The organism is Shewanella sp. SNU WT4 (genome assembly GCF_006494715.1).
Lineage (GTDB): Bacteria > Pseudomonadota > Gammaproteobacteria > Enterobacterales > Shewanellaceae > Shewanella.
In genome coordinates, this window is the sequence record NZ_CP041151.1 from 2,018,503 (window position 1) to 2,076,173 (window position 57,671).

The following is a 57,671-nucleotide window of genomic DNA, read 5'->3' on the forward strand; positions in this document are numbered from 1 at the left end:
TTAAAATCGGCCTTAAGGAATGGGGCGAGTAGATTTGGTTGATTAAAAGTGGGGGGTTGAGACTAGATAAAAATACATTCCCAAGCGAGTAAACCTAACCCTCTTGAGTACTCAGTGGCAGTGGCTAGCTAGTTAAGTGAGACTGATTGCGGCTTAGTGACTCAAGGTGATAAAAATAAAAAAGCCATGCAATGCATTAATGCCGATCGTTTTAAGTAGTTGAACGATCTTTCAAGGGCTTCATAATCAGCCGCAACCTAAGTTGCAGCTGATTTTTTTATGTCTGAATTTTCTAAAGAGCTACTCGTTACCGCTGAATTTTTCCAAGCGCAAGATATTGATGTATTCGCCAAACATGTTCCCATGGATTGGGTGGCTGAGGCTGTGCAACAAACTGGCAGGGCCTCGCTTCGAACCCGCCGTTTCCCTGCAGAGCAAGCTGTTTGGTTGGTTCTAGGCATTGGTTTGATGCGTAACCGCTCGATTCAGCAAGTCTGTGATACGCTCTCACTGGCATTTCCCGACTCCAAGGGGGAGCTCCCGCCACTGGCGACCAGTAGTATCATCAAAGCCAAAGAAAAGTTGGGTTCAGAGCCCATGCGTTATCTGTTCAAAACAACCGCTGCACAGTGGGAAACACAGTGCGAATTTGATGAGATAGCGGGATTGAAATTGCTCAGTGTTGATGGGACGTATTTTAAGACGCATAACACTGAAGAAAACCATCACTTTGGCTTTGCACAAAGCACGGCTTCTTTTCCCTCTGTGCTGGCGGTCACCTTAATGTCTACTCGTAGCCACTTACTTTCTGATGCGGCTTTCGGGCCTGTTACCCACAGTGAAATTCACTATGCACAGCAATTGGTTGGCTCAGCTCCCGAGAATTCGCTCACGTTGTTTGACCGTGGGTTTATGTCTGCCGAATTGCTCATCAGCTGGCAAGAAAGCGGTGCAAACACCCATTGGTTAACCCCGATAAAGTCTAAGACCCGCTATCAAATTATCGAGTCATTCTCAGAGTATGACCATCTGGTTGAGATGCCGGTATCACCCCAAGCTAAACAGCAAGCGCCTTATCTGGGGGAGAGCTGGCAAGCCCGCCTTATTCTTATTCCGTCACCCAAAGGTGATATCAAAGGGTTTATCACGTCCTGCCTATGCCCCAACAGCTATCCAGTGAACGATTTACTCAAGGTGTATTGGCAGCGATGGGAGATAGAGAGGGGTTATAGTGAGCTAAAGCAATATCAACTGGAAAATAAACCAGTCCTGCGCAGTAAGAAGAAGGATGGGGTGTATCAAGAATTATGGGGGATCTTAACGACCTACAATATTGTTCGGCTAGAGATGGCCGCAATGGCAGTGCAGCATAAAGTTGAGCCACAGAGGATAAGTTTCATTAATGCCCTGTTTTTAATACAGGATGAGTTTGGTTGGAGTGACAGAGGGAGTCCGGGAGCGATTCCACAGCACTTAAAACGACTGAGGGAAAATGGCAAAAGGTTGATTTTACCCCCAAAGAGGAAGCGGCCCAGCTACCCGCGTGTGGTGCTAAAGAAAACAGTGAAATATCCAAGTAAAAATGCCACTCGCTCTTAAGCGAGTGGCATTATGCAATGCATGGCTTTTTTTATGCGTTATCAGACGTTAATTATGGGCGAGCCATTTCTGATGTTGCGCTATTGGCTTGACGAGGAGACTTAGCCTCGTCTTCAACTTGATGGCTTGGATACTCACGGCCTTTTGGGGCGTCAACTTGTGCTCGTACTTCAACCTGTGGTTTAGTCGTGGTCGACATTACCATAGTACCAAAGCGACTTGCAGCCTTAGGTTTATGAGTCGCTGCCACTGGCGCGCTTACCACTACTTCTGGCGTAGAGTCTACAATCGCTTTATCCAGTTTAGTTGGCGTAATTGCCGCAGGTTTTGCCATTGGCGCTTCTGCAATAACTTTAGATGTTACTGTAGCCTGAGTTTTCACTGGTTGTGTTTGAGTAGGAGCACTCGCTTCAACGGCAACAGCTGCTGCAGTCTTAGCTACTACTGGCTCAACCGCGTTAACTTCAGCAACGACTGGTTCAACAACAGTCTCAATTGCTTTTTCAACAGTTTCAACCACAGTTGGCGTAGCCGCTTCAGCAACCGCTTTGGCTGGTGAGGTCGCTTGTGCTTGGCTGCTTGATGATGACACTCTTGAGCTAGTAGCTACTGGCGCAGACTTAACAACGGCTAGTTCAGTGACTTCAACGGCTGTTTGAGTAGCAACAACTTCAGTAATAACGTTTACCACAGTCTCTACTGCAGGCGCTGTTACTGGTGCAACTTCAATCACTTCAGCAACCAATTCAACAACCACTGGCTGTGGCGCTGGCGTTTCTGCTTTAGCCGCAATTGCTTGTTGAGCATTGGCAGCTGCTTGGTTTTGCTCTTCAACTTGGTTTTGCTCTTCAACTGTTAAGAACACGGCTTTTTCGTGAGTGTCATCAAAACCAGCATCTTGCTCATCACGGCGACGGCGTTGACCAGCGGCGCGCAGATGACGTGGGCTACGACGATTACGACGTTGGCCTTCTTTTGCTTTGTCATCAGTCACATCAGTAACATTGTCACTATCAGCAGCAGTGTCAACTACAATGGCTTCATGACTATCAGAAACCAGGGTAGCGGTATTGACGTTAGCGATAACATCGTCAGCCACAGGAATGGTTTCAGCAGCGTTTACTGGAGCTAACTGTTCAGTCGCTTCATTTTGCTTAGGTTCTTGCTTGTCTTCAGCCGCTACTTTTTCCAATGGCTTTTGACGGCGAGGCTTAGCTGGCTTGGTCGCCTTAGGCGCTTCAACTTCGGTCGCCAGAGTTTGCACTTCAACCGCATCTTGGACTTCATCACCAACACGCACTTTGCGGCGCATATTGCGACGTTGACGACGTTCACGCGCAGCTTCTTGCTTTGGTGCTTCAACGACAGTCACTGGCTCTTTTGCTTTAACTTCGATTTTAGCTTCAGTGGTTTTGGCCACTTCAGGCTTAACACGCTTGTTATCACGGTTACGCGTTGGCGCATCAGTGGTTGTAGCAGTATCAGTGCGTTTGTTGCGACGGTTGTCTTTAGCATCTGCGGCTGCTGTGTCGCTGCTACCCGCTGCATTATTACGGCGAGTGTCATTACGACGACGGCGATTATCACGATTTTGCGGACGTGCATCGGTTTTAGCGACAGGTTCTGCAGCTGGCGCGGCATCACTGCTAAATAGTGAGCCTAAGGCTTTTAACAGTCTTGATATTAACCCAGGCTGTTCTACTTTTTTAGCTTCAACTGCAACCACTTTATCTTTTACAGGCGCGATAGGCTGAGTCGGTGCCGAGAAACCTTTTAATGCCGGCTGAGATGCTGCGGCACGCTCAAGTTTTCTTGGCTCATATAAGACAGACTCTGGCTTTTCGGTGCGCTTGTAGCTCACTTCTTGGCTTTCATCATCTTGACGGTGACGAACAACGCGATAGTCAGGTGTGGTCATATGTGCATCTGGGATGACATACACTTCAACGCCATGACGCTCTTCAGTGATCCGAATCGCTTTGCGCTTTTCATTTAATAAGAAAGCTGCCACTTCAACAGGAACAATGGCTTCGATTTGCGAAGTGTTATCCTTGATAGCTTCTTCTTCCATTAAACGTAAAATAGATAACGCTAATGATTCAGTGCCGCGAATAGTGCCTTGACCATGACAGCGAGGGCATAGATGCGCCGCTGATTCTTCAAGTGATGGACGTAAGCGTTGACGGCTCATTTCCATTAAACCAAAGCGAGAAATACGACCTAATTGCACGCGAGCACGGTCATGAGCTACGGCGTCGCGCAGGCGATTTTCAACATCACGTTGATGGCGAACTGGAGTCATATCAATAAAGTCGATAACAACCAACCCACCTAAATCGCGTAAACGTAATTGACGAGCAATTTCGTCAGCCGCTTCAAGGTTGGTATTCAGAGCCGTTTCTTCAATATCACCGCCTTTAGTTGAACGGGCAGAGTTGATATCGATAGACGTTAATGCTTCAGTCGGGTCAATAACGATAGAGCCGCCAGATGGCAGACGTACTTCGCGTTGGAACGCTGACTCGATTTGTGATTCGATTTGATAATGGGTAAATAGTGGCACTTCAGACTTGTAAAGTTTCACTTTTTCAACAAAATCTGGACGCACTAAACCAATGTGCATCTTAGCATCTTCAAATACCGCAGGATGATCGATGAGGATTTCACCGACATCGCGACGTAAATAGTCACGTATAGCACGGACTATGACGTTACTTTCTTGATGAATTAAGAATGGGGCAGGGCGGCTCAGAGCTGCTTCACTAATGGCTGCCCAGTGGTGTTGCAGTACATTAAGATCCCACTTTAATTCAGCAGCATCTTTACCAACACCAGCGGTACGCACGATTAATCCCATGCCGTTTGGCACGTCTAAATCAGCAATCGCGGCTTTAAGTTCAGTACGCTCATCACCTTCAATCCGACGTGAAATACCACCGGCGCGAGGGTTGTTAGGCATAAGTACTAAATAAGAACCGGCTAGACTGATGAAAGTCGTTAACGCAGCACCTTTGTTACCACGTTCTTCTTTATCAATTTGAACGATAACTTCTTGACCTTCCTGAACAACTTCACGAATGTTCGGACGACCTTGGAAAGTGTAACCTTTAGGAAAGTATTCTCTGCCAATTTCTTTTAACGGCAGGAAACCATGGCGTTCTGCTCCGTAATCTACGAAGGCAGCTTCCAGTGAGGGTTCTACGCGGGTAATTTTACCCTTATAGATGTTGGATTTTTTTTGTTCATGGCCTGGGCTTTCAATATCCAGATCATACAGTTGTTGCCCATCTACTAGGGCTACGCGCAACTCCTCTGATTGAGTTGCATTGATTAACATACGTTTCATGATGACGTGATTCTTCTTGTTTCGCGTCACCAAACAGCGCGTTCGGTGCATTACGGGCCTATTACTCTGGCTCAGCCTCACGGCTTGCTAATTGGCGTTGGGGTGTGCATCACTGTTCGACGCATCGCTGCGTGTCACACCTATTTATGGCTTATTTTTTAGTAATTCAAAAACAAGGAACCGGTATACACCAACTCCATAAATGTTTGTTTCATCCGTTAATGCCGAGTTCGAGAGCGTGGTCTGATGACTGGTTATCGTATAGTCGAATTCGGTTGCAGCAAGCGCTAATTGGCATCAATGATGTCATTGAACTCTTAACTTGTTTAGCCGTAAAAAGCGTATTATCGAATTTCTACTCAAACTACGGCTTGCAAATCATTCATTTGCGACTAAGTAAAGTGCCATTTTAGCTTGCTTATCTGCCCTGATATTGGTGATTTGACGTGTAAAAAATGCCACGAAAGCCAATAACTGTAAGAATATAGCAACAATCAAAAAAATCAGCAACGAAAAGCCGCAATATCTTACGGCTTGTTGTACAATGCGGGTCGTTTTGATTAAGTGACAAGATATGACGAATAGTACAGTACAGCACCAGGTTGAGCTGGTTGACATTAATGAAGATAACCTTGACCAAAGAATTGATAACTTTTTGGTGACCCGTTTAAAAGGCGTGCCTAAAAGCATGATTTATCGGATCATCCGTAAAGGTGAGGTCAGGGTTAATAAAAAGCGTATTAAGCCCGAATACAAGCTGCAGATTGGGGATTGCGTGCGCATTCCACCTGTGCGGGTTTCTGAATCTAGCACATTAAATGCACCCTCGCCAAAACTGACGCGCGTGGCTCAACTGGCAGAACGTATTCTATTTGAAGATTCTCATATCTTAGTGCTTAATAAGCCTGCAGGTATTGCTGTTCATGGTGGCAGTGGCGTTGATTATGGTGTGATTGAAGCATTGCGCGCCTTATACCCAGAACAAAAGTTTTTAGAACTCGTTCACCGTCTTGATAAAGACACATCAGGCGTACTCTTGGTGGCTAAAAAACGCAGTGCGCTTAAGCATATGCATGATCAACTACGCACTAAGAAAATGCAAAAAGATTACTTGGCACTAGTGCGCGGTGATTGGCAAGCTACTGATAAAGCGGTGAAAGCGCCGTTACTCAAGCTGACCTTAAAATCAGGAGAGCGCATTGTTCGAGTGAATCCTGAAGGTAAAGTATCAGAAACTCGCTTCAAAATTATGCAGCGTTATGATGGTGCGACCTTAGTGCAAGCCAGCCCTATTACTGGCCGAACACATCAAATTCGTGTCCATTGCCAGTTTACTGGGCACCCGATTGCTTGTGATGATAAATACAGTGAGCAAAAGTTTGATGATTCTATGCGTGTGCATGGCCTGAATCGCTTATTCTTGCATGCCGCACAATTACAATTTATTCATCCAGCTACTGAAGAAATTCAAGTAGTGAAAGCGCCGCTTGATCCCTTACTCGAAACTGTGTTGTCTAAGCTTAAAAGGAAGTAGGCAGTCTATGCGTCAGCAATTTGATCTTATCGTGTTCGATTGGGATGGCACTCTGATGGACTCAATCGGTAAGATCATTGCTTGCGTAGATAAACTTGCTTGCCACCTGCAATTACCTGCGCCATCAGAAGCTCAAACCCGCGCGATCATTGGCTTGTCGTTAGCTGAAGCTTTAGCCACTTTATTTCCGCAAGTGCCGTTATCATCGCAATTGTTAATCGATATTTTTAGGCAGCAGTTCATTGAAGTCGATGCTGTGCCGACGCCTTTATTTGTTGGGGTGGAATCGCTGTTGCAGCAATTAACCGAGCAAGGTTTTACCTTGGCGGTAGCAACGGGGAAATCTAAAGTTGGACTTGATACGGCATTGCAACAAACTGGACTCGGTCATTATTTTAAGGCGAGTCGCACCAGTGATGAATGCAGTAGTAAGCCACACCCGCAAATGCTGCATGAGATAATGCAGCAATTAAACATAGATGCCGCAAGAACTATCATGATTGGCGATTCACGGCTAGATATGCAAATGGGGAAAAGTGCTGAGGTTGCGACCATAGGTGTGAGTTATGGCGCGCAAGATAAATGCTTGTTAGCCCTTGAGCAGCCTATGGCTATTGTCGATAGTATAGAGGCCCTCGCCGCACACTTTCGTCAGTAAGCATTCTTTCTAGCTATCAAAAAAGTCAGTCGCCAACAAGGTTTATTGCTAACTAAAGTATCCTAGCTTGGAAGTGGCACTGTTAGTTTGATGGTAACCGCAGCAGCCATGCTGCGGCATTGAATTATCCAAGTTATAGCATCATCATAGACAGGATCTTAAGAGTTAACGCTTTTATTTAGATAGAAAAATGGCCTTATTTGTGATCTGATAATTGTCGCCAAACAAACCATCAAGCACAAAAAGGCCAGTGATGATTATCTCTCTTAAAAAGCAGTTTATGCAATTCTTTAGCGCTCACTTTCTTCAAAAAACGGCAAAAAATATTGGCCTCATGAAACGATGTCGAGCGATTTTGCCCGAACAACTTGTACTCAGTCTGATTTCGGCGCTCAGTAAGGGGAATTGTACTTCAATTGCCGATCTGCTCAGGCAGTTCAACGGGATGTGTCTGACCGAAATGGATAATGTGGCTTACAAACCTTTTCACAATCAGCTCAGAAAAGAAGCTTTTCCTCTATTCATGCGTCAGTTAGTACAGTTTGCTATCGCACAATTTGCCCGGCAGCAATGTGCTCAATTACCCGATAAGATGTCTTGTTTTAATGATGTGTTGCTCCAAGATGGTAGTTCTTTTCACGTTCATAGGCAGTTGGCATCTGTTTATCCAAGCCGCTTTAAGCGTAACCCTGCAGCGATAGAGTGCCATATGACCATGTCTCTCAAAACCTTTAGTCCTACTGCAATGACGATTAGTGCCGACACGGCTTCGGAGAGAGATTATCTTCCTAAACCAGCAACGATGGACAACAAATTGCTGCTAGCAGATGCAGGTTACCCAGACTTTGATTACTTTGCCGAGCTTGAGCGGCATGGAGGGTTCTACATTTTTCGGGGAGCCAAATCCCTCAACCCGACGGTCATCGAAGCGAGGAACTGTAAAGGTCGAACACTGACTAAGTTGGCAGGCAAAAAACTCAAAGAGATTACGCGCCGCACCAATCGGACAGAGGTGCTTGATTTGGCGGTTTGTAGAGGCAATCAGACATTTCGGGTAATAAGACGCTGGTTTGCCGAAGAACAACGATTTTGCATTTGGCTTACTAATCTGCCACGAGAAACCTACTCTGCAGATGATATTATGGCAATTTATCGCTGTCGCTGGCAGATAGAGCTGATGTTTAAAGAGTTGAAATCTCATACTAACTGGCAGCGATTTGCTACAGCACAAAAAGCCATCGTTGATGGCTTAGTCTGGGCCAGTTTATTGGCATTGTGCATTAGACGCAGTACGGCACTGCAGATAATGCCTTCAGTTTCGTTATTCAAGGCTGCAAAGAATGTTGATGTGTGGCTGCTGCCCATATTTGAGTGCATTAGCCACAAATCATGGTCAGAAATAATAGATAAGATTGATTGGGCGATCCGTTATATAACGAAGAACGCCCCAAAAGCACAACAGAGAAAATCTAAGAAAGACATAACGTTAGATGGAATTTATGAACAGCTTAATGCTTAAGGTTCAGTCTATGATAGCATCATAACGTTATAACCTATTCAACGTTCTGGTACGAGGCGGTTAGAAACTGTCGGCTATGACTAATTACTTTGGTTAGCAATCATTCTCTACATCTGTTACTTCAATAGATGATCACCTAATATATCTATGCCAACATTGGCAAGCATCTCACATAAGGCAATTAGCGGTAATCCAATCAAGCTATTCGGATCTCGGCCCGTCATAGATTCAAACAAGCTAATACCTAAGCCTTCACACTTAAAACTGCCAGCACAATATAAAGGCTGCTCTTTGTGGATGTAATTAGCAATTTGCATCGGCGTTAAGTGGCGAAATTTAACGGTAAAAGGTTCACAAATCACTTGATAAGAATTATTAGCGCTATCGAGCAAAGCTAAGCCGGTATAAAAAGTGATCGCTTGGCCGCTGGCTAAGGCTAATTGGGCTTTGGCATTTTCGACTGTCATAGGTTTACCTATGATGGTGCCATTGATCACTGCAACCTGATCTGAGCCTATGATAAATTCTGCCTTATCTACATTAATGCAGGTCTTGGCTTTTTCGATGGCTAAGCGTTGCACTAATTGCTGTGCCGACTCATCCGCATTTGGTGTTTCATCGGTACTAGGCGCGCGACAATCAAAGTCGATGGCGAGTTTTTCGAGGCATTGGCGTCGATATGTTGAAGTGGATGCCAAAATTAAAGGTTGGGTCATACAAGAAGTCAGTGACTGATAAAGTGACAACATTGTCCATTTAAGGTGTTGACAGTGCAATAGCTGATATACTTTTGAGCATAGAGTGTAACCATTACGATATTCATGGGCTTTTTATGAGTTCAGTGCTTGTGCCAAGCCCAACCCTTGGGTAGAATTTCGCGTCCGTCAATTTCTTGGTGGGTGTTGGTCTGTCTTGATGAGAGCATGTCTCTCATATTGATAAATTTCTTTTGACTCCAGCACCGCCAAACTATAATATGCGCGCCTTATGCAAACAGTAAAGATACCGGTTTCAATTGATCCAACACGAGCAGCCACCAGTGGTCTGAATTATCATGGCTACATTCCTGGCTCGCAACTGAAGCGATTGAGTGAATTATGTGCCGGCGACTGTTCCGAAGTGAAAGTGTCTTTGGAATGTGGTTTAGATTTACAGGGGATAGTCTACCTGAAAGGGAAGGCTGTGACGGAGCTCACTCTGCAATGTCAACGCTGCATGACACTAATGACCACTGAGGTTACGGTCGACTTTTGTTTTAGTCCTTGTCGGACTGAAGCAGAAATCGATGAGCTCCCGGATGCGTATGACCCTATTGAGTGCAATGAAATTGGCGAAGTACGTCTGCATCAATTGATCGAAGATGAATTGATAATCGCTATCCCAATTATCCCACTACATGAACAAGCTGATTGTAGTTTGGGTAGCAAGGATATCGTTGTAGGCGAGATTGAATCCGCTCAACAGGAGCGTCCAAATCCGTTTGCAGTGTTAGAAAAACTGAAGAGCAAGTAATCTAGGAGACAGGGCCAATGGCTGTACAACAGAATAAAAAATCTCGTTCAAAGCGCGGTATGCGCCGTTCACATGACGCTCTGAGCACAGCTCAGTTGTCTGTAGACGCTACCAGCGGTGAACTGCACTTACGTCACAACGTAACTGCTGATGGTTTTTACCGTGGTAAAAAGGTAATCAACAAGTAATTGTTGCTTAGCTGATGAAAAATCTGACGCTTGCGTTAGATGTGATGGGGGGCGATTATGGCCCCCCAGTCACAGTGCCTGCAGCCTTGCAGGCGCTGGCATCTCACCCTCACTTATCTTTAGTGTTAGTCGGTGACGAGCTACAAATATCCCCTTTGCTTTACTCTTGCACTGCGCATACTCGCGCACGTATCAAGATCATTCATACCTCAGATGTTGTGACTATGAATGAAAGACCCGCACATGCACTTCGCAAAAATAAACAATCTTCCATGCGACTGGCGTTAGAGCAAGTTAAAAACGGCCATGCAGATGCGTGTTTAAGCGCGGGCAATACTGGCGCATTAATGGCGATGGCCAAAGTCTTATTAAAAATGCTACCAGGCATTGATAGGCCGGCATTAGTGACGAGTTTACCGTCGGCCAGTGGCAAGCCGGTCTATTTATTAGATTTAGGCGCCAATATTAGTTGCGACTCAGAAACCTTATTTCAATTTGCTGTGATGGGCTCAGTGCTGTATGAGTTAGTTGAAAAACAAACTCGGCCAAATGTGGCTTTGCTCAATGTCGGAATTGAAGAAATCAAAGGCAATGATCAAGTGCAACAAGCAGCACAATTGCTGCAATTTACGCCTCAAATCAATTACAGCGGATTTATTGAAGGCGATGATATTTATACGGGATGTGTTGATGTCATTGTCTGTGATGGTTTTGTGGGGAATATTGCCCTCAAAACATCAGAAGGAATTGCCAAACTTTTAGTGCACCAACTTAGAAAAGGACTGACAGAAGGGATTGTCGTTCGATTTTTGGCCAAACTGATAGCGCCTCGCATCCAAAAGGTGCTAAATCAGATGAACCCCGACCACTATAACGGCGCCAGTCTGTTAGGATTGCGCGGTATTGTAGTCAAAAGTCATGGTAATGCCGATCAAGCGGCCTTTTTGCATGCAATTAATCTTGCAATGACCGAGGCTCAACGTCGACTCCCTGAAATGATCCACGATCGTTTAGAGTCGATCCTTTTAGACATAAACAGCTGATTTCTCCTTATGTATACAAAAATTCTTGGTACCGGTAGCTATCTCCCGGCGCAGGTCCGTAGTAATCAGGATCTGGAAAAGATGGTTGATACCAACGATCAATGGATTGTTGACCGCACAGGTATTTCCGAGCGTCGTATTGCCGCTGCTGATGAATCAGTTGCCACTATGGGCTATGAAGCCGGCTTAAAAGCCTTAGAAATGGCCGGTATATCTGCTAGCGAACTGGATATGATCATTGTTGGTACCACCAGTGCTGATAATGCTTTCCCTGCTGCGGCTTGTGAAGTGCAAGCCTTACTTGGCGTGCGTACTATTCCTGCATTTGACATTGCCGCCGCTTGCTCTGGTTTCGTGTACGCCTTATCGATTGCTGATCAGTTTGTTAAAACTGGCGCGGCTAAAAAAGTATTAGTGATAGGCGCCGACGTGTTATCACGTTTTTGTCAGCCAGAAGATCGCAGCACTGTGATTTTATTTGGTGATGGCGCTGGCGCGGCAGTAGTAGGCGCGAGCACTGAGCCTGGCATCATCAATACCCATATTTATGCTGATGGCCGATATGGCGACTTACTTAAGTGCCCAATGCCATCTCGCGGCTTAGATACTGATGACGTTAATAACTTCATTACTATGAAAGGTAATGATGTATTTAAGGTTGCTGTTACCCAATTATCGCATGTAGTGACCGAGACTTTACGTCTTAACAATATTGATAAAAGCGAGATTGATTGGTTAGTACCACATCAAGCTAACTTTCGCATTATTTCGGCCACGGCTAAAAAGCTAAGCATGAGCATGGATAAGGTTGTAGTGACCTTAGGTAAGCATGGTAATACTTCGGCGGCATCTGTGCCGATTGCACTGGATGAAGCGGTGCGCGATGGTCGTATTCAACGTGGTCAATTACTGCTACTTGAAGCCTTTGGTGCCGGATTTGCTTGGGGCAGTGCGCTCGTTCGTTTCTAACTTGCATCTCTTATGCAACTTATCATCAATTAGGAAAAATAATAATGGAAAATTTTGCTTTCGTTTTCCCAGGTCAAGGCTCACAAAGCGTTGGCATGTTAGCTGAACTAGCAAGTCAGCACCCTATTGTTGAACAAACATTTGCTGAAGCTAGCTCTGTCTTAGGTTACGATTTATGGCAATTAGTCCAAGACGGACCGACAGAAGCATTAAATCAAACCGATAAAACCCAGCCGGCATTATTAACTGCCAGTGTTGCTATTTGGCGCGTGTATGTGGCCAGTGGCAAACCTATGCCTAGCCTGTTAGCAGGTCATTCATTAGGTGAATATTCTGCTTTAGTGTGTGCTGGCGTAATGGCATTTACTGATGCGGTTAAGTTAGTGGAACTGCGCGGTCAATTTATGCAGCAAGCCGTACCAGCAGGTACTGGCGCCATGTATGCCATTATCGGTTTAGATAATGACAGCATAGCTAATGCCTGTAATGAGGCTGCTGACGGCGAAGTGGTTAGCCCAGTTAACTACAATAGCCCAGGCCAAGTGGTCATAGCGGGTGAAAAGGCTGCTGTTGAGCGCGCTGCTGTTGCTTGTAAAGCTGCTGGCGCCAAAATGACAGTGGCTTTGCCTGTCAGCGTGCCATCTCACTGCGCTTTAATGAAAGGCGCGGCTGAGCAGCTCGCTGTGACTTTGGAAGATATTCAATTTTCAGCGCCTACCATTGCGGTAATTAACAACGTTGATGTTGCCATTGAGCAAGATAGCGCTGCTATTAAAGATGCCTTAGTGCGTCAATTGTATTGCCCAGTGCGCTGGACTGAAACTGTTGAATTAATGGCATCTCAAGGCGTTGAACAGTTATTTGAGTGTGGACCTGGTAAGGTATTAACCGGTCTGGCTAAGCGAATCGATCGCAGCTTAAAAGCTGCCGCCATTAACGACATAGCTTCAGTCAATGAGTTGATTTTATAAGGAATGTTGCATGAGTATTGCATTGGATTTAAGCGGTAAAGTAGCATTAGTCACAGGCGCTAATCGCGGTATTGGTAAAGCGATTGCACAAACTTTATTGGCTGCCGGAGCCCAAGTGGTCGGTACCGCAACCAGTGAAAAGGGCGCGGCTGCCATTAGCGACTATTTAGGTGAGCAAGGCTTAGGTTTAGTGCTTAATGTCACCGACAGCGCTTCTGTTGAGCAAGTGTATGCTGATATTAAAGCGCATTTTGGCGATGTTGATATTTTAGTGAACAATGCAGGTATCACTCGTGATAACCTTTTCATGCGAATGAAAGAAGATGAATGGGAAGACATCATAGACACCAACTTGACGTCATTATTCCGTTTATCTAAGCCGCTTATGCGCCCTATGATGAAAAAACGTCATGGCCGCATCATTAACATTGGCTCAGTGGTTGGTACCATGGGCAATGCAGGGCAAGTCAACTATGCTGCCGCTAAGGCGGGATTAATTGGATTTACTAAGTCGTTAGCACGAGAAGTCGCTTCTCGTAATATCACAGTCAATGCAATTGCCCCTGGTTTTATCCAAACAGATATGACCGATGAGTTGACGCTTGAACAACAACAGGCAATTATGTCGCAAGTGCCGATGGCACGATTGGGTCAGGCACAAGAAATCGCCAATGCAGTCGTGTTTTTAGCTTCTGATTCTGCGGCTTACATCACAGGTGAAACCTTGCATGTCAATGGCGGCATGTATATGGTGTAACGTTGAAAAACTGAGATTTTGTCGCAATTTGAGTAGCTATTTATCAACAATTTGAGCCTTATTACGTGGTTAGACCACAAAAACTAGACTTGCATTGTTTCTCAGATCTAATAAACTACTCGCAATCTTACGCAAGTGCGTAATTTGAATAGGAAAGAAAACTAATGAGCAACATCGAAGAACGTGTAAAGAAAATCATCATTGAGCAACTGGGCGTTAAAGAAGAAGACGTTAAACCAGCGGCCTCTTTCGTCGACGACTTAGGTGCCGATTCTCTGGACACTGTTGAGTTGGTTATGGCTCTGGAAGAAGAGTTCGATACTGAGATCCCTGATGAAGAAGCTGAAAAGATCACTACTGTTCAGTCAGCGATCGATTACGTTTCAAAGAATCAGTAATACTGAATTCCTGAAAACAGGCGGCAATTGCCGCCTGTTTTTGTTTCAGCACTATCAAGTTTGATAGTGCTGATAGAATAGATTTATTGAGTTTGTTTAAGCTGGCGGTGACCTTGTCACACCAACAAGATAAAGGTAATTAGCGTGTCAAAACGTCGTGTAGTGGTAACTGGCCTGGGTCTGGTGACCCCTGTCGGCAATACTGTTGACAGCACTTGGAAAGCATTGCTGGATGGTAAGAGTGGTATTGCCCCGATAACCAAATTTGATGCTAGCGAGTTTACGACTCGTTTTAGTGGTTCAGTGAAAGATTTTGATTGTGAGCAGTACCTTTCAAAGAAAGATGCTCGCAAAATGGATTTATTCATTCAGTACGGGATTGCCGCGGGTGTTCAAGCCATTAAAGATTCTGGCTTAGACATGAATAGCGAAAATCCGCAGCGCGTAGGTACGGCCATTGGTGCCGGCATGGGTGGTATGTGGTTGATTGAACAGAACCACAGCGCACTTGTTAACGGTGGCCCGCGTAAGATTTCTCCATTTTTTATTCCGAGCACCATTATTAATATGGTTGCCGGTCACCTGTCAATTATGTACGGCATGCAAGGCCCGAATTTCGCGGTTACTACAGCTTGTACCACAGGTGTGCATAATATTGGTTTTGCGGCGCGTACCATTGCCTATGGTGATGCAGACGTGATGCTGGCCGGTGGTGCTGAAGATGTCACTAGCCCATTAGGCGTAGGTGGTTTCGGCGCAGCGAAAGCGTTATCGACTCGCAATGAGTCACCAGAGCAAGCAAGTCGCCCTTGGGATAAAGACCGTGATGGTTTTGTGATCGGTGATGGCGCTGGCGTTATGGTGCTTGAAGAATATGAGCGTGCTAAAGCACGTGGTGCCACGATTTATGCTGAGTTAGTTGGTTTTGGCATGAGTGGCGATGCTTTTCACATGACATCACCACCAAGTGATGGTCGCGGCGCAGCATTAGCTATGGTTAATGCGATTAAAGACAGTGGTATCAGTATTGAGCAAGTGGGCTATATCAATGCTCATGGTACTTCAACGCCTGCGGGCGATAAGGCTGAGGCTGCTGCGGTTAAATCTGTGTTTGGCGATCATGCTTATAAAGTGATGGTGAGCTCAACTAAGTCAATGACTGGCCACCTGTTAGGTGCTGCTGGCGCAGTTGAAACCATCTTTTCAGTATTAGCGTTAAAAGATCAAGCCGTACCACCGACCATTAACTTAGATAACCCTGATGAAGGTTGTGATTTAGACTTCGTACCTCATCATGCCCGTCAAGCTTCATTTGATTACGCTTTATGTAATTCATTTGGCTTTGGTGGCACTAATGGTTCATTGCTGCTGAAAAAGGTATAACCTGGCTTAGTGAATAAAGCGCCTACGGGCGCTTTTTTTATGCCTTTACTAAACCAGAGCTAAACCACAGATTAACTCTTGCTCATTGGCTGTCAACTCGGCCGCTTTAAGACAATAATACTGTTTTTATGCGGAATTCCAGTCAATGATAAATCTAATCGTGATCCCTTGCGCGCTATCTCTTGGGGCGTTAACCGCCAATCTAACCGACTTTGCCCGTGGTGAAACTGCGCAGCGATTCCCACAACTGTCGTTAGGCTCAGTAACCCTGACTTTAGCCGTGATTAGCTATACAGTGATGTGGTTTGCCTTGCTGGTTAGTGGTATTTACTCATCCGATGGCGAAGGCTTTTTTGCCGGAATGGAGTTACTCGCTGTCTTTGCTATTGGCCTTGCCGTGTATTCGTTCACTCCGCTTAAAAAACTCATATCACAACAAGCTCAAATTTGGTTGTTTAGATTAGCTTTACCCATGATAGTACTTAGTACTTTCTTCATTGTAATGAGTTCTAAGTAATCTTAGTTAACTCAGGTCATTATCTAATTTGATTTCAATACTTTATGGGTAATCTCAGCAATTTGGCTTACAATTAAGTAAAAGTAATGATTTGAGTAAGCTATGGAACGACAACGTGCGATTACCTTAAGATTTTTGGCTGAGCCCACAGATGTGAACTTTGGTGGCAAAGTTCACGGTGGCGCTGTCATGAAATGGATTGACTTAGCTGCCTATGCTTGTGCAGCAGGCTGGAGTGGTCAATATTGCATTACTGTATATGCTGGCGGCATTCGCTTTGTTAAACCAGTTAAAGTGGGTAGCTTGGTCGAAGTCACGGCCAAAGTGATTTATACCGGCCGGACTTCTATGCATATCGGCATAGATGTGCAGGCGTGCGATCCTAAAACCCGTGAATTTGTATTAACCACTCATTGTATTGTCATTATGGTGGCCGTGGATGATGACGGTCAGCCAGCCGCTGTGCCTGAATGGGTCCCTGCAACCCCTGCCGATATTGAGCTACATAGCTCAGCTATCCGTCTCATGGAAATGCGCAAAAAAATAGGCGCTGAAATGGAAGCTCACCTCCATCTGTAATTAAAGGCCGGCAACGGCCTTTTTTATGCTGTTCAATTGTTCTCTGTTTGTTAAACTTGCAAAAAACAAACAGGAGACTGAGGTTATGGCGAACGTTGCCTTTATTGGATTGGGCGTTATGGGCTATCCCATGGCGGGACATTTAGCCAAAGCGGGCCATCAAGTACAGGTCTATAACCGCACTCAAGCTAAGGCTCGAGCTTGGGCTGAAGAATATGGCGGCAAGTGGCGCGCCACCGCTGCAGAAGCGGCAGCAGGATGTGACATTGTTTTTATCTGCGTGGGTAATGATGATGACTTACGCCAAGTGGTGTTAGGTGAGCAAGGTATTACCGAAGGTGTGAGTCCTGGCACTATTTTAGTTGATCATACCACCACATCGGCGGATGTTGCCCGCGAACTCTCTCGAATTCTTAAGTGTCGACAAGTGGATTTTATTGACGCTCCAGTCTCAGGCGGCCAAGCTGGCGCCGTCAATGGTACGCTGACTGTCATGATGGGCGGCAATGCGGAAACTATCGATAAAGTTACCGCTGTTATCAGTGCTTATGCGCGTTGCAGTCGACGTATGGGGGAGGTTGGCGCGGGACAACTCACTAAAATGGTTAACCAAATCTGTATCGCTGGCGTGGTTCAAGGCTTGGCTGAAGGTTTACACTTTGCTCGCAAAGCGGGTCTCGATGGTGAAGCCGTTGTTGATGTTATTCGCCATGGCGCGGCACAAAGTTGGCAAATGGAAAACCGTTATCAAACGATGTGGCAAGGCGAGTTTGATTTTGGATTTGCCATTGACTGGATGCGTAAAGATTTAGGGATTGCTTTAGATGAAGCTAGACGCAATGGCTCAACCCTTGCGTTAACTGCTTTAGTGGATCAGTTTTATGCCGACGTGCAAGCGATGGGCGGTAATCGCTGGGATACCTCAAGCCTGTTGGCCCGATTAGAAAAGAACTAGATCATTTTTAGATACGTTTTTATCGTTTAACTCGTAATCACTCGTGCTAAAAACTAACATGCCAGTCAATTGTATGACTGGCATGTTAGTTGAAAGGTGCTGCTAATAGGCTTAAGACGTTAGCGTCTATGCACTGGCAATCAGGCTCTCAAGTTTAACGTTAGATACCGAGGCTAAGCTGCTTTGACTCATGTCGGCTAATGATATTTGCCCTGCACTTGATTCAACCAATACCGCTCGCTGAATATCTTGATAATCTAAGCGGCGCAGATTGATGTGTGATAACGCCATTTGCATCGGCAGTAAACTTGGATTGAATGCCGCGTTTTCGGCGTAACGTCCAATCACATATTCGCCACTTTTCATCTCTAATACCACGGCGGCATGACAAGCCGAATAGGGCGCATAACTTATACTTGCTTGCTCTAATGCTGTTTGTACTAACTTATCATCGCTCGCATAAGTTAAGGCCACACTATGTTTGTGTAATAGCGGCGTTGTCACCCCTAAATCACTTGGACCAAAGGCATAAGGCAAGTAATAACTAAGCGGCGCCGTGTCTTGCTCAGGCAAGTGAATGTTAATGTTTTTTCCTAAGTGCAGCTCATTGATAAATTGACGGCAATGACCGCAAGGACTGGCATTAACAATTATGTCCTTAATTTCAGTCTCGCCCTTAATCCAGGCGTGACTAATGGCGCTTTGCTCGGCATGCACTGAATGATTAAGCGCTTGATTAGGTAGCTCTAAGTTCGCGCCCATATATAAATTGCCACTACCGCCAATGACTAGCGCACCCACATGAAAGTGACTAATGGGCGGGTTGGCTAACTTAGCTGCAATAGGCAACAGCGCTAAATAGACTTGCTGCAATGACAACTGACTTTTATCAGCAATATGTGACAATTGAGCACCTGACAAGGCACCATCGAATTGTTCGGTTAAAAAGGGCGCTAATGCGTCAGCTAACTGCGTTGGCATGGCATTTAATACTGATACGAACGGTGTTGGCATGAGTAATATTCCTTATAAGGACTGCAAATATTTTACCAGCGCTTCTAATAATTTCTGCTTGTCTGGATCAGATTGTGTCTCTTCCAGCAGATTTTCTATTCTAAGCACATAGTCAGGATCAGACATTCGTTGTTGACAAAACTCGCGCCATTTTAAGCTCTCATCATATGTGAGCGTGGTGGGATAATTACGCGCGCGATATCTAAATAGCATCTCAGGTAATCTAGGATCGTCAAACTGGAGTGATAAACCCGCTAATTGATCCGGCGCGGTATGGCGAATGATTTCCATCTTAGCTTTATCGGCATGGCTAAAGAACCCGCCGCTATAGAGCATGAGATCTGGATCAGAGATTTGTTTTTCATAGGTGGTGTCAAATACCGCGGCTAGTTTTTCTCTAAGCTCGCTATGCTGACGTAATTGCTTATATTGAGCACGCGCAAATTCTTTATCAAAACCTAAACGCGCAGCATTATCATCGGTCAGGGTTTTGGCTGGGGCGATAAATGGACTTTTATTTAAATGAATTTGTTTTAAGCCCACAGGTAATTCGTCATCAGCAAGGTCGGCTCTGGGGGTATATAAACGCTCACGCAGTTGCTCGACATCTAACTCAAGCAAAGGCGCAATATCCATAGCGAGATTGACACAAATCACCGCATTTTTATTATCAGGATGGTAAGCCACAGGTGCAATTAATGTCAGGCAGCCTTGACTGGCTGGAATTTTGCTACTGATATGCACTAAAGGCTGCATATTAAGGACATCAACCATAGTAGCCACTTGCTGCTTACGACGCATGGAAAAATAATAATCAAATAACTTAGGTTGTAATTGTTTGATTAATTTTGCCAAACCGATAGTGGCATAGACATCTGAAAGGGCATCATGGGCTTTTTCATGGCTTAAGCCATTGGCGGCGCTCAAGTCTTCTAATTTAAAGCTTGGGCTGCCATCGGCTTTTAATGGAAAGTTAATCCCTTCTGGGCGTAAGGCATAACAGGCTCTTACTAAATCTATTATGTCCCAGCGTGAATTACCTTGTTGCCATTCTCTGGCATAAGGATCAATAAAATTGCGATAGAAACCATAGCGGGTCACTTCATCATCAAAGCGCAGCGAATTATAACCAACCACACAGGTATTGGCTTGACTAAATTCAGCTTGAATTCGCCCCATAAATTCAGTTTCAGGCATGCCTTTTAAATTGGCTAATTGCGGCGTAATACCTGTGATCAGAATCGCTTCTGGTTGCGGTAAATAGTCGGTGGCAAGTGTGCAATAAAAGGTGACTGGCTCGCCTATGATATTAAACTCATGGTCAGTGCGTATTCCAGCAAATTGCGCTGGTCTATCTTTAGCCGGCACAGCGCCAAACGTTTCATAATCGTGCCAAAAAAATGTGGGCTGGGGCATGGATGCCATGAGAGTGATACCTGTAGAGAGTTATGAGGCTTATCTTACCACCATCAAGGACTCTGAGGCATAGCATCACCAAATTCGGCCTCGTTATCGGTTTAAAAATGCGCTAAGCAGTCAAAAATTGCTCGCTTAGCTTGGCAAAGATGCAAAACAATCACCATGACAGTACACTTAAGCCCAATTTAGCTGTTATTAGCGTTAAGTCTGCACTAATGCGGATAACAGCGAGTGTAATTAGTCTCACTAGCGTTAAGATTATTTCCCGTTGGATAAGGTGTGTAATGAGTTATCGTTGTCCCATATGTAAGCAAGAATTAACTCTGCCAAGTCAGCAGGGCGTCGCTAACTCATGGCTATGCGCCAGCGGCCATAGTTTTGATGTCGCCAAAGAAGGCTACGTCAATTTATTACCCGTTAATAAGAAAAAATCTAAAGACCCTGGTGATAACAAGGAAATGATGTTTGCCCGGCGTGAGTTTCTCAATGCTGGTTTTTATCAATGTTTAAGCGATAGGGTAAACCAGGTGCTGATTGAGCATTTACCTGCTGATGCCAAGAACTTGCTGGATATTGGCTGCGGTGAGGGTTACTACACAGGTCGTCTCGCTAAGTGCCTACAAGAGTCAGGCTTTAACATTAACATTGATGGCTTAGATATTTCGCGCAGCGCATTACGCTACGCTGCTAAACGCTACTCTGATCTTAGTTTTGCGGTCGCTAGTAGTTATGATATGCCTTATGGCACGGATTCTATGGATGCGATGCTACGGATTTATGCACCATCAGAACTATCAGAGTTGCAACGAGTGTTAAAGTCGGGGGGCTTGTTATTAACTGTATCGCCCGGTGAAACTCATCATTTTGCCATCAAAAAGATGATTTATGAGACCCCGAGATTACATCAAGATACAGTGCCTGAATTGGTAGGATTTAGCCTTGTGATGCAGGAGCGAGTTTGCTCTGAATTGAGGTTACAAGATCCGCTAATGATTAAACACTTTTTACAAATGACCCCGTACGCTTGGAAGCTCTCTGATGAGCAAAAAGCGACGTTACAGCAATCAGGATTCTGCTGCGAATTGGATTTCCAATTAGTGTTATATCAGCGCGATTAACCTGAGTTGACAGGCTAAATTGTAATTTTATTGTTGTGACGAACAAAGAGTAACCACTTGAAGTGTAAGCTATAATTTAGCCAGTTAGTGGTGGTTTTTGGATAATGTTGATCAATTGCAATAATTTTACCTGCCTAAAACCACTTATTTTGTTGACTTCTGTTTGTAATGGGTTATAGTCATTCAAGCTAGAACGTTAGGCTTATATTTATGTATACAATGCGACCAAACTTGTCCTGTTCACATAAGTAAAACTGGCATTTTCAGCTCTACCGCCGTTAGGCTTTTTATTATTTATGTACAGGATGACTATTATGTCTCAAGTAACTGGTGTAGTTAAGTGGTTCAACTCTGACAAAGGTTTCGGATTCATCGAGCAAGAGTCTGGCCCAGATGTGTTTGTTCACTTCCGTGCTATCAACTCAGATGGTTTCAAAACTTTAGACGAAGGTCAGAAAGTGCAGTTCACTGTAACTCAAGGCCAGAAAGGTCCTCAAGCTGAGAACGTAACCATCGTTGGTTAATTCCGCTTAAGGCTCTTATCGAGAGTCAATTAAAAGCCGTGGTAATTACCATGGCTTTTTTATGTCTAAAATTTAGGTTTTAACAAGGTTCTTAGTTAAGCTTTAAACCGCAAACCGCAAACCGCAAACCGCAAACCGCAAACCGCAAACCGCAAACCGCAAACCGCAAACCGCAAACCGCAAACCGCAAATTTCACATTTAGTATTTCTCATGTTTTAGCTTAATGCACCTAGGCTGACTTGTTGCTGCATTTTTAGCATTAGTCGATGCTATTTCTCTGTGATTACTCTATGTTTTTCATCAAACTCTTTTTGGTTCGCTGCAATTGGTTATATAGAGGTGCTTGTGTTCAGGTCAGTGACATGGTGGCTATCGGATATGGATAATCGGGCAGGGTGAGTGTAAATGTGATGTCTGTACTCATACAAACATCACATAGGTGTATGCTTTAATGTAGTTTAATTGCTCTAGCCGAAGAGTGATTCTTCTAGAGTTTTACCTTGCATCAATAGTTTGTATGGCCAGTCTTGCTGCGCTAGCAGCCTGAAAATAGCTTGCTCTAATGCCATGCCCGAATTGTCGTGATAATTTATGATAAATACCCGATCTTGAGTGCTAGACACCTGAGTGACGGTTTCCAATTGTTCTAACGCTTGTTTAGCAAGTGGGGTTTCACGCAGTAATTCAAGGCTTAAGCAAGATTGCTGTTGGTCGTGTAAATCTAAATGACGACTAATCTGCCCATTTTCGAGGTAATAAACCTCGCGGCATAAGCTTTCAAGCTCATCTAAATTGTGAGAGCTAATGATAAAAGTAGTATGACTACTTAATGATTTAATCAGTTGTCTTAACTCGCGGGCATTGAGTGGATCTAACCCTGCTGTTGGCTCATCCAGTAACACTAGCTCGGGCGTACCTATTAATGCTTGAGCAATCGCCACGCGCTTGGCCATGCCGTGGCTGAGTTGTACTGGTTTTGCCGCGCCATGGGCTTGTAAATCAACTAACCCCAACACTCTTTGGCTTTCGGCTAATGCTTGGGCTTTGCTCAGTCCTTGCAGTTGTGCCAAAAAACTTAATTGAGCTTCAATGGTTTCATCTGGGTTTAATCTAGCATCTTGGGGTAACACGCCAATGCGGTTCACTAAGTTGGGTGAGCCAGGTTGTTCTCCTAATACAGATATCACACCTGAATCAAAGGGAATGAAACCGGCAATGCAGCTAAATAAGGTGGTTTTACCCGCGCCATTGGCACCCACTAAGGCAATTGGCTCGCCTTTATTAATCTTAATATTAATGCCGCGCAGTACTGGTTTTTGGTAACTCTTAGCGAGCTCAGTAATCTGAATTATGGTCATAGAGACATCCGTTTTAGATAAAAGTGACCAATCACCAGTAGTACTATCGTTTGGGCAATAGGTAAGGGGATATAGGCAAAAGCCGAGGCGCCGGTTGCGAGTAGCATGTCAGTGGTTTGCGAGCCAATCATAATCAGATTGAGAAAGTTAAGCTCAGGAATGCTGGCATTGATGATTAAACTCAATACGCTAGCCACCAATAATACCGCGGCAGCTAGCATGCTGGCATGGCGCGCACTCTTGGCATATAAGGACAATAATGCCAGTAAGGCGGTATAGGGGAGTAAGCTTACAGTAATAAATACTGTGCTTGACGCTAAGGCACTAACACTCGCTTGTTTATCAGCAATGATAGCCATGATATAGGCGAGCACTGCGGCGGCAAGCACTAACGCGAGTTGAATCAACATTTGGCCGATAAAGCGGCCGTAAAATAGTCGAAATCTTCCTGTGCGTAGACAGATAAACTTAAGAGTGCCGTTATGCTTATCGCTCGCAAACATATCAGCACACAGAAGTAGGGTGTACAGCGGAAATAAATAGAGCCCGAGCCCCCAGTAGAGCATCTGCTCCGGGCTTGACCAACTTAATAAGGCATTTATTTGCTGATGCAAACCATAGCTTCTGAGTAAGTCGATAACTATCGGCATACTGACGATTTGACTGGCTTGATTAATCGGATAGATGAACAGCAATAGCCAAATGCCGACAAAAATGCTTAAACCTAATAATCCGCGGCGAGTCATTAGGGCTCGAGTGACTTCTTTGCTCACTATTAGTGATACTTGGTGCTTGGGGGTCATAGTGTTTCCAGTTTATTCCAATAGCTTTTCAAGTTGAGATAAGCGCTCTGATAATTGCTGCACTTGCAGTTCTAGTGCGGTAATCCTATCAGCGCTAGGCTCATATTCTTGAGTGTCGTCACTGCTGATGTTGGCTTCAGCGGATTCGGTTAAGAGGCAGCTAAAGCGAGATTCGCGTTTACCAGCTTGGCGGGGCAGCATAAGCACAATTGGCTGAGTAAAATTAGCCAAGGCTTGTAATTCTTGTTCAACGGCTTGGGTATCATTAAATTCAAACAGACGTTGGCAGCGAGTTCTTAGCTCGCCAGGCGTTTGTGGGCCGCGCAGCAAGAGTACACAGACAATGGCAACTTGGGCCTTCGAAAACTGCAGATCACTAAATTCAGTATTACAAAATCTATGTTGGTATTTATTAACGCGACTACCAAAGCCTGAGGCGCTGCTAACAAGGCGTTTTTTGGCTAAATTATCGAGCACATCTTGTACTTGTGCCTCAGTTAATGCCATCACGGGTTCACGACTGGTTTTCTGATTACAGGCTTGAGTTAAGCTATTAAGAGAGAGTGGGTAAAGTTCGGGGGTAGTGATTTCTTTTTCGAGTAAACAACCTATTACTCGTGCTTCTAAGCTAGTTAGTTCCATTGCAACACTCCACAGACGATGTCTCTTTGTTATAACAAAGGGAATGACTATTGCCTATGAAAAATAGACCAAGCTAGACACTGTATGCTGGTTTTACACACAGCGCCTAGCTTGGGCGCGAAAACTGAGCGTAGAGCTTAGTCTTCGATTAAGCGAATACCCGTGGTTTGGATATCAATTTTTTGTTGCTTGTACAGGCCGCCAATACATTTTTTGAAGGCTTTTTTACTCATGGCTAACGTCTGATAAATCACTTCAGCATCTGTCTTGTCAGTCAAAGGTAAGAAACCACCGGCTTGCTGCAGTTTGATCATGATTGACAGGCTTTGGCTATCTAATTCATCTTTAGTGCCACGAGTCAGTTGCAAATCAATTTTGTCATCAGAGCGCATGCGCTTGATGTAGCCTTTGGTCTTATAACCAGGCTTTAGGATTTGGAACACTTCATCTTTGTACAATACGCCCCAATGAGCGCCATTGATGATGGCTTTGTAACCTAGGTCAGTGCGGCCTGCAATTAATAAATCCACTTGCTCGCCTTCGTTATAAAAGGCAGGGGCTTTGTCGACAAACTTATTGAGTTTGGCAGAAGCCACAATACGGTCGTCAGCATGGTTAATGTGAATATAAACTAAGACGTAGTTACCGACTTCTAATGGCTTTTCTTGCTCGGCAAAGGGAAGCAATAAATCTTTATCTAATCCCCAATCCAAAAAAGCACCAAAACGACTAGTCGATACGACTTTGAGACTAGCAAACTGGCCAACTTGTGCCTTAGGCATGCGGGTGGTGGCTAAGATCTGGTCTTCAGAATCTAAGTGAAGGAATACCTCAACTTGATCACCAATTTGACAACTTTTGGGTGCCAATTTGTTTGGTAATAATACCTGACCTAATTCTAATGCATTGAGGTAATAGCCAAATGGGACTTGTTTAACGACTTCCAGCGTGCTGGTCTTACCGAGTTGAATCATGAAACCTCAAATTCAGTTAACGAAATACTGGCAGATTATAGTGTAATTCGTAGTGGCAAGCGAAGATCAATTAGCCTTAGCAGCCAATAACTGGCCTGTAGATAAAGCAATTGTAAACTCAGCGGATTTCTTCAGGTATTAATCATGCCAGCTGCGTTACAAAAAATGCACATTTATTGTTATTTTTACTTGCATTATCAATAGTACGCATGTTTAATTGCGCCGTTTAGTGAACCTAGGTAATCCGCTTTATCCCTTCATATTATTGGCTAACTGAGCCAATCGTTAAGCGTTAGCGCGGTATTATTTACGTGAGTTTGTCGCTCAGAGATCACACAACAAACCAGTTAATGGCTCGGTTTCACCGGGTTGATTAACAAAGATGCTAATTTAAGCTGTAAATTGCCTGCGGGCATCTGTGTATTGTTGTTGCGCGCTACAGCCAAGGCTGCTGTAGGCTTTGTTAAACATGAGGTGATATTACCTCCATCCACTCTCCTTATGAGAGAAGACAGGCACATTGAATGAAAGAATGGTCGATTGAAGATGCTCGTGCTGGGTATAACGTTGCACATTGGAGCCAAGGTTTTTATGGGATTGATGATGACGGTGAAGTGACCGTTTCTCCAGATCCGGCCCAACCCCTTAACAGTATTGGTTTGAACAAGCTTGCTCGCGATATGGTTAAAGCTGGGGTGTCGTTACCGGTACTAGTGCGTTTTCCACAAATATTGCACCACAGAGTGCATAGCTTGTGTCAGGCTTTTAACCAAGCCATCGCCAAGTACAGTTATCAAAATGATTATTTGCTGGTTTATCCGATTAAAGTTAACCAGCAGCAAACGGTTGTTGAAGAAATTCTGGCCAGCCAGAAAACCAATGCGGTACCGCAATTAGGCTTAGAGGCGGGTAGTAAGCCTGAGCTAATGGCAGTATTAGCTATGGCGCAAAAAGCGAGCTCAGTCATTGTTTGTAACGGTTATAAAGATAGTGAATACATCCGTTTAGCTTTGATTGGCGAGAAATTAGGCCATAAGGTTTATATCGTTCTGGAGAAAATGTCAGAACTGACCATGGTGATGGCTGAAGCTGCCAAATTGGGCGTGACACCGCGCTTAGGTTTACGTGCGCGTTTGGCATTCCAAGGCAAGGGCAAGTGGCAGGCCAGTGGCGGTGAAAAATCAAAATTTGGTTTATCAGCGGCGCAAATTTTGTCAGTGATTGACGAGCTCAAGCAAGCCAATATGCTCGATTGTTTGCAATTGCTGCATTTCCACTTGGGATCGCAGATGTCTAACATTCGTGATATCCGCCAAGGGGTGAGTGAAGCGGCACGTTTTTACTGCGAGCTGCGTAAGTTAGGTGCTGAGATTGATTGTTTCGATGTCGGCGGTGGTTTAGCTGTGGACTATGATGGTACTCGTAGCCAGTCTAATAACTCAATGAACTATGGCTTAGCCGAATACGCTAACAACATAGTCAATGTGTTATTTGATATGTGTACCGAATATGATCAGCCAATGCCGCGGATCATTTCTGAATCTGGTCGCCATTTAACGGCTCATCATGCGGTATTAATCTCAGATGTGATTGGCACTGAAGCCTACACCCCTGAGCGAGTAATAGCGCCAAGCGATGAAGCGCCGCAGCTATTGCACAACATGTGGCAATCATGGAATGAAATCAGTGCTCGCGCCGATTCGCGCGCCTTGATTGAAATTTATCATGACAGCCAACATGACTTAGCTGAAGCGCAGTCATTATTTGCCATGGGGCAACTATCACTGGCCGAGCGAGCTTGGGCTGAGCAAATGAACTTACGCGTAAGTTATGAGTTGCAGCAATTACTGAGCACTAAAAACCGTTTCCATCGGCCAATCATTGATGAATTAAATGAAAGATTAGCGGATAAGTTTTTTGTTAATTTCTCATTATTCCAATCATTACCGGATGCTTGGGGCATAGATCAAGTTTTCCCTGTGCTGCCATTGTCAGGACTCGATAAATATCCTGAGCGCCGCGCTGTGATGCTCGATATTACTTGTGACTCAGATGGTATTGTTGATCAGTATGTCGATGGTCAAGGTATCGAATCTACCTTACCTGTGCCTAAGTGGAAGGCAGATAGCCCATACTTATTAGGCTTCTTTATGGTGGGCGCTTATCAAGAGATTTTAGGCGATATGCATAATCTCTTTGGTGACACTAACTCAGCAGTCGTGTGGGTTGAAGATGGCGGTAAAGCCAATATTGAATCGGTTCTGGCGGGTGACACAGTCGCTGACGTACTTAGGTATGTGAACTTAGATGCGGTTGAGTTTATGCGCACCTATGAAGAACTGGTGCATCAACATATCGCTGAAGATGAACGCGCGCTGATTTTAGAAGAGTTGCAGGCGGGTCTAGAAGGTTATACCTACCTTGAGGACTTATAATAGCTAGTCTTTGGGTCCTGACTTTAGGCATAAAGTCAGGATTGCATGCGATAGACTTATAGCGTTACCTAGTGTAGGCGTTAAGGAGTGTTCATGTTTTTTGAGCCAGTCGAAAAAAAATTTGAACTCTCCTTACTTCCACCAAGCTCTGGAGTATTGGCCTGCCCAGATTTTAGCGCTATTGCAGATACGCTTGCTGAGCGTTTATGTGAGTGCGTGGGCGTCAATATAGTTTCACGGCAAGTGCATAGTGATGGCGAAGGCCTATGTCATAGCTATGTGCTCAGTGAGTCGAGCCTATTTATTTGGCCTCATAAAATTGTGATGCTGACCTGTGGTAGCACCCCATTATGTAACGCGCTGCTATGGCTGATTGATTCTGTGGATGTTAAATCAATCGCTGCTGTGACCTTTGTGCGTAAGCATGAATATCAAGCGCAGCTACAACTTAGTCAATTTAGTGATGATAGTGACAGGCTGATTGCCACCTTAGGTGGACAGCAGTGGCAACTTGGCCAAGCACCGCTCACTATGGCAGTTTACCGCTATGTAAACCCCAGCATAACAAAGATTAATGAGGCCTTTTTTGGCCTAAGTATGTATCATATTGACGCTGATCTAGCGCTAGCTTTTCGCCAGCAAAGTGTGGCAGGGCAAGGTGTAGCGGTCAGTGACAGTAGACACGTGTTAGCCATAACCTTATGTCTACCCGATTTGGTATATGATGATCATGTGTTTTCTCCATATGGCTATTCGCTAAATGGAGTGAGGCAGCAGCATTATGTCAGCTTGCATATCTCGCCTCAGACACAGATGTCATATGTTAGTTTCGAGAGTAATCTCGATAATTCCGAATACCATGCTGCCATATTAAGCGCCCTAATTCGCTTATTTAAGCCGCAATATTGGCAATGGTTCGGTCTTAATAGTGAAATGCATAGTCACAACTTTCCCGCCTATCACAAGGTTGGAAGCTGCTCACTGCCTTTGGAACAGGGCTATACTCTTGACTTTAGCCAATTTGCAATGCTAAAAACTCAAGCCGCTAGCCCTGAATATCTTTGATTTGATGGCAAAGCCATCCCCTTGGAGTGTGTTATGACCACTATTGCAGAAAAACCAGATTATTCATTGTTTTCCAATGCATTTGGTTACTTACGTCAACCGTTAGATTTTAGACCTTTAGAAAGCGATGCTGACGTTGTCGTGATTGGTTTACCATTTGATATGGCAACGACTGGCCGCAGTGGCGGACGTATGGGTCCTCGCGCCATCAGAAACGCATCAACCAACTTAGCTTGGGAAGAAAAGCGTTGGCCTTGGAACTTCCGTTTAGCGGATTTCGTAAAAATTGTTGATGCTGGTGATTTAGTTTACAACTGCGGCGATGCTGAAGACTTTACTGCTCGTGTTGAAGCATTCGCAACAAAAGTGCTGGAATCAGGCAAGAGCTTATTAAGCTTTGGTGGCGATCACTTTGTGACTTTACCTCTGCTGCGCGCTCATCATAAAGTCCATGGCACTATGGCATTACTGCATTTTGATGCGCATACCGATACTTATAGCCAAGGCAGTAAGTATGATCACGGCACTATGTTCTTCCATGCACCGAATGAAGGCTTAGTTGACCCTGCGCATTCAGTGCAAGTAGGTATTCGTACTGAATATAACCCAGAAGGTCATGGTTATCAGGTTATCGATGCTGCAACTGCCAATGAACTCAGCAGTGATGAGATAGTTCGTCAAATTCGCGAGCGTGTGGGCGATATGCCACTGTACGTTACTTTTGATATCGATTGTCTCGATCCTTGTTATGCACCAGGCACTGGTACTCCAGTGATTGGCGGCATGACGTCAGACAAAGCGCTCAAAATCATTCGTGGTTTACGCGGCATGAATATCGTGGGTATGGACGTAGTGGAAGTTGCTCCTGCTTATGACAGTGCTGAAATCACAGCCTTAGCTGGCGCGACCTTAGGCCTGGAAATGCTGCACGTTTGGGCTGACGGTAAAGGCTTAATCAAATAAGCTCATTTAAGTTCAATTAAAAAACCTGTGTCTAATACACAGGTTTTTTTTATGATGACTGCGTGTTTTTATATTTCATGGACGGCGTAATGACTGATTTAACCCATGTAAGGCGTGAATACCTCAAGGCTGGATTAAGGCGCAAAGATCTCCCTAATGATCCTATGGCGTTATTTGAGTTGTGGATGACGCAAGCCGCTGAGGCTAATTTATCCGACCCAACCGCTATGGTGGTGGCAACTGTGGATGCCAATGGTCAGCCATGGCAGCGTATAGTGTTATTAAAGCGCTTTGATGAGCAAGGCTTTATCTTTTTTACTAATTTAGGTAGCCGCAAAGCCGCGCAATTGGCTGACAATAGCCACATTAGTTTACTGTTCCCTTGGCACATGCTAGAGCGTCAAGTCGCAGTCTCAGGCATTGCCGAGCCATTATCAACTAACGATGTGCTGAGTTATTTTGTCAATCGTCCAAAAGACAGCCAAATTGCCGCTTGGGTTTCTAAGCAATCTTCGCCCATTAGTGCGCGCGGGATCCTTGAAGCTAAATTTCTAGAAATGAAGCAAAAGTTTGCTAATGGTGAAGTGCCATTACCGAGTTTTTGGGGCGGATATAGAGTTAAAGCCGCTTCCATTGAATTTTGGCAGGGCGGGGCGAATCGACTGCACGATCGCTTCCTTTACCAACGAAGCGCGGTAACAGAGCCATGGCAGATTGAACGTTTAGCGCCTTAAGCTTGTCATTAATACTTTGCTGTTAGCTATGGCTAAATTAAAGCGGTTTAGCGAGGTTAATACCGTTGCTTGCTCGTATTTTATGCGAATTAAACCCACCTTGTCATTTTATCTATTTATCAATATTGCGCCGCCATCATAGTTAATGGCGGCAAGCTTTTACTTCTCATCTAGAATTTTTTCATCGTTAACCTATAGTTATCTATAGCCAGTCATTTGACTGCTTTGCTATTACACCACCCACGGGGTATCGGAAAGGGTATTGAAGTAAAAGGAGTTTACTATGGTGACAGAAACTGAAGCTTATTCATCGCTCATTAATTATCTCTCTGACAACTTAGCTTTGTTTAGCCAGTCTAGCGCTAATACAACGGTAGATACTCCGACCGTGATGGCTATTTTCGAAGATCAATTAGCCGTACAAATCATTCAAGTGTGTGGCCAAAACCCGCAGCTGCGCGCCGCCGATCGTAATCAAATTATTAAAGAAGTTGATGCTGTGATGTTTGACTTAGAAGAAGTGTTAGGCGCTGTCGGTCAGCGACCTGTGACCTCAGAGCAATTGACGTTTATTCATGAATTAACTGGCTTAATGAAAAATATCTTTGATATAACAATTAATGACATAGTCAGTAAATATTCACAGGCAGGTTAAGAGGCGCAGAGCATATGCTAACGACAATTTCAGGGTTTGATCATGATGTTATTGCTTATCGAGTCAATCAGCAGCTCACTCATGTGGATATGAGTGAGACTATGATCCCTGCCATTGAGCGCTTATTGCAAGATCACGCAAGCGTACGTTTATGGCTTGAGTTTGGTCATGATTTTACGGGTTTTAGCCTTAAAGCCTTATGGAGTGAGACTTGCTTTAGCTTGCTGCATCTTGATGATTTTTCCAAAATTGTAATCCTAGCGGATACCAAAGAAATGAATGCTGGGATTATTAGTTTATGGACTATTAGCAGTTGTCCTTTTAAAGTGTTCGCCTTGAGTCAATCTGAACAGGCTAAGGGGTGGTTTACCCAAGTAGCCTAATTAGCGAGAGGATCATCATGAGACGTTTGTTTGTACTCATTATTGTTTTATTTTCTACCCAAGTTTTTGCTTATTCCAAACCTGTCCTTGGACCATCAGAAGTGTTTCACATCGGCGATTCGTCGTTGCCTTTTACTGCGCGCATTGATACTGGCGCGTCGAATTCATCACTCCATGCCGTTAATCTGAACGTTGTTGGCGGCGCTGCAGACAATAAACAGCAAGACATAGGTAAGTTTATTCGTTTTACTACGGAGGATAATCACGGCCAGTCCGTTGAGTTAACCGCCAAAATTGTCGATATAGCCACGGTCAAAAATGCCCAAGGAACAGAAAGCCGCTACATGGTGGCATTGCCAGTCGGCTTTGGTCGTGACATCCGCACTGTTAATGTCAATCTTAGGGATCGCAGCCATATGGATTATAAGCTCTTGATTGGTCGCAATTGGGTTAAGGGTCACTATTTAGTCGATGTGGATGAGAAGCCCGTCATTGGCGCTAAAGCAAACATCTCAGTACTGGAGTCAGATCTCGTGTATCTGGCGCGCATTGATACTGGCGCGGTAGAAACGTCTTTGCATGCGACCAATATTCACATAGCGGCAGAAGATACTAAGGATATGCGAAATAACATAGGCAAGGAAATTCGCTTCACCACCAGTAATGAAGCGGGGCAAGAGGCCGTAGTGACCACCAAAATCGTGGATACCTCGTTAATTCGTAACTCCCAAGGCTCAGAAGTGCGCTACATGGTGGACTTGAGCTTAGGGGAACCAGGGCTTGAGTACAAAGTGCGAGTGAATCTAAGAGACCGAACTAAGATGAGCCAAAAACTCCTTATCGGTCGCAATTGGCTCTCTGGGCATTATGTGGTCGATGTCGAGCGCCATAAGTGAGTGGTGCTGCTCAGTAGTTAAGTTGTTTATTCAATCGTGGTTTAACTGAGCTTTATGGCCAAGGTGATGATGGCTGTCATTTCACCTTGGTCATCCAATACTGGGATTTTACACATTTGAAAATGAATGATTTCTCCTAAGATGGTGAGTTGCAAGTGGTAGCGCACCATAGCTAGGTTGTCTCTGGCCCGTAAATCTTGTCTATCTTCAATCTGCGCTATTTTTTCTGGGAATATTGCTTGGTTGGTTAATCCCACGAATGCTTGCGATTCTTGCTCTAGTAACTGGCATAACCCCGCATTCAAAGCAATATGTTTACCGCTTAAGTCTTTCACTGAATACAGTAATTCATTTGATGCCATCAGGGCATTATGATAAGTGCAGCCGCGCATATAATGGGCTTGCAGTTGCTGGTGGACGGCCAATTCCTCTTCTAATGCCGCTTGGCTGGCTTCGAGGCTAGCTATGGCTTTATCCAGTTGCTGAGTTTGACCGACTAAAGCGCGCGCCAAGGTGCCTAATTCATCGGGGCGATTACCGCTTATTTCTAATTGCTCATGGCGGTTATTGGTTAACGCATTAACCAGTAATCGTAGTGGCACCACTAAGACTTTATTGAGCGCCACAAACAGAGAGATAAGCGCAATAATCTGAATGAGGATTAAATAAATACCTACTTGATCAACAATATGCCGCGCATTGCCGGCAAGTAGCGAATTTGGGGTAAAGGTGATGACTTGCCAATAGGTATTAGGCATCATCAGAATGCTGACATTGCTCTTATCATTAAATAAAGGGTCATCTTGCTCAAATTGCGCTAAAGGCAGAGAGCTTGGCGCCGTTGCGTTTAAATGCCACGCCAAGCGATGACTTAGTATTTGCCTTTGTTCAGCAGGAAAATGCTTAAAGGTTTTGTCGAATAATGCTTGATCATCCAGCGGGATAGTGGCGGCCATTAAACGAGTATGCACGTGGTTAATGCGATTTAATAATGACTGATATTGTGGCAAGGCCTGACTGAGTTCAGTCAGATTGGTGGCTTGCTTAGCTAATTCAGTTAATCCCAACGGTTTTGCGAGTATATGTTGAAAATTATCAGCGATTAACACATAGCCAGATTGATGCTTAAGCTGCTGATTAAGGTATTTAGACAGTCCTTGTAAACTTAAATCAACGCTGGCGACTCCAAGTAACTGATGATGTGACCAAATAGGTGCGCTCGCGGTCACCATAGGCTCTAAGGTATGAGGGTCAAGGTAAGACTGTGACCAATAGACCTTGCCTCTTGGCAGCAAACTGGCGGCTAAATACCAAGGTTCTTGGCGATAATCTTTAGCATTTTTCTGATTATAATCATTATTTATTAGGAGTTTATTGGCGCTGTTACGCGCAAAAAACAAACTGTTATTATTTTCACTGCGTTGTGCAGGCCAAATACCGCCGCCCACGATTAAGGTTTGCTGACTTTCCATCGATAGCAACGCGGGAACAGAAATCGCTAAGGTTTGCGGCTGCTGTTGATAAATTTCAGCCGTGGTCGCCATCATTTGCACTAAGGCTGAAATTTGAAAGGTGACAGAATTGAGTTCACTGACGACTAGGTGCCCAAGTTGCAGGTTTTGGCGTTCCAGTTGGTTGTTCTGATTATTTTGGGCAATGCCAAGCAGCACCCATAGCGTGGTTGCAATAATAAAAAGGGCTACCAAGGCTTGAATGGCAGTGAGTTTTACCGCGATATTTTGTTGCCAAAAACGTTTAAAAGATTGATGGGGCATGGTCATGGGATTCCTTCCTTTGCCATATCGAATCATAATTTGTAGTCAATTAGCAAGTCATCCTCTTGTGTTAGTGATTTTTGTGAGTTTTTAGTCTGCACCATAGGCGGTTATTGGCCGCCAAGCCCTGTGGCACTAATGTAGCGCTTGTAAGGATTTTGTTCTAACGATTCAAGTCTCTTGAGTGAGTTAAGGTCAATTTTTAAGGCGAGCACGGCTTAGTCATTATCGATTGTGGTTAACTTAAGTTAAATAGCTTCTTTTAAGGGAGTTTTTCACGCTTAAGCCCTGATATACCCTAGTCAAATAGGCGCTCGTGTCGTAAACTTTGTCTCTTTTTATCTGTTATTGTGTTGCGTTTACCATGATGGCGACACGCTATGAGCATGTCTAGCTGCTCGCAGATAATGGATAGCACTTTAACCGTGTGTACTCGTCTTTGGACAGTGCAACTGATAACAACGCAGTGGAAGAGAAGATGCAGCAGTTAACCGAGATCGTAGAACAGGCTATCGCCACGATCGACGCCACCAATGACCTTAAGGCATTGGATGAAATTCGCGTCGATTATCTAGGTAAGAAAGGCAAAATTACCGACATGATGAAGCTCATGGGCACCTTGAGCGCAGAAGAGAAGCCTCTGTTCGGTCAAAAAGTCAACTTGGCGAAGCAGCAAGTGCAGCAGGCATTAAGCCAAAAGTTAGAGAGTTTAAAATCGGCTGAGTTAGAAACTAAATTAGCCGCTGAACTCATCGATGTTACCTTGCCAGGTCGTACCTTAGTCAATGGTGGATTACACCCAGTGACTCGTACGATTGAACGCATTGAAAGCTTTTTCGGTGAGTTAGGCTTTAGCGTTAAGCAAGGCCCAGAAATCGAAGATGATTTTCATAACTTCGACGCCTTGAATATTTCAGAGCATCACCCAGCGCGCGCTGATCACGACACCTTCTACTTTAATCCTAAGTTGATGTTGCGTACGCAAACATCGGGCGTGCAAATTCGCACCATGGAAAATGAGCAGCCACCACTGCGTATCATTTCTCCTGGCCGGGTTTATCGTAACGATTACGATATGACTCACACCCCAATGTTCCACCAAGTTGAAGGCTTGTTGGTTGATGAACATGTGAACTTTGCTGAATTGAAAGGCATTCTTCACGATTTTCTGCGTAACTTCTTCGAGCAAGATTTAGAAGTACGTTTCCGTCCATCTTACTTTCCATTCACTGAGCCTTCGGCAGAAGTGGATGTTAAAGGTCAGAATGGTTGGTTAGAAGTATTAGGTTGCGGCATGGTGCACCCTAATGTTTTACGAAGTGTAGGCATTGACCCTGAAAAATATTCTGGGTTTGCATTTGGTATGGGCGTTGAGCGTTTAGCCATGTTGCGTTATGGCGTAAACGATTTACGTGCCTTCTTTGAAAATGACCTGCGTTTCCTGAAACAGTTTAAATAAGCGGAGCAATACTCAATGAAATTTAGCGAATCTTGGCTTCGTGAATGGGTGAATCCTGCGATTAGTCGTGACGAATTATCCCATCAAATTACTATGGCTGGTCTTGAGGTTGATGGTATCGACCCAGTAGCTGCTGATTTTAGCGGTGTAGTCATAGGTGAAGTGGTTGAATGCGCTCAGCATCCTGATGCTGATAAATTACGCGTTACCAAAATCAATGTTGGCGGTGATGAATTATTAGACATAGTTTGCGGCGCCGCTAACTGTCGTCTTGGCCTTCGCGTAGTTGTGGCTATGGTTGGCGCAGTATTACCTGGCGATTTCAAAATTAAGAAAGCCAAACTGCGTGGCCAACCGTCACACGGCATGCTGTGCTCTTTTGGTGAGTTAGGTATTAACATCGAAAGCGATGGTATTATCGAATTGCCACAAGATGCGCCACTTGGCACTGATGTGCGTGATTATCTGCACTTAAACGATGCGATTATCGAAGTGGATTTAACGGCTAACCGCGCCGATTGCTTAGGCATGGCAGGTTTAGCCCGTGAAGTTGCTGTGTTAAATCGTATTGAAGCGATTGAACCTAAGTGGGATAGCGTCGTTGCCAGCACAGATGTTGCTGTTAACGTCAATGTGGCTGAGCCACAAGCGTGTCCGCGTTACTTAGCTCGCGTTATCAACAACATCAATGTAAAAGCGGCCACGCCATTATGGATGCAGGAAAAACTGCGTCGCAGCGGTATTCGCAGCATAGATCCTATCGTTGATATCACTAACTTTGTTCTGGTTGAGTTCGGCCAGCCAATGCACGCTTTTGATTTCGCTAAGCTTGACGGTGACATTAATGTTCGTCTTGGCAATGGTGAAGAGCGTCTGACTTTATTAGATGGCAGTGAAATCACTGTTCCTAACGATACCTTAGTGATTTGTGATAGCCAAAAGCCAGTGGCACTTGCCGGTGTGTTTGGCGGTCAAGACACAGGTGTGAGCGACACGACGACGGATATCGTCCTAGAATGCGCTTTCTTCGCGCCTCTAGCCATCATGGGTAAATCGCGTCGTTTAGGCTTACATACGGATTCTTCACATCGCTTTGAACGTGGTGTCGACCCTGAACTGCAACACAAGGCCATGGATAGAGCAAGCCGCTTAATCCTTGATATTTGTGGCGGTGAAGCCGGTCCCGTGGTTGAAGTCGTTAATGAACAATTCTTACCTAAGCCAGTTACCTTATTGCTGCGTCGCAGCAAGTTAGACAAGGTGTTAGGTCATGTGATTGCTGATGCCGATGTCACCACTATCTTAACCATGCTGGGCTTTACTGTGAGTCAGCAGGGCAGCGATTGGTCGGTGACGACTGCGACTTATCGTTTTGATATGGCGATTGAAGAAGACTTAATCGAAGAAGTTGCACGTATCTACGGTTACAACAATATCCCGAACATTGCCCCTGTTGCTGCGCTGCGCATGACAGATCACAATGAAGCGGATATTAGCTTACGTAAAGTTCGTGGTGTATTAACGGCGCGCGGTTATCAAGAAGCCATTACTTATAGCTTCGTTGATCCAAAGCAGCAGAATATTCTGCACCCGAATGAAGCTGCCATGACACTGCCAAATCCAATATCAGTGGAAATGTCAGCCATGCGTCTGTCAATGTTCACTGGATTATTAGACGCAGTCGGTTATAACCAAGCTCGCCAGCAATCACGTGTGCGCTTGTTTGAAACCGGTTTACGCTTTGTTCCTGATGAAACTGCCGAATCCGGTGTTCGCCAGCAAGCCATGTTAGGCGCTGTCATCACTGGTACTTTGGCCGATGAACATTGGGACATGGCTACCAAAGCAGTTGATTTCTTCGACATTAAAGGTGACTTAGAAGCCATTATCGGCTTGACAGCCGCTGATTCAGAATTTACGTTTAAAAAAGCGTCACACAGCGCACTGCACCCAGGGCAATGTGCTGAAATTCTGAGGAATGATCAAGTGATCGGCGTAATAGGCGCCGTGCATCCTAGCCATGAAAAGGCTTTTGGCCTGAATGGTAAGACCTTAGTGTTTGAGGTGCAGTTAGACGCCTTATTACATGCTAATTTGCCGCTAGCTCAGGCTGTATCTAAGTTTCCTGCTAACCGTCGTGATATAGCTCTCGTAGTTGATGAAGCTGTCTGCGCCGGCGATGTAGTAAAAATGATAAGAAAAGTTGGCGAAAATCAGTTGGTTGGAATAAACTTGTTTGACGTATACCGAGGTAAGGGTGTTGAGCCAGGCAAAAAGAGCTTAGCTATCGCACTTACCTTACAAGACAACGCTCGTACACTTGAAGAGAAAGAGATCGCCGAAATGGTAGATTCTGTTGTTTCTGCGCTCAAGACCGAGTTCAACGCATCGTTGAGGGATTAAAGTATGGCACTTACCAAAGCCGAAATGGCAGAACATCTTTTCGAGACTCTTGGCATGAATAAGAGAGTGGCGAAAGAGATGGTTGAGTCGTTTTTCGAGGAAATCCGTGGTGCTCTCGAAAATGGTGAACAGGTCAAGTTATCCGGCTTTGGCAACTTTGACCTCAGGGAAAAGAATGAAAGACCGGGACGGAACCCGAAAACTGGTGAAGATATCCCAATTTCTGCTCGCAGAGTGGTGACTTTCCGTCCAGGCCAAAAATTAAAAAGCCGTGTAGAACTTTCTGATATTCAGAAGTCTAAATAATCTAGAAAAGCCACTGTTTCAGTGGCTTTTTTTTTGTCCTTTGTTTAGTATTGAACGCTCCTTTTCGTATGACATTTTGTCTGACACTCTTCATCCCATGACTTCAGAAAATTCCACGAGTAAGTATTTTGACCGCCGGTTTGACTGGGCCTTATTGCATCCTAAATTGTGGCCGACTTGGCTTGCTATCTTTTTAATGGGTGTATTGGCTTATATTCCAGCCTGTGTGCGCGATAAATTAGCCAGCTTCATTGCTCGCGGCGTCTATCGGTTTGCCGGTAAACCCATAGCGATAGCCAAAGCCAACATTCATTGCTGTTTTCCGGATAAAACCTCTGAGCAAGTAGATGAATTAGTACGTGAAAACGTGCGCCATTTTGTGATGATTTTAATGGGGCAGGCTGAATTACTGGTTCGCTCTAAAAATCATATTCGCCGCCGCGTTGCTCTTGAAGGCTTTGAGCATGTACAGGCCGCGCGCGCAGAAGGTAAAAGCATTATCTTTATCATGCCACATGTGTGGGGTATAGATTATGCGGGTCTGCGCTTAAACATGGATTTACCAGCCTTGGTGACTATGGCTAAAGCCCACCGCAATCCATTATTCAACTGGTTTAATAATCGCACTCGTAGTCGGTTAGGCGGCAACGTCTATATGCGAGAGGCGGGTATTCGCGCCTTATTAAGTGAGTTAAAGCAGGGCAATAGCTTCTTTTATTTACCCGATGAAGATTTAGGCCCTAAAAACAGTGTTTTTGCTCCATTTTTTGCAACCACTAAGGCTACCTTACCCGTCGTTGGGCGCTTAGCCAGTGCAGGCAATGCTAAAGTGCTACCAATTAAGATTGGTTATGATGATAAGACTCATCAATTTAAATTAACTGTGATGCCTGCCATTAGTGAAGAGTCGATGGCGGGTAAAGAGCAAGAAGCGCTCGCCTTAAATCATGCCGTGGAAGCTGTTATTTCAGCGTTTCCAGAACAATACATGTGGTTTTTGAAGATTTTAAAAACTCGCCCAGAAGGGCAAGACAGTATTTATCCATAAGCTAATTATGTGACAGACACAAAAAAAAGGGCACTTGTTAGCAAGTGCCCTTTATCATTTCTAGCGGTTTATTATTAAGAACTGTGTCTGATTACGCTGGCCAGAACTGAGCCACTATGATGAGGCTTCCCGCTAAAGTAGCCAGGGCTAAGCATAGCTTGCCACCTTGCACTTGGTATTGACCATGTGGACTTGCTTGTTTGCGTTTAACTAGCACCATAGCCACAGGCAAGTAGATAGCTAAAATCACCAGTGCCACGGCGGCGTAGCCTAAGGCTAAAATAAAGCCTTGCGGGTAAAAAATCGCAAAGACTAATGGCGGCACAAAGGTCACGATACTTGCGGTAATGCGTCGGCTTTTAAGCATGTCTTGCACAAAATCAAACAGACCTAAACTGACCCCTAGGAAGGAGGTGGCTAATGCGAGCTCAGCAAATAAGTTCACAGCGTTACTCATGAACGGGTGTGACACTAAAGTTGATAATTGCAGCAGCATGGCGCTTAAGCCTGGGTTTGCCAGTAAGCTTGCTTGACTTAAGGAGCCTTGGCTTGCCAGTAACCATAAACAATAAATGATTAGCGGAATGGCAGAACCAATTAAAATAACGCGCTTTAGTGCTGAGGTATCTTTACCTAAGTAACGCACCACAGATGGAATAGAACCATGAAAACCAAACGAGGTGAAAATAATAGGTAAGGCGCTAATTAATAATCCTTGTGATACTGGCGCTGCGGCTAAATGACTGACATCAACCTTTGGTAGTAAGATAAAAAACATTAACACTAATGCCAGCATTTTTACCGCAAACAAGCAGCGATTAACCCAATCAACAGTGCGAGTTCCTACAGTCACTAAGCCTGCCACTAAGGCGGTAAACACTAATGCTACCCAAGGTGATGCTATGTCAGTCTCAAATAAGCTAGATACCCGCTGACTTAACTGCTCTGAGCCGCCAGCTATGTAAGCTGAGCATAAGGCGTAGAATAAAAACAGCATGGCAAAGGTCGCTACCCATTGACCTGTTTTACCTAAATAGTGATGTGCTAAGCCATGTAAGCTGACTTGTTTTGGGGCATCTTGATGAACTTCAATCATCAGTAAGGCGGTATAGCTCATGAGCAGCCAAAAAAAGATCATTAAGCTGATGGCTAAGCTAAAGCCAAGGCCTGCGGCCGCAAGAGGTAAGGCAAGCATGCCCGCACCAATAGTGGTGCCCGCGATAATTAAAATACTACCGAATTGGGTGGAGGTTTTCATTGTGTATCCGAATTCATAAAGTAAAAAAATGATCCGGAAGGTTGAGTTTATCTTACACTGCCGCTGCCGAACCAAGGAGGTTGGCCACAATGGCAAGCGTGTTATTCGCTATCTACGCCACTGTGGCAACAGATAGTAATAATAAGAAAAGCTCAGAAGCATGAAGGATTTACCTTTTTTGAAATGAGCCATCACCATATGGATTGGTTGCAGTATTGTCAATCATTGTGAGTTCACAGGCGTAAAACTGTGAACTCACGCAGATTATTTGGCCCGAAGATAACATTAGCTAGGTTACATCAGTGGCTAGGATTTTATGCTTGTACTCTTGATTAAGGCTGGTAGCTGCAGTTCAACCTTGAGCCCAGGATGATTATCTTGCAGCTCAATATGACCTGAATGCAATTGAGTAATGGCTTTGACTAACGATAAGCCTAGCCCTAAGCCAGAATCTGTGCGGCTCTTATCGAGGCGATACAATCGCTCAAACACCCGGCTGCGCTGGGATTCTTCAATGCCTGGGCCATTGTCTGCGACACTCACCACTATGCAGTCATTGCTGTGTTGATTATGCCTGTCATGATGACCATTGGCACTGCGCGCGCTGGTTTTCGCGGCGCAGTGAATGACAATTTCACTGCCAGATGGGCAGTAGCGAATGGCGTTTTCAACTAAGTTGGCAAAGAGTTGCAGTAGTAATTCTTTATCGCCTAATACTTGGCAGGCATCGCTGGACGCTTGGTAATGAAACTTAATGTTATTGTCATCAGCAACATCTTGATAAATATCAGTTAAGGTCTCTAAAATTGCGGACACTGATACTGGACTAAAACGGCTGCGGCGCGCACCAGACTCAATTTGCGAAATGCGCAGTAACGCATCAAAAGTGGCGCTAATGCGCTGCGATTCATCGATGGCTTTATGCAGCGCTGGCAGTGAATGTTCGCCATGGCCCTCAGGCATTAACTGCTCAATGGTTTGTAATTGATACTGTAAGCGACTAATCGGCGTTTTCAGCTCATGAGCTATGTTGGCAGAAATATCTGTCATGGCATCCACTGTGGCTTGTAATCTTGACAACATCATATCGACTGTGGCGCTAATGCGTGCCAAATCATCACTTTGATATTTAACCCCAGTGCGGGCACTTAAATCCCCTTCGGCCGCGGTTAGTAACACATGTTCAATAGTTTTGATGCGTAGTTGACTGCGCCGACTGATCACTATGATTATCGCAACCATACACAAGGTAATAATAAATCCTATGATCCCAAAGCCAGTGGCAAGGACTGTTAGCATGTCATCACTGTCGATAATTTCATCGCCATCTATGTAGGTTTGCTGACCGCTAGCCAGCATTTGTATGCTTTGGCGGGTAATGTCATCTTCCATGTCGTCTAATTTGTAATCGACGAAATAGTAGCTCAGCACTGTCATTAGCAGCATGCTGGCGATGAATACGCAGATAAATATCAGCCCTTGTTGTATAGCGCTACTGCGCAGCCACAACGGCGCGTAGTGGCCAAAGCGAGCTTTAAACCAGCGCGATAATCCGGGCTTCATTGCGCTAAACCTTGATTCGAACCCTGATTAGCACTGGGTTTAGCCTCTTGCATTTTGGGATTAAAATACAACTTATAACCAGCGCCTCTTACTGTTAATAAAATGCTGTCATTAAAGGGTTTTTCAAGTTTGTTGCGCAGACGACTAATGTGGGTTTCCACCACACTGGTTTGAGGATCAAAGTGAATATCCCACACATGCTCTAACAGCATAGTGCGAGTGATCATTTTGCCTGGATGGCGCATAAATAACTCTAAAATGCGATATTCTTTGGGTTGCAAGTCCAGCGCTTGGCCTTGGCGGGTGACGCTATGCTCGGTGAGATCCATATTAAGATCGCCGTATTGCAACAGGTTTGAGCGCATTTGTGGCGCGCCAGAGCGTCGTGTTAATGCAGATATGCGCGCTAATAGCTCCGAAAAAGCGAAAGGCTTTGTTAAGTAATCATCGGCGCCAGCTTCTAATCCTTCCACTCTATCATCGACGCCGCCCAGTGCCGTTAGAAATAACACTGGCAAGTTAACTTGGGCAGCGCGCAAGGATTTTACTAGCGATAAGCCGTCAAGGCCTGGCAGCATTCTATCGACAATAGCGACATCAAAAGACTGACTTAAGATCATAGCTAAGGCGTGTCTGCCATTATCTAGTACTTCTACTTGATGGCCAGCTTGTTGTAACCCTTGCTCAACAAATTGACTAATGCTTGGGTCATCTTCAACCAATATTATATGCATAACAATATCTTGCTTAAATTAAGGTGCTTATCATAGCACGGGGGAATGGGAAGTCGTTTGCTGGTCTATATCATAGGTTTGACCGCCAGCGAGCCATTCAATCAGGCTCATCATTAGGCCTGCAAGCATACTGGCACCTAAAGTCATTATGCCGGTCACTAACATGGCCACAATAATGCTTAGGCTCATTAACGATTTTAAGGTAAATAACAGGGTGGCTTTCATAAACACCTCTTAGCTGCGCGATTGCTAGGCTTAGTTTTAGTAGTGAGCGGCGAGTAATATGAGGCTAACGCTAAAACCAAAGCATGAGTTATAACTCAAGCCTGAGCTTGTGATCGTCAGCATTTAGCATATCGATTTCAAGGATGAGTGCCGTCGGCGTTTGCTCAAATTCGATGTTATAGACAGTCGCGTCATAATGTTGTTCAACCTTAGCTATCACATCAATTAACGGGGTGAATCTGCCTTGTAAAATGGCGACACTCATTAGTATGTCTTCACTATCTATACCATGGTCAATAAATATTGGGTCACTGATTTTGCCTGTGTTTGGGTCAACGAAGCGATCAATCTGCTCGCCTTTGGCCGTTAATAACGTGACTTCATAGCGACTGCCGGTGAAATACTTATCAAACTCAGCATCGATGGCAATGGCCTCTGTGGCCTTTTCGGCGATGATAATGGCTTGGGTTAAGCTTACTTTGGCCGAGTTTAAGTCATGGTAATTAAAATGGCGAGCAGTAGCCGCTGCGCTCAGACTGACAAGGCTTAGCAGCAATAGGCTGATAGCCATAGGGGTTTTAGTTATCATTATTTTATCTTGTAATAAGGCATGGCATTTTAATACCCCATAATAACGGCTGCAGTTGTCGTTGAGCTTGCCGTAACATTACATTTTTGTAAGGTAAAAATTCCTTTTAAATTTAGATTTTAGCCTTACACTGCCTTCAATTTATCTTTCTGAGTATGGTTATGAAAAAATCGAGTTGGTTAGTTGGCGTCTGTGTTTCATCGGTATTAATGGGCTGCGGCTTCGTGGGTGAATCTGATAAGGCGCAGCTTGAGCAAGCGTGGCTGATGCAACATAAAGATATTCAGCAAGCGTTAGAGTCGATTCGCACCCAAGGCTTAGATGTCGTTGCTAAAACATCGGCCGCGGGTAGTGTTAGCGCTTGTGTGGCTGACGCGCTAACTAAATCACCTGTGGGCGCCCTTGCCAGTGTCGAAGGGGCTTTGGCCGATCCTGCGGCTATTACCACTTTACTTAATAATTTAGAAAAGACACTCGATGGCGATGTGAGTCTTGAGTCTTTATCTGGTCTGTGGGAGCAAGGCGCGGACGCGGCCAAGTATGTTAAAGATTTAGTGTCCAAGTTTGGCCTTGATCAAGCCATGGCGCAGTTGCAGCAAATGCAAGAGGCGAGCGCGAAACTGGCGGACACTGACTTAGCGAGCCATTTCCAAGGCTTGTTGCTCGAATGTGAAAAAACGGCTAATTAAGCCGAGTGTTGGCAAATTCAGCTTTAACCCTAAAGGCTAGAGAATAAAAAGCATCGCTTGAGCGATGCTTTTTTGTCAGTGCTAATGTGCCAGTGTTTGCCAGTGCACTAATTTATCTGAGTGCTAATTAGCGAATGGCGTCTGGGCTTTTCACTTGGCGATTAGCGCCCACCACCATCATTTCACATTTAGGGCAATCAAATACCAGTTTCAATACGTCTTTGCCAATTTCTAAAATCAAAGGTTCAGCTTTGATGCCAGGCACTTCTTTCGGGCATAAATTGAAGTTAAAGCGTAAGCAATGCTTAGTGATCATTAATGGCACTTCTTCGGTTACACCATTTTTCTCATAAGTATCTTGAATTTCAATCACGCCATGGCGCTGATAAAAATCTTTAGCAGCTTGGTTAGCTACGTTGCCTAAGTAACTTAAATGCTTAGCCGGATAGACGGCATCTTGGTTATGGGTCCAAGGCAAAGGTCTTTGATAACCTGACACTCGCGCTTGTTCTAAGGCGCTGATGGCATCACGGCGCAGGCCATTTAACTGGGACGCTGGTAAAAACCAAGGCTGCGATACAGCTAAAGTGATTTGCTGGGCTTCAAAATCGGTAGCGCCTAATTTTGCCAGTTGACTGCGAATTTTATCTAACGCTGTGTTATCCCGCGCCGGCGTTTTGTCCGTTACTAATTCGCTATAACCACTAAAACCATAACTATCGGTAATGGTTAAGCTTATGCCTGCATCTGTATCTGCCAATACCATGTCGACCCCGATAATGCGTTTGGCTGATTCTTTAGACAGCAGCATTTCAAAGGCTTGGTTATGGTTGCGATATAAGGTCATGCCGACTTTTAAATCGTGTGGCACTTGCATGACATACAAAGTATGGCCATCAGCGCGGTTAACTCGTAAGCCTTGCAACTTATCGTCAGATTGTTTGGCCTTGGCATAGTTAGCCGGGAAATAGCATAAGCCATCGCCGTTATTAAACTCATGGCTTGATTGCACTTTGATAAAGTCTTTACCTAAGCCAATCACTTTACCGACATCTTGACCTATGTACTTAGGAGAGCGGAAGTCACTGACGCCTTGGCTGCGTTCATGCACAAAATAATCCGTGCCGCCGCGGTTAAAGGTCTTTTCCGGATCTGGCGTAAAGCTATGCTCGACTCGGCCATGAGAGGTCGCTTGCAGTTCAGGCCTTTTGGCGATAATGGCATCAAGCGCTTGACGATAATGGGCGGTGACGTTTTTCACATAGCTTAAATCTTTAAGGCGGCCTTCAATTTTAAACGAGCGAATACCAGCATCGATTAAGGCTTCAAGGTTAGCGGTTTGGTTATTATCTTTTAATGACAATAAGTGCTCGTTCTCAGCAAACACATCGCCTTGACGGTTTTTCAAATTGGCTGGTAAACGGCACATTTGCGAGCATTCACCGCGGTTAGCACTGCGGTTACTAAAGGCGTGACTTAAATTACATAAGCCGCTGTAAGCCACACATAAGGCACCATGAATAAAAAACTCTAAGCGCATATTGCTGATGGCTGCCACATCGCGAATTTGACTTAACCCTAGTTCGCGGGCTAATACCACTTGCGAAAAGCCTACCTGCTCTAAAAAGGCGACTTTTTCTGGGCTACGGTTATCCATCTGGGTACTGGCATGCAAGGCGAGCGGCGGTAAGTTCAGCTGTAAAATACCCATGTCTTGAACAATCAAGGCATCAGCGCCGGCTTCATACAGTTCCCAAATTAGCTTTTCAACACCCGCTAACTCGTCATCCATGATAATGGTATTTAAGGCCACAAAGACTTGGGCATTATAGCGGTGAGCAAATTCACATAGACGGGCAATATCGGCCACGCTATTACCGGCAGTGGCGCGGGCACCAAAGGCAGGGCCACCAATATACACAGCATCAGCCCCATGGCGAATGGCTTCAATGCCAAAATCGGCATTTTTGGCCGGCGCTAACAGCTCCAAATGGTTGGAAAGGGTAGGCTTAGGTTCAGGGGTATAAATTTCAGCTTGGCTCATGGCTCGCGCACTCAAATTGTCGGTACAAATAAAAAGTGCGCTAGTATACCAAATTTGTGAGCCATGCCATCCTTTGTCAGCAAATTTACTGCTAATAACTATCTTTGATGCCTGTCATATAAGCGCTGCTGCACATCATAAATGGATAAGTTTTGATCTTCGAGCAGCACCATTAAGTGAAACATCAGGTCGGCGGCTTCATTGATAAGCTCTTCTTTATCATGAGTTGCTGCCGCCAGCGCCGTTTCCAAGCCTTCTTCACCGACTTTTTGCGCCATGCGCTTAGTGCCACTGGCAAATAATGATGCTGTGTAGCTAGCGGCCGCTATCTTGTTTGGCTCATTAAGACCTTGCTGCTTTTCATCATTAAATTGCTGGTGGCGGCCTTGAATAAGCTCAGATAATTGATTGATAAAGGGCTTGTTCCAGTGTGAATGCCAGCAAGTTGTGGCCCCTGTGTGGCAGGTTGGCCCCATAGGTTTGGCCATAATCAGTAAGCTGTCATTATCGCAATCGGCGCTGATACTAATAGCTTGTAAGAAATTGCCCGACGTTTCGCCTTTGCACCACAATTGCTGACGTGAGCGGCTATAAAAAGTCACCTTAGCGCTGTCTATGGTTAAAGCTAAGGCTTCGCGATTGACATAAGCCTGCATTAATACTTCGCCTGTGATCACATCTTGCACTATGGCAGGTAGTAGGCCATCGCCTTTGGCAAAATCCAGTTGTTCTAACAGCTTATCGGCATAGAGCACTGTGCTTAGTCGTTTTTCTAATGAGCTTGAATTCATAACATTGTCCTAATTTGGCTGATCCTTTGATGACATTTATAATCTTGAGCCACACTCTTGAGCTAGCTCAGCCTCACGGCAATATCTTGCTCACTTAAGTAGCGCTTTAATGCCTGAATATTAATGATTTGCTGATGAAATACGCTAGCGGCCAGCGCGGCATCGACCTTAGCTTGTATAAAAACTTCAGCAAAATGGGTCATGGAGCCCGCGCCACCCGAGGCGATTAAGGGCACGTCACACCCAGAACGTATATGAGCTAACTGCTTAATATCATAGCCTTGGCGTACGCCGTCTTGATTCATCACATTTAAGACAATTTCGCCGCAGCCAAGAGCTTGCACTTGTTCCACCCAGTCTTGGGTAAACCAATCGGTTTGCTTCACTGTGCTGCTATCACCAGTAAATTGTTTTACATGGTAACTGCCGCTGTTATCGTCATAAAAAGAGTCAATGCCAATCACTATGCATTGGCGGCCAAATTCATCACATAAGCGGGATATTAGGCTTGGGTCTGCTAATGCGGGGGAGTTAATGGAAATCTTATCGGCGCCATGGGCGAGCATAGTGCGTGCTTGGCATAAGGTGCTAATGCCGCCCGCCACACTAAAGGGAATATTGATGCGCTCGGCAATGCGCTCAACCCAAGAGGTATCAACTAAGGCGCCGCGAGTACTGGCGGTGATATCGTAAAACACCAGTTCATCCGCGCCTTCATCGGCGTAGCGCGCCGCTAAGGGCACTATGTCGCCGACAATTAAATGATCGCGAAATTGCACGCCTTTCACGACTTTACCGTCTCGAACGTCGAGACACGGAACTATGCGTTTGGCCAACATGCGATTGCCTCCTTTACACTAAAGCGCTCTTCTAACAAGGCTTTACCGACAATAATGCCAGCAGCGCCGCTGTTACGCATCGCCTCAATATCCTCAAGGCTGGCAACTCCGCCTGAGCCTTGCCAGTGAACGCTGGGATAATGCTCGGCTAATTCTTGATACAAGCTAACATTTGGGCCCGTCATAGTGCCATCGCGACTAATATCTGTGACTAATGCATGACTTAACCCATGGCTTAAAAACTCAGCCATTAAGGATTCAAGGGCGATACCCGCATCTTGCTGCCAACCTGCTACGGCTAAGGATTTTTTGCCATCAATAATATTGATATCTAAGGCAAGGCAAATGGCATGACTGCCATAAGTATCGAGCCACTGACACACAAGTTTGGGTTGCTGCACGGCTAATGAGCCAATCACCACCCGATCGCTACCGCATTCAAGTAAGGTATGTAAGTCTTGCTCACAGCGCACGCCGCCGCCCACTTGTACTTGGCAGTTGAGTTGACTGACAAGTGAGGCAAGGAGCGCGCTTTGACGATTGTCTGGATGTTTGGCACCATCTAAATCCACCAGATGTAACCACTTAGCGCCTTGGGCTTGATAAGACAAGAGTTGACTTAAGGGGTCGATAGTAAACGCCGTGGCTTGCTGATAATCCCCTTGATAGAGACGCACTACTTGCCCATGAATTAAATCGATGGCAGGAATTATCATCAGTTCATCTCCATAAAGTTGCGCAGGATTTGCTCGCCAACCAAGGCGCTTTTTTCGGGGTGAAATTGCACGCCCATAAAATTATCGCGACCAATGGCGGCGCTAAACTCTTGGCCATAATGACAAGTGGCTAAAGTGAAGTTTGATTGCGGCGCGGCAAAGCTATGCACAAAATACACAAAACTGCCGCTGGCCACTCCGCGAAACAGCGGATGCGAGCTCACGCTTAGTTGATTCCAGCCCATGTGGGGCACAGGTAAGTTATCGGCCTGTAGCGGATTAATCTTGGTGGGGATTATGCCTAAACAGGCAACGTCGCCTTCACTGGAAAACTCAGTTAACAACTGCATGCCAAGACAAATGCCTAAGAGGGGTTGCTTAAGCTCAGCGATGAGTTGACACAAATCCTTGGCCTGTAATTGGCGCATGGCGGCTGTGGCCGAGCCAACTCCTGGCAATATGACTCTGGTGGCGGCGCGAATTGTGTTGATATCGCAACTTACAATTAACTGGCGTGCTTGCTTGCCAGCCCCTGTCGCAAACTCTTTAGTAAACTCTGCAGCAAGTACGCGCTCGCAGGCAAATTTCACTGAGTTTAAATTAGCGCAGCCAGTATCGATAATGACAGTAGTATCTATTATTTCAGAGCTATCTCTCATGTCAGTGCTAGCAATTATGTCAGTATCTGTACTCATGGTCATAAGCATCCTTTGCTTGATGGCAATTGCTTACCATCAACCTTAATGGCTTGACGTAAGGCGCGCCCTAAGGCTTTAAACATGGCTTCGACTCTGTGATGATCATTGTCCGCCTCGGCGCTTACATGCACGTTGGCGCGCAGGCCATCGGCAAATGAGCGGAAAAAGTGCGGGACCATCTCAGTTGCCAGTCCGCCGACGCGCTCCCCCTTAAAGCTGGCATCGCAGCGACTGTAGGGCCTGCCCGATAAGTCTAATAAGCATTCACCGCGCGCTTCATCCATAGGTAAGCTAAAGCCAAAGCGGCCAATGCCGAGTTTATTGCCTAAGGCTTGGCGGATGGCATCGCCTAATGCGAGCGCGGTATCTTCTATGCTGTGGTGATCATCTATGTGTAAGTCACCTTTGACTGTGACGGTTAGGCTGATGTTGGCGTGGGTTGCGATTTGATCGAGCATGTGATCAAAAAAACCTATGCCTGTGCTAATGACTTTGGTGCCAGGGTTATCTAAATCTAGCTCCACTAGAATATCGGTTTCAGACGTAGTGCGGCGTACGCAAGCTTGTCTTGGTTGATTCAATAACTGGTTAACTATTTGTCGCCAGCTGCATGTTTCTCGCTGGTATTGAATGCCGCGTACTCCCATGGCTTGGGCTAATTGCATATCAGTCACGCGATCGCCAATCACGGCCGAGCGGGTAAAATCAACTTTGCCTTGAGTTAAATAGTCTCTGACCAACCCAAGTTTAGGTTTGCGGCAACTGCAATTGTCGCTATCAAAGTGCGGACAAATCAGTACTTGTTGAAACTTAACCCCTTGAGACTCGAACACTTGCATCATTAAATTATGGGGTAAGTCAAAATCCGCTTGGGGGAAGGAGTGGCTGCCTAAACCATCTTGGTTAGATACCATCACAAGACCAAAGCCTGTCGCTTGCAATTGCAGCAGGGCAGTGATGGCATCTTTTTCAAAGGCTAATTTAGAGGCGCTATCGACTTGCTTGTCGGTAACAGGCTCTTCGATAAGGGTGCCATCACGGTCGATAAAGAGTAGGGCGCGTGCTTGGTTCATGAGTTCACCTTGTTCTTGTTTTGGTTGTCATTAGCATTGGCGAGGTTGGCATTGATGGCATCTAATGCCTTGATGACGCGCTCAATATCAGCACTATGGCCCACACTAAAACGTATGGCTTGGGCTAAGCGTGGATGTTTATACTGGCGCGCTACTATGCCGTATTGCTGCAATATTGCTGTGACTAATGAAAGTGACGACAGGGTTGCGAGCACAAAATTACCTTGGCCAGGCTGCACTGCGCTGACAGCAAGGCACTCGGTTAACGCGGCGGCTAATCTTTGTCTTTGTTGATTGAGGCTTTGCACTTGAGTGCGCATTTGCATTAGGCCGTCAGGCGTTAACGCCGCTTGCGCTAATAAGGCCACCGGCAGTGGCACAGGATAGGGCGCTATGATGCGCATCATCATGGTTAATATCGCAGGATCGGCTAAACAAAAACCGCAGCGCGCCCCAGCTAAGGCAAAGGCTTTGGACAAGGTGCGCAAAATTACCAGATTGGGATACTGCTCCAGTAAATCTATGACAGACTCGCTGGCACTAAATTCGATATAAGCCTCATCAATGACCACTAGGCTGGTGGGCAGCGCTTTTACTAGTGACTCAATGGCGGCGCGGCTTTGCAGATTACCGGTAGGATTATTGGGGTGACAAATAAACACTAATTTGCAGCCTTGCATAGTGCTGGTGGCTGTCACTGGCAATGACCAATCCTCATTAAGCGCGGTATCTACTACAGCGACATTATGGCTAGCGGCGCTAATAGCATACATGCCATAGGTCGGACTAAAGATGCCAATACTGTCTTGCCCACTAATGCAAAACGTGCGAATTAATAACTCTATGGCTTCATCGGCGCCGCGGCAGGTTAGTACTTGTTCGGGCGCAAGCTTGGCATAGCTGGCATAGGCCGCAATTAAGGCTGGTGGCTGGCACTCGGGGTAGCGATTGATGCCGACTATGTCACTATTATTAAACGGCGATTCGTTGGCATTGAGCCAAATTTCCCCAGCGCCGCCTAAGCGGCGCGCGCTTTCGTACACTTGTAAGTCTAATAATTCTGGGCGGCACAATTGCTGCGCTAACACTTGGGCATTACTCATCATTAGTCAGCTCCTTAAGACGGACTTTGATTGCGTTAGCATGGCCATCGAGTAATTCAGCGTTTGCAAGGGCAATTACGTGGGGGCCTAAGCTTTTAAGCCCCGCGCTGCTAACCCTTTGCACGGTAAAGCGGCGACTAAAATCTGCAAGCGATAAGCTTGAAACGCTGCGGCTATAGCCATAGGTGGGTAATACATGGTTAGTGCCACTGGCATAATCGCCCACAGACTCCGGAGTATAAGCGCCCACAAAAATGGAGCCGGCGCTGCGCACCTTAGCAAGCACAGCCTCATTATCTTGAGTTTGAATGATTAAATGCTCAGGCCCATAGCGATTTGATATAGTCACAGCTTCATCCATGTCCGCGCATAAAATCATGCGGCTATTGCTTAAGGCAGCGCTTGCTATATCGCAGCGTGATAACCGCGGTAATTGCCCCTCGATGGCGCGCTGCACTTGCTCAAGTAACTCGCGGCTATCACTCACTAACAAGACTTGTGAGTCACTGCCATGCTCGGCTTGGCTCAGTAAATCTGCTGCAATAAAGGCAGGATTGGCCGCGCCATCAGCAATCACTAACACTTCCGATGGCCCCGCTGGCATATCAATACTAATGGCCACACGTTTTGATTGGGCGACTTGCTGTTTAGCTTCCGTCACATAGCTATTGCCCGGGCCAAATATCTTATCAACTGGGGCTATGGTTTCTGTGCCAAAGGCGAGTGCCGCTATGGCCTGGGCACCACCTACTTGATAAATCTCAGTAATATCGCATTGACGGGCGGCATAAATAATGGCTTCGCTAATGGGAGCCGGGCTTACCAGTACGCGGCGGCGACATCTGGCAATGGCCGCGGGAATGGCTAGCATCATGACAGTGCTGATTAATGGCGCTGTGCCGCCTGGCACATATAAGCCAACGCTTTCAATGGCTTCGGTTCTCAGTTCACAATTAACCCCAGGGCGAGTTGCTAGCGCAATGGGTTCCAATTGCTGCGCTGAATGAAACTTAACTATGTTGGCTATGGCATAATCTATGGCGGCTTTGAGCTCAAGGCTTAAGTTGTTACCAGCCTCTTGCCAAGCATTTGCTGGTAACTTCAGCGGCGCGTCTGAGTTATCAAACTTAAGGGTTAATCGGCGAAGGGCGGCGTCGCCATCGTTTGCCACTAATTGCAAAATCTCGCTAACGCTGCGCGTAACTTCATCGCTGCCAATCTGCTCGGCGCGTTGCAAGCAGGCATGTTGCTGCGCCTTAACAAGGCGACACCATTCCACGATTGTCATAACTTGGGTCATGCTTGGCGGATTTATTGACTGCATCATCATTTACCCCAGCATTTTTTCAATCGGTAGCACTAAGATGGAGCTCGCGCCTAAGGCGGAGAGTTGCTCCATAGTGTCCCAAAACAAATCTTCACTGCTGACCACATGAATCGCGACTTTGCTGCCATCATCATTGAGCGGCAATATGGTGGGGTTTTCTGCGCCTGGCAGCAGGGCAACTATGTCACTGATACTGGCCTTAGGGGCGTGCAGCATTATGTATTTACTTTCGCGGGCGCGGATAACGCCATGAATGCGTGATAGTAAGGTGTTGATTAAGTTTTGTTTGCTGGCTTGCTCAAGACTATCTTGAGCGTTAATGCTGGACTGAATAAGGCAAGCCATGGAGCGATAAATCACCTCTTGCTCGACTAAGCCATTGGCTTCTAACGTCGCCCCAGTTGATACTAGATCGCAAATAGCATCGGCAAGGCCTGCGCGCGGGGCAACTTCAACTGAGCCTTTGAGTAAACAATCTTTGTAACTTACGCCTTGCTCTTTCATAAAGCGGCGCAATAAATTGGGATAAGAGGTGGCTAAGCGTAAACCTTGCAGTGATTCAATCCCTTGGTAGGGAAACTCTTTAGGCAACGCTAGAGCTAAACGGCAACGGCCAAAATCTAGTTGTTTAAGTTTTTGGTATTCTGCGGGTTTGCCTATTAACTGCCGATCTAATTGCTCTTCTTCTAAAACGTTTTCACCTATGATGCCTAAATCCACCACGCCATCCATGATAAGCCCCGGGATGTCATCATCTCTTACTCGCAGAATATCTATGGGCATGTTATCGGCGTGGGCAATCAGGCGCTGTTCATTGATGGTAAATTTAACCCCACATGACTTGAGCAAGGCTTGGGAATCTTTGGCTAAACGGCCAGATTTTTGAATGGCTATTCGTAGTCGCGTTTCTTTGTTCATGATCGTACCTGTACTTTTGTTAGGGTTGATCAGGGACTTAAAACAAAAAACCCCTGAAATTCCTTCCAGGGGTATGAGCTGAGAGCTGGCCGCCAGAAGGATAGAGTCCTTCGGCAGTGAGCGTCCGAAGGCTACCGCTTATGGTGATGATGAAGAGTGTTTATTAATGTCAGCAGCATAGGTTTATCTCGCTCGGTAGTTAGGATGAAGCAATTGCTTGATTTTTAAACTAGCGACAATCCAACACTTGAGCAAGCATCTTTTTTAATGCGTGAGTTTTATTCATCAAGCTGCTGACTTGAATGCTGGTCGATAACAGGCATAATGCTTGCCAATCTCTAGACTTGGCGTTTGTGCCACTATCGTTAAGGTGTCCATTTGCGCCAATCTCTTGTTGAACATACTGCCAAGGTGTTTGTGAATGGCGGCCCGCTTAGCCAGCATATTCGCAATTATGAGTGCCGGCCGCAGCAGCAAATCATGGCGCAAGCTGTGGCGAAATGTTTATCTAGAGGTAAGCATTTACTGATAGAAGCGGGCACAGGTGTGGGTAAAACCTACAGTTATTTAGCGCCGATTTTACTCAGTGGCCAGCGGGTGATTATTAGTACGGGCACTAAAAATCTACAAGAGCAACTGGTCGCTAAAGATTTACCTGCCTTAACCCAAATGCTTAGTTTGCCGCGGGATGTAGCGCTATTAAAAGGTCGCGGCAATTATTTGTGCCAGTGGCAATTAATGGAGCAATTACAAGCATCAAGCTCACTTGACGCGCAGGTGCTTGATGATTTACTGCGAATTCATCAATGGCAAACAAGCAGTCTTGACGGTGATTTAGATAGTTTGCAGTGGGTTTCTGAGCACAGTAAAGCGCGGGACCTAGTGCGCAGCCGCGCAGATGGCTGCCAAGGCCAGCGCTGCGATTACTATCAAGCCTGTTTTACCCGCAAAGCCCGCGCTAAGGCGTGTGAGGCCAAGCTTGTGGTCGTCAATCATCATTTGCTACTCGCTGAACATAAACAAGTGCACTCTGACGTTGAGCCTTGGCTGCCAAATGTTGATGCCATAGTGCTGGATGAAGCCCATCAGTTACCCGATTTATTGGCGCGCCACTTTGCGCGCACGTTTTCCATGGTTAAGTGCCAGCAGCTATTAAACCAATTGGCGTATCTAGGTCAAACGCAGTTAAGTGATACCCGCGCTTTAACCACTTGCGTGCACGCCGCGGCCTTAAGTTTAGCGGCGTGGCAACAATTACTGATTGAGCATTATGCTAACGGCAATAGTGTTAATTGGCGCCATTACTTAGCGAGTCGCGCCATTTGTACGCAGATGGGGCAATTGCAGCAGCAATTAGTCCAACTCACTGAATTATTAACCGCGCTGTTAGTGAATTTCCCCGAGCTTGACGCTTATGTCATTGGCCTTGATGAACTGTGTCTTGATCTTAACGCCTTTATTGAAACTGATGATTCCACCTCGGCGTATGTGGTCGATGGTTTGTCTGGGGCGGCTTATGCCGCTGGATTGGCAACATCTAATAACACTGCCAAAATCAGCTTGCACCAAATCCCGTGGCAATTAGGCCATCAATTTCAGCAACTTTTGACTGAGCAATATGGGGCGGATTGCCGCCTTATCATGACATCGGCCACTTTGCAGATGCATGGCTCGCTCCAAACGTTTGCATCCACCTTAGGTTTTACTGGCAAATATGCCAATCAAGTTGAGCAAGTGGTACTTGATAGTCCATTTGATTATGGGCGCCAAGCCTTATTGTGCGTGCCAAGGCAGCTTTATGATGTCCGCCATCAACAATCAGCGGCGCAGTTAATCAGTATTTGTCAGCAAGCCATTAGTGCTGCCGATGGCCGCACTTTTGTGCTCTTTACCTCGCACGCTATGTTAAATCAGGTGGCGGCGCGCTTGCCAAGTCTTGTGAGTCAACCGGTATTAATTCAAGGGCAGGGCAGTAAATCGGCTTTGCTGGATAAATTTAGGCAGTTGGGCAACGCGGTGTTGCTGGGGAGTTTTAGTTTTTGGGAAGGGGTGGATGTTAAAGGGCGGCAATTAAGCTGCGTGATTATTGATAAATTACCTTTCACGCCGCCAGATGATCCTTTGCTCGCTATGAAGTCCTTGCAATTACAGTTGCAAGGGCAAGATCCCTTTACTCAGTTGGCCGTGCCTTTGGCGGCGATGAAACTAAAGCAAGGGGTAGGGCGCCTGATTCGCGACAGTCGCGATCAGGGGGCGTTGATCTTATGTGACCATCGCATAGTCAATCGCCCTTATGGCGGAGCCTTACTTGCCGCGCTGCCGCCCATGCGGCGCACTCGCGATTTACAGCAAGCCTTAGATTTTTTGCAGAAGATTTAGCTTTCTTGCAGAAGATCTAACTTTCTTGCAAAAAATCTAACCTGATAGTTAATGTCGGCGAGTCTTTGGCGGCGTTTTAGATGCAAAAAGTTGTGTGATATTTATTTTTAGATTTTTTTAGAGATATTTATCGCTTAATTCTGAGCTCTTTGCAGTTGTTTGTGTTGGGTTTGCTGGTTCTGGTAGCGGTTGACTCTGCTGGCTGCGAAACGTTTTTTTCAGATCTCAGTGGCCATCTTGGTGTGATCTCGCGCACTTGTTACATGCTGGTATGGAGATGATAATGGCGTCCTCTGAAGGTGTTCATCCACCTCCCTGCAAGCTGTATCATGGATTGATATGGTATTATTGGTGTTAAGTTAAACCATTTTTTAGGCGACCTAGTGTCGCCATTTTTTTGTTTAGCGCTTGGCGAATCGCACTGAACTAATCACAATGAACTAATCACACTGAACCAATCGCACCTCACGAATCAAAGTGAGCTCATCACCATTAGCCATGCTGAGTGCAGCCTAGTTGCCATTAAGAGCCTTACTTAAATACTGACATTGCTATGGCTAGCTCGCCACAGGATGCTGATACACTAAGGCGAGTTCTGTGGCCAACTTATAAAAGCGCCGCGCGAGTTCCTGATTAAGCCACCAATATCCCGCCAAATTAATATCAATGTCTTGCCCTAAATGCATAGCATTATTGCAATGCAGCAATTCAATATCAGCCTGCTGGATAAGGCCGAGAGTCATAGTTTGCTGCGGGCTGCTACTTGAAAGCGGTATTGCTGCTTGAACTTTTGCTGGCATTGAGCGCGGCAGTTGGCTCGCT

The 57,671-nt window shown here is 45.4% G+C and carries 54 protein-coding genes (1 of these 54 running past the window's edge); 30 read left to right on the plus strand and 24 right to left on the minus strand.

Annotated features, from left to right (window positions below; translation table 11 throughout):
• Positions 1-279 precede the first annotated feature (279 nt).
• A complete protein-coding gene (locus FJQ87_RS09035) occupies positions 280-1,599 on the plus strand; it encodes an IS4 family transposase (protein ID WP_140930149.1) in 1,320 nt (439 codons plus the stop codon).
• Positions 1,600-1,651: 52 nt separating this feature from the next.
• On the opposite strand, the gene rne is transcribed toward FJQ87_RS09035, so the two are convergent.
• Positions 1,652-4,945: a ribonuclease E gene (rne, locus tag FJQ87_RS09040; protein ID WP_140932353.1), complete on the minus strand. Its 3,294-nt coding sequence runs from the start codon at positions 4,943-4,945 to the stop codon at positions 1,652-1,654.
• A 574-nt stretch (positions 4,946-5,519) separates the two neighbouring features.
• Between rne and rluC the strand changes: the two genes are divergently transcribed.
• The 3 genes from rluC (at position 5,520) to FJQ87_RS09055 (ending at position 8,656) form a co-directional block, all read left to right on the plus strand.
• On the plus strand, positions 5,520-6,479 hold the full coding sequence (rluC, locus tag FJQ87_RS09045) for a 23S rRNA pseudouridine(955/2504/2580) synthase RluC (protein WP_140932354.1): 960 nt from the start codon (positions 5,520-5,522) through the stop codon (positions 6,477-6,479).
• A gap of 7 nt (positions 6,480-6,486) precedes the next feature.
• Positions 6,487-7,137, plus strand: a complete 651-nt coding sequence (locus tag FJQ87_RS09050) for an HAD-IA family hydrolase (protein ID WP_140932355.1) — start codon at positions 6,487-6,489, stop codon at positions 7,135-7,137.
• A gap of 250 nt (positions 7,138-7,387) precedes the next feature.
• A complete protein-coding gene (locus tag FJQ87_RS09055; protein ID WP_140932356.1) occupies positions 7,388-8,656 on the plus strand; it encodes an IS4 family transposase in 1,269 nt (422 codons plus the stop codon).
• Positions 8,657-8,772: 116 nt separating this feature from the next.
• On the opposite strand, the gene FJQ87_RS09060 is transcribed toward FJQ87_RS09055, so the two are convergent.
• Entirely contained in the window at positions 8,773-9,372 is a 600-nt protein-coding gene (locus FJQ87_RS09060; RefSeq protein WP_140932357.1) for a nucleoside triphosphate pyrophosphatase, read from the minus strand.
• 271 nt (positions 9,373-9,643) lie between these two features.
• On the opposite strand from FJQ87_RS09060, the gene yceD reads away from it, so the two are divergent.
• The 11 genes from yceD to FJQ87_RS09115 all read left to right on the plus strand — a co-directional run bounded on the left by yceD (position 9,644) and on the right by FJQ87_RS09115 (position 17,928).
• Positions 9,644-10,168, plus strand: coding sequence for a 23S rRNA accumulation protein YceD (gene yceD, locus FJQ87_RS09065; protein ID WP_140932358.1), 525 nt, complete (start codon positions 9,644-9,646; stop codon positions 10,166-10,168).
• A 17-nt stretch (positions 10,169-10,185) separates the two neighbouring features.
• Positions 10,186-10,356, plus strand: a complete 171-nt coding sequence (gene rpmF / locus FJQ87_RS09070; RefSeq protein WP_011496728.1) for a 50S ribosomal protein L32 — start codon at positions 10,186-10,188, stop codon at positions 10,354-10,356.
• Between the two features lie 14 nt (positions 10,357-10,370).
• The gene (plsX, locus tag FJQ87_RS09075; RefSeq protein WP_140932359.1) at positions 10,371-11,399 is read left to right on the plus strand and encodes a phosphate acyltransferase PlsX; all 1,029 of its coding nucleotides are present in this window, start codon (positions 10,371-10,373) and stop codon (positions 11,397-11,399) included.
• Positions 11,400-11,408: 9 nt separating this feature from the next.
• Positions 11,409-12,368 (plus strand): beta-ketoacyl-ACP synthase III, encoded by a 960-nt coding sequence (locus FJQ87_RS09080; RefSeq protein ID WP_140932360.1) that lies wholly within the window; start codon positions 11,409-11,411, stop codon positions 12,366-12,368.
• A 44-nt stretch (positions 12,369-12,412) separates the two neighbouring features.
• A complete protein-coding gene (gene fabD / locus FJQ87_RS09085; RefSeq protein ID WP_140932361.1) occupies positions 12,413-13,339 on the plus strand; it encodes an ACP S-malonyltransferase in 927 nt (308 codons plus the stop codon).
• 10 nt (positions 13,340-13,349) lie between these two features.
• Positions 13,350-14,096, plus strand: a complete 747-nt coding sequence (fabG, locus tag FJQ87_RS09090; RefSeq protein ID WP_140932362.1) for a 3-oxoacyl-ACP reductase FabG — start codon at positions 13,350-13,352, stop codon at positions 14,094-14,096.
• A gap of 164 nt (positions 14,097-14,260) precedes the next feature.
• Positions 14,261-14,494: an acyl carrier protein gene (acpP, locus tag FJQ87_RS09095; protein ID WP_140932363.1), complete on the plus strand. Its 234-nt coding sequence runs from the start codon at positions 14,261-14,263 to the stop codon at positions 14,492-14,494.
• A gap of 144 nt (positions 14,495-14,638) precedes the next feature.
• Positions 14,639-15,877, plus strand: a complete 1,239-nt coding sequence (fabF, locus tag FJQ87_RS09100) for a beta-ketoacyl-ACP synthase II (RefSeq protein WP_140932364.1) — start codon at positions 14,639-14,641, stop codon at positions 15,875-15,877.
• 145 nt (positions 15,878-16,022) lie between these two features.
• Positions 16,023-16,394, plus strand: coding sequence for a hypothetical protein (locus tag FJQ87_RS09105; protein ID WP_140932365.1), 372 nt, complete (start codon positions 16,023-16,025; stop codon positions 16,392-16,394).
• Between the two features lie 102 nt (positions 16,395-16,496).
• Complete coding sequence (locus tag FJQ87_RS09110) at positions 16,497-16,973, plus strand: acyl-CoA thioesterase (protein ID WP_140932366.1); 477 nt, start codon at positions 16,497-16,499, stop codon at positions 16,971-16,973.
• Between the two features lie 25 nt (positions 16,974-16,998).
• On the plus strand, positions 16,999-17,928 hold the full coding sequence (locus FJQ87_RS09115; protein ID WP_140932367.1) for an NAD(P)-dependent oxidoreductase: 930 nt from the start codon (positions 16,999-17,001) through the stop codon (positions 17,926-17,928).
• Between the two features lie 126 nt (positions 17,929-18,054).
• Here the strand turns inward: FJQ87_RS09115 and cdd are convergent, their stop codons facing one another.
• Both cdd and sbcB read right to left on the minus strand, forming a co-directional pair.
• On the minus strand, positions 18,055-18,942 hold the full coding sequence (cdd, locus tag FJQ87_RS09120; protein ID WP_140932368.1) for a cytidine deaminase: 888 nt from the start codon (positions 18,940-18,942) through the stop codon (positions 18,055-18,057).
• A 12-nt stretch (positions 18,943-18,954) separates the two neighbouring features.
• Positions 18,955-20,367, minus strand: a complete 1,413-nt coding sequence (gene sbcB, locus FJQ87_RS09125) for an exodeoxyribonuclease I (protein ID WP_140932369.1) — start codon at positions 20,365-20,367, stop codon at positions 18,955-18,957.
• A 278-nt stretch (positions 20,368-20,645) separates the two neighbouring features.
• Between sbcB and rlmA the strand changes: the two genes are divergently transcribed.
• Both rlmA and FJQ87_RS09135 read left to right on the plus strand, forming a co-directional pair.
• On the plus strand, positions 20,646-21,479 hold the full coding sequence (gene rlmA, locus FJQ87_RS09130) for a 23S rRNA (guanine(745)-N(1))-methyltransferase (RefSeq protein WP_140932370.1): 834 nt from the start codon (positions 20,646-20,648) through the stop codon (positions 21,477-21,479).
• Positions 21,480-21,793: 314 nt separating this feature from the next.
• A complete protein-coding gene (locus tag FJQ87_RS09135; protein ID WP_140932371.1) occupies positions 21,794-22,003 on the plus strand; it encodes a cold-shock protein in 210 nt (69 codons plus the stop codon).
• 468 nt (positions 22,004-22,471) lie between these two features.
• Here FJQ87_RS09135 and FJQ87_RS09140 read toward each other — a convergent pair whose 3' ends face one another.
• The 4 genes from FJQ87_RS09140 to FJQ87_RS09155 form a co-directional block, all read right to left on the minus strand.
• On the minus strand, positions 22,472-23,362 hold the full coding sequence (locus FJQ87_RS09140; RefSeq protein WP_140932372.1) for an ABC transporter ATP-binding protein: 891 nt from the start codon (positions 23,360-23,362) through the stop codon (positions 22,472-22,474).
• The gene (locus FJQ87_RS09145) at positions 23,359-24,165 is read right to left on the minus strand and encodes an ABC transporter permease subunit (protein WP_140932373.1); all 807 of its coding nucleotides are present in this window, start codon (positions 24,163-24,165) and stop codon (positions 23,359-23,361) included. The genes FJQ87_RS09140 and FJQ87_RS09145 overlap by 4 nt, the downstream gene beginning before the upstream one ends.
• 12 nt (positions 24,166-24,177) lie before the next feature.
• Positions 24,178-24,807, minus strand: coding sequence for a YceH family protein (locus tag FJQ87_RS09150; protein WP_140932374.1), 630 nt, complete (start codon positions 24,805-24,807; stop codon positions 24,178-24,180).
• A 137-nt stretch (positions 24,808-24,944) separates the two neighbouring features.
• Complete coding sequence (locus FJQ87_RS09155; protein WP_140932375.1) at positions 24,945-25,781, minus strand: S1-like domain-containing RNA-binding protein; 837 nt, start codon at positions 25,779-25,781, stop codon at positions 24,945-24,947.
• Between the two features lie 524 nt (positions 25,782-26,305).
• Between FJQ87_RS09155 and speA the strand changes: the two genes are divergently transcribed.
• From speA to FJQ87_RS09190, 7 genes are all read left to right on the plus strand, one after another.
• Positions 26,306-28,216 carry a biosynthetic arginine decarboxylase gene (gene speA / locus FJQ87_RS09160; RefSeq protein WP_140932376.1) on the plus strand — a complete coding sequence of 637 codons (1,911 nt, stop codon included), beginning with the start codon at positions 26,306-26,308 and terminating at the stop codon, positions 28,214-28,216.
• A 93-nt stretch (positions 28,217-28,309) separates the two neighbouring features.
• Positions 28,310-29,281, plus strand: a complete 972-nt coding sequence (locus FJQ87_RS09165; protein ID WP_140932377.1) for a hypothetical protein — start codon at positions 28,310-28,312, stop codon at positions 29,279-29,281.
• A 33-nt stretch (positions 29,282-29,314) separates the two neighbouring features.
• Positions 29,315-30,244, plus strand: coding sequence for an agmatinase (speB, locus tag FJQ87_RS09170; RefSeq protein ID WP_140932378.1), 930 nt, complete (start codon positions 29,315-29,317; stop codon positions 30,242-30,244).
• An 89-nt stretch (positions 30,245-30,333) separates the two neighbouring features.
• Complete coding sequence (pdxH, locus tag FJQ87_RS09175) at positions 30,334-30,978, plus strand: pyridoxamine 5'-phosphate oxidase (protein WP_140932379.1); 645 nt, start codon at positions 30,334-30,336, stop codon at positions 30,976-30,978.
• A gap of 283 nt (positions 30,979-31,261) precedes the next feature.
• A complete protein-coding gene (locus FJQ87_RS09180; protein ID WP_140932380.1) occupies positions 31,262-31,633 on the plus strand; it encodes a DUF3802 family protein in 372 nt (123 codons plus the stop codon).
• Between the two features lie 14 nt (positions 31,634-31,647).
• Positions 31,648-32,016: an STAS/SEC14 domain-containing protein gene (locus tag FJQ87_RS09185; RefSeq protein ID WP_140932381.1), complete on the plus strand. Its 369-nt coding sequence runs from the start codon at positions 31,648-31,650 to the stop codon at positions 32,014-32,016.
• Between the two features lie 17 nt (positions 32,017-32,033).
• A complete protein-coding gene (locus FJQ87_RS09190) occupies positions 32,034-32,912 on the plus strand; it encodes a RimK/LysX family protein (RefSeq protein WP_140932382.1) in 879 nt (292 codons plus the stop codon).
• Positions 32,913-32,953: 41 nt separating this feature from the next.
• On the opposite strand, the gene FJQ87_RS09195 is transcribed toward FJQ87_RS09190, so the two are convergent.
• The gene (locus FJQ87_RS09195) at positions 32,954-34,693 is read right to left on the minus strand and encodes a PAS domain-containing protein (protein ID WP_168195168.1); all 1,740 of its coding nucleotides are present in this window, start codon (positions 34,691-34,693) and stop codon (positions 32,954-32,956) included.
• A gap of 472 nt (positions 34,694-35,165) precedes the next feature.
• Here FJQ87_RS09195 and pheS point away from each other — a divergent pair, with 472 nt between their 5' ends.
• From pheS to lpxM, 4 genes are all read left to right on the plus strand, one after another.
• Positions 35,166-36,146 (plus strand): phenylalanine--tRNA ligase subunit alpha, encoded by a 981-nt coding sequence (pheS, locus tag FJQ87_RS09200; protein WP_140932384.1) that lies wholly within the window; start codon positions 35,166-35,168, stop codon positions 36,144-36,146.
• Positions 36,147-36,161: 15 nt separating this feature from the next.
• Complete coding sequence (gene pheT, locus FJQ87_RS09205) at positions 36,162-38,549, plus strand: phenylalanine--tRNA ligase subunit beta (RefSeq protein WP_140932385.1); 2,388 nt, start codon at positions 36,162-36,164, stop codon at positions 38,547-38,549.
• A gap of 3 nt (positions 38,550-38,552) precedes the next feature.
• Complete coding sequence (locus FJQ87_RS09210) at positions 38,553-38,855, plus strand: integration host factor subunit alpha (protein WP_140932386.1); 303 nt, start codon at positions 38,553-38,555, stop codon at positions 38,853-38,855.
• Positions 38,856-38,952: 97 nt separating this feature from the next.
• Entirely contained in the window at positions 38,953-39,903 is a 951-nt protein-coding gene (lpxM, locus tag FJQ87_RS09215; protein ID WP_140932387.1) for a lauroyl-Kdo(2)-lipid IV(A) myristoyltransferase, read from the plus strand.
• A 91-nt stretch (positions 39,904-39,994) separates the two neighbouring features.
• Here lpxM and FJQ87_RS09220 read toward each other — a convergent pair whose 3' ends face one another.
• From FJQ87_RS09220 to FJQ87_RS09240, 5 genes are all read right to left on the minus strand, one after another.
• On the minus strand, positions 39,995-41,161 hold the full coding sequence (locus FJQ87_RS09220; protein WP_140932388.1) for an aromatic amino acid transport family protein: 1,167 nt from the start codon (positions 41,159-41,161) through the stop codon (positions 39,995-39,997).
• Positions 41,162-41,467: 306 nt separating this feature from the next.
• Positions 41,468-42,724, minus strand: a complete 1,257-nt coding sequence (locus FJQ87_RS09225; RefSeq protein WP_140932389.1) for a HAMP domain-containing sensor histidine kinase — start codon at positions 42,722-42,724, stop codon at positions 41,468-41,470.
• The gene (locus tag FJQ87_RS09230) at positions 42,721-43,458 is read right to left on the minus strand and encodes a response regulator transcription factor (protein WP_140932390.1); all 738 of its coding nucleotides are present in this window, start codon (positions 43,456-43,458) and stop codon (positions 42,721-42,723) included. Before FJQ87_RS09230 ends, FJQ87_RS09225 begins: the two co-directional genes overlap by 4 nt.
• 30 nt (positions 43,459-43,488) lie before the next feature.
• A complete protein-coding gene (locus FJQ87_RS09235; protein WP_140932391.1) occupies positions 43,489-43,683 on the minus strand; it encodes a hypothetical protein in 195 nt (64 codons plus the stop codon).
• A gap of 88 nt (positions 43,684-43,771) precedes the next feature.
• Positions 43,772-44,272, minus strand: coding sequence for a PepSY domain-containing protein (locus FJQ87_RS09240; RefSeq protein ID WP_140932392.1), 501 nt, complete (start codon positions 44,270-44,272; stop codon positions 43,772-43,774).
• A 161-nt stretch (positions 44,273-44,433) separates the two neighbouring features.
• On the opposite strand from FJQ87_RS09240, the gene FJQ87_RS09245 reads away from it, so the two are divergent.
• Entirely contained in the window at positions 44,434-44,961 is a 528-nt protein-coding gene (locus FJQ87_RS09245) for a hypothetical protein (RefSeq protein WP_140932393.1), read from the plus strand.
• Between the two features lie 127 nt (positions 44,962-45,088).
• Here the strand turns inward: FJQ87_RS09245 and FJQ87_RS09250 are convergent, their stop codons facing one another.
• From FJQ87_RS09250 to hisG, 9 genes are all read right to left on the minus strand, one after another.
• Positions 45,089-47,005, minus strand: a complete 1,917-nt coding sequence (locus FJQ87_RS09250; RefSeq protein WP_140932394.1) for a U32 family peptidase — start codon at positions 47,003-47,005, stop codon at positions 45,089-45,091.
• 98 nt (positions 47,006-47,103) lie between these two features.
• The gene (hisIE, locus tag FJQ87_RS09255; protein ID WP_140932395.1) at positions 47,104-47,796 is read right to left on the minus strand and encodes a bifunctional phosphoribosyl-AMP cyclohydrolase/phosphoribosyl-ATP diphosphatase HisIE; all 693 of its coding nucleotides are present in this window, start codon (positions 47,794-47,796) and stop codon (positions 47,104-47,106) included.
• Between the two features lie 62 nt (positions 47,797-47,858).
• Complete coding sequence (gene hisF, locus FJQ87_RS09260) at positions 47,859-48,635, minus strand: imidazole glycerol phosphate synthase subunit HisF (protein WP_140932396.1); 777 nt, start codon at positions 48,633-48,635, stop codon at positions 47,859-47,861.
• Positions 48,617-49,351 carry a 1-(5-phosphoribosyl)-5-[(5-phosphoribosylamino)methylideneamino]imidazole-4-carboxamide isomerase gene (gene hisA, locus FJQ87_RS09265; RefSeq protein WP_140932397.1) on the minus strand — a complete coding sequence of 245 codons (735 nt, stop codon included), beginning with the start codon at positions 49,349-49,351 and terminating at the stop codon, positions 48,617-48,619. The genes hisF and hisA overlap by 19 nt, the downstream gene beginning before the upstream one ends.
• Positions 49,351-50,010, minus strand: a complete 660-nt coding sequence (gene hisH, locus FJQ87_RS09270) for an imidazole glycerol phosphate synthase subunit HisH (RefSeq protein ID WP_140934055.1) — start codon at positions 50,008-50,010, stop codon at positions 49,351-49,353. Before hisH ends, hisA begins: the two co-directional genes overlap by 1 nt.
• A gap of 38 nt (positions 50,011-50,048) precedes the next feature.
• Entirely contained in the window at positions 50,049-51,122 is a 1,074-nt protein-coding gene (hisB, locus tag FJQ87_RS09275) for a bifunctional histidinol-phosphatase/imidazoleglycerol-phosphate dehydratase HisB (RefSeq protein WP_140932398.1), read from the minus strand.
• Positions 51,119-52,228 carry a histidinol-phosphate transaminase gene (gene hisC / locus FJQ87_RS09280; RefSeq protein WP_140932399.1) on the minus strand — a complete coding sequence of 370 codons (1,110 nt, stop codon included), beginning with the start codon at positions 52,226-52,228 and terminating at the stop codon, positions 51,119-51,121. The genes hisB and hisC overlap by 4 nt, the downstream gene beginning before the upstream one ends.
• Positions 52,218-53,513 carry a histidinol dehydrogenase gene (gene hisD, locus FJQ87_RS09285; protein WP_140934056.1) on the minus strand — a complete coding sequence of 432 codons (1,296 nt, stop codon included), beginning with the start codon at positions 53,511-53,513 and terminating at the stop codon, positions 52,218-52,220. Before hisD ends, hisC begins: the two co-directional genes overlap by 11 nt.
• 42 nt (positions 53,514-53,555) lie before the next feature.
• On the minus strand, positions 53,556-54,470 hold the full coding sequence (gene hisG, locus FJQ87_RS09290; RefSeq protein ID WP_140932400.1) for an ATP phosphoribosyltransferase: 915 nt from the start codon (positions 54,468-54,470) through the stop codon (positions 53,556-53,558).
• Between the two features lie 378 nt (positions 54,471-54,848).
• On the opposite strand from hisG, the gene FJQ87_RS09295 reads away from it, so the two are divergent.
• Positions 54,849-56,849: an ATP-dependent DNA helicase gene (locus tag FJQ87_RS09295; RefSeq protein WP_140932401.1), complete on the plus strand. Its 2,001-nt coding sequence runs from the start codon at positions 54,849-54,851 to the stop codon at positions 56,847-56,849.
• A gap of 557 nt (positions 56,850-57,406) precedes the next feature.
• On the opposite strand, the gene FJQ87_RS09300 is transcribed toward FJQ87_RS09295, so the two are convergent.
• Positions 57,407-57,671: the 3' end of an FUSC family protein gene (locus tag FJQ87_RS09300; RefSeq protein WP_168195169.1), read on the minus strand. It continues 845 nt past the right edge of the window; the window shows 265 of its 1,110 coding nt (coding positions 846-1,110); the start codon falls outside the window, past its right edge; the stop codon is at positions 57,407-57,409.

Coding starts and splice junctions, on each gene's coding strand:
- FJQ87_RS09035 (WP_140930149.1), top strand. CDS start 280: ATGTCTGAATTTTCTAAAGAGCTACTCGTTACCGCTGAATTTTTCCAA.
- rne (WP_140932353.1), bottom strand. CDS start 4,945: ATGAAACGTATGTTAATCAATGCAACTCAATCAGAGGAGTTGCGCGTA.
- rluC (WP_140932354.1), top strand. CDS start 5,520: ATGACGAATAGTACAGTACAGCACCAGGTTGAGCTGGTTGACATTAAT.
- FJQ87_RS09050 (WP_140932355.1), top strand. CDS start 6,487: ATGCGTCAGCAATTTGATCTTATCGTGTTCGATTGGGATGGCACTCTG.
- FJQ87_RS09060 (WP_140932357.1), bottom strand. CDS start 9,372: ATGACCCAACCTTTAATTTTGGCATCCACTTCAACATATCGACGCCAA.
- yceD (WP_140932358.1), top strand. CDS start 9,644: ATGCAAACAGTAAAGATACCGGTTTCAATTGATCCAACACGAGCAGCC.
- rpmF (WP_011496728.1), top strand. CDS start 10,186: ATGGCTGTACAACAGAATAAAAAATCTCGTTCAAAGCGCGGTATGCGC.
- plsX (WP_140932359.1), top strand. CDS start 10,371: ATGAAAAATCTGACGCTTGCGTTAGATGTGATGGGGGGCGATTATGGC.
- FJQ87_RS09080 (WP_140932360.1), top strand. CDS start 11,409: ATGTATACAAAAATTCTTGGTACCGGTAGCTATCTCCCGGCGCAGGTC.
- fabD (WP_140932361.1), top strand. CDS start 12,413: ATGGAAAATTTTGCTTTCGTTTTCCCAGGTCAAGGCTCACAAAGCGTT.
- fabG (WP_140932362.1), top strand. CDS start 13,350: ATGAGTATTGCATTGGATTTAAGCGGTAAAGTAGCATTAGTCACAGGC.
- acpP (WP_140932363.1), top strand. CDS start 14,261: ATGAGCAACATCGAAGAACGTGTAAAGAAAATCATCATTGAGCAACTG.
- FJQ87_RS09105 (WP_140932365.1), top strand. CDS start 16,023: ATGATAAATCTAATCGTGATCCCTTGCGCGCTATCTCTTGGGGCGTTA.
- FJQ87_RS09110 (WP_140932366.1), top strand. CDS start 16,497: ATGGAACGACAACGTGCGATTACCTTAAGATTTTTGGCTGAGCCCACA.
- FJQ87_RS09115 (WP_140932367.1), top strand. CDS start 16,999: ATGCTGTTCAATTGTTCTCTGTTTGTTAAACTTGCAAAAAACAAACAG.
- cdd (WP_140932368.1), bottom strand. CDS start 18,942: ATGCCAACACCGTTCGTATCAGTATTAAATGCCATGCCAACGCAGTTA.
- sbcB (WP_140932369.1), bottom strand. CDS start 20,367: ATGGCATCCATGCCCCAGCCCACATTTTTTTGGCACGATTATGAAACG.
- rlmA (WP_140932370.1), top strand. CDS start 20,646: ATGAGTTATCGTTGTCCCATATGTAAGCAAGAATTAACTCTGCCAAGT.
- FJQ87_RS09135 (WP_140932371.1), top strand. CDS start 21,794: ATGTCTCAAGTAACTGGTGTAGTTAAGTGGTTCAACTCTGACAAAGGT.
- FJQ87_RS09140 (WP_140932372.1), bottom strand. CDS start 23,362: ATGACCATAATTCAGATTACTGAGCTCGCTAAGAGTTACCAAAAACCA.
- FJQ87_RS09145 (WP_140932373.1), bottom strand. CDS start 24,165: ATGACCCCCAAGCACCAAGTATCACTAATAGTGAGCAAAGAAGTCACT.
- FJQ87_RS09150 (WP_140932374.1), bottom strand. CDS start 24,807: ATGGAACTAACTAGCTTAGAAGCACGAGTAATAGGTTGTTTACTCGAA.
- FJQ87_RS09155 (WP_140932375.1), bottom strand. CDS start 25,781: ATGATTCAACTCGGTAAGACCAGCACGCTGGAAGTCGTTAAACAAGTC.
- speA (WP_140932376.1), top strand. CDS start 26,306: ATGAAAGAATGGTCGATTGAAGATGCTCGTGCTGGGTATAACGTTGCA.
- FJQ87_RS09165 (WP_140932377.1), top strand. CDS start 28,310: ATGTTTTTTGAGCCAGTCGAAAAAAAATTTGAACTCTCCTTACTTCCA.
- speB (WP_140932378.1), top strand. CDS start 29,315: ATGACCACTATTGCAGAAAAACCAGATTATTCATTGTTTTCCAATGCA.
- pdxH (WP_140932379.1), top strand. CDS start 30,334: ATGACTGATTTAACCCATGTAAGGCGTGAATACCTCAAGGCTGGATTA.
- FJQ87_RS09180 (WP_140932380.1), top strand. CDS start 31,262: ATGGTGACAGAAACTGAAGCTTATTCATCGCTCATTAATTATCTCTCT.
- FJQ87_RS09185 (WP_140932381.1), top strand. CDS start 31,648: ATGCTAACGACAATTTCAGGGTTTGATCATGATGTTATTGCTTATCGA.
- FJQ87_RS09190 (WP_140932382.1), top strand. CDS start 32,034: ATGAGACGTTTGTTTGTACTCATTATTGTTTTATTTTCTACCCAAGTT.
- FJQ87_RS09195 (WP_168195168.1), bottom strand. CDS start 34,693: ATGACCATGCCCCATCAATCTTTTAAACGTTTTTGGCAACAAAATATC.
- pheS (WP_140932384.1), top strand. CDS start 35,166: ATGCAGCAGTTAACCGAGATCGTAGAACAGGCTATCGCCACGATCGAC.
- pheT (WP_140932385.1), top strand. CDS start 36,162: ATGAAATTTAGCGAATCTTGGCTTCGTGAATGGGTGAATCCTGCGATT.
- FJQ87_RS09210 (WP_140932386.1), top strand. CDS start 38,553: ATGGCACTTACCAAAGCCGAAATGGCAGAACATCTTTTCGAGACTCTT.
- lpxM (WP_140932387.1), top strand. CDS start 38,953: ATGACTTCAGAAAATTCCACGAGTAAGTATTTTGACCGCCGGTTTGAC.
- FJQ87_RS09220 (WP_140932388.1), bottom strand. CDS start 41,161: ATGAAAACCTCCACCCAATTCGGTAGTATTTTAATTATCGCGGGCACC.
- FJQ87_RS09225 (WP_140932389.1), bottom strand. CDS start 42,724: ATGAAGCCCGGATTATCGCGCTGGTTTAAAGCTCGCTTTGGCCACTAC.
- FJQ87_RS09230 (WP_140932390.1), bottom strand. CDS start 43,458: ATGCATATAATATTGGTTGAAGATGACCCAAGCATTAGTCAATTTGTT.
- FJQ87_RS09235 (WP_140932391.1), bottom strand. CDS start 43,683: ATGAAAGCCACCCTGTTATTTACCTTAAAATCGTTAATGAGCCTAAGC.
- FJQ87_RS09240 (WP_140932392.1), bottom strand. CDS start 44,272: ATGATAACTAAAACCCCTATGGCTATCAGCCTATTGCTGCTAAGCCTT.
- FJQ87_RS09245 (WP_140932393.1), top strand. CDS start 44,434: ATGAAAAAATCGAGTTGGTTAGTTGGCGTCTGTGTTTCATCGGTATTA.
- FJQ87_RS09250 (WP_140932394.1), bottom strand. CDS start 47,005: ATGAGCCAAGCTGAAATTTATACCCCTGAACCTAAGCCTACCCTTTCC.
- hisIE (WP_140932395.1), bottom strand. CDS start 47,796: ATGAATTCAAGCTCATTAGAAAAACGACTAAGCACAGTGCTCTATGCC.
- hisF (WP_140932396.1), bottom strand. CDS start 48,635: ATGTTGGCCAAACGCATAGTTCCGTGTCTCGACGTTCGAGACGGTAAA.
- hisA (WP_140932397.1), bottom strand. CDS start 49,351: ATGATAATTCCTGCCATCGATTTAATTCATGGGCAAGTAGTGCGTCTC.
- hisH (WP_140934055.1), bottom strand. CDS start 50,010: ATGAGAGATAGCTCTGAAATAATAGATACTACTGTCATTATCGATACT.
- hisB (WP_140932398.1), bottom strand. CDS start 51,122: ATGAACCAAGCACGCGCCCTACTCTTTATCGACCGTGATGGCACCCTT.
- hisC (WP_140932399.1), bottom strand. CDS start 52,228: ATGATGAGTAATGCCCAAGTGTTAGCGCAGCAATTGTGCCGCCCAGAA.
- hisD (WP_140934056.1), bottom strand. CDS start 53,513: ATGACAATCGTGGAATGGTGTCGCCTTGTTAAGGCGCAGCAACATGCC.
- hisG (WP_140932400.1), bottom strand. CDS start 54,470: ATGAACAAAGAAACGCGACTACGAATAGCCATTCAAAAATCTGGCCGT.